This window comes from Furfurilactobacillus sp. W61-4 (assembly GCF_057545565.1).
In genome coordinates, this window is sequence record NZ_BAAJNZ010000002.1 from 115,343 (window position 1) to 173,013 (window position 57,671).

46 protein-coding genes (2 of these 46 running past the window's edge) are annotated in these 57,671 nt (G+C 45.3%); 12 read left to right on the plus strand and 34 right to left on the minus strand.

Annotated features, from left to right (window positions below):
- From AC27FN_RS03855 to AC27FN_RS03865, 3 genes are all read right to left on the minus strand, one after another.
- On the minus strand, nt 1–460 hold the start of the coding sequence (locus tag AC27FN_RS03855) for a beta-galactosidase small subunit (RefSeq protein ID WP_487166691.1). 497 nt of this gene lie to the left of the window's left edge; only the first 460 of its 957 coding nucleotides appear in the window; it begins with the start codon at nt 458–460; the stop codon falls past the left edge of the window.
- Entirely contained in the window at nt 441–2,339 is a 1,899-nt protein-coding gene (locus tag AC27FN_RS03860) for a glycoside hydrolase family 2 TIM barrel-domain containing protein (protein ID WP_487166692.1), read from the minus strand. The genes AC27FN_RS03855 and AC27FN_RS03860 overlap by 20 nt, the downstream gene beginning before the upstream one ends.
- Nucleotides 2,340–3,287: 948 nt before the next feature.
- Nucleotides 3,288–3,692: a MerR family transcriptional regulator gene (locus tag AC27FN_RS03865; protein ID WP_487166693.1), complete on the minus strand. Its 405-nt coding sequence runs from the start codon at nt 3,690–3,692 to the stop codon at nt 3,288–3,290.
- A 259-nt stretch (nt 3,693–3,951) separates the two neighbouring features.
- Here AC27FN_RS03865 and AC27FN_RS03870 point away from each other — a divergent pair, with 259 nt between their 5' ends.
- Together AC27FN_RS03870 and AC27FN_RS03875 are read left to right on the plus strand one after the other, a co-directional pair.
- A complete protein-coding gene (locus AC27FN_RS03870) occupies nt 3,952–5,466 on the plus strand; it encodes an MDR family MFS transporter (protein WP_487166694.1) in 1,515 nt (504 codons plus the stop codon).
- Entirely contained in the window at nt 5,466–6,203 is a 738-nt protein-coding gene (locus AC27FN_RS03875) for a DUF4811 domain-containing protein (protein WP_487166695.1), read from the plus strand. The genes AC27FN_RS03870 and AC27FN_RS03875 overlap by 1 nt, the downstream gene beginning before the upstream one ends.
- 425 nt (nt 6,204–6,628) lie before the next feature.
- Here the strand turns inward: AC27FN_RS03875 and AC27FN_RS03880 are convergent, their stop codons facing one another.
- The 7 genes from AC27FN_RS03880 to helD all read right to left on the minus strand — a co-directional run bounded on the left by AC27FN_RS03880 (nt 6,629) and on the right by helD (nt 19,811).
- On the minus strand, nt 6,629–9,469 hold the full coding sequence (locus AC27FN_RS03880; RefSeq protein WP_487166696.1) for a hypothetical protein: 2,841 nt from the start codon (nt 9,467–9,469) through the stop codon (nt 6,629–6,631).
- 478 nt (nt 9,470–9,947) lie between these two features.
- Nucleotides 9,948–11,981 (minus strand): transketolase, encoded by a 2,034-nt coding sequence (tkt, locus tag AC27FN_RS03885; protein ID WP_487166697.1) that lies wholly within the window; start codon nt 11,979–11,981, stop codon nt 9,948–9,950.
- Between the two features lie 469 nt (nt 11,982–12,450).
- Nucleotides 12,451–13,752 carry an APC family permease gene (locus AC27FN_RS03890; protein ID WP_487166698.1) on the minus strand — a complete coding sequence of 434 codons (1,302 nt, stop codon included), beginning with the start codon at nt 13,750–13,752 and terminating at the stop codon, nt 12,451–12,453.
- A 150-nt stretch (nt 13,753–13,902) separates the two neighbouring features.
- On the minus strand, nt 13,903–14,487 hold the full coding sequence (gene apf, locus AC27FN_RS03895; protein WP_487166699.1) for an aggregation-promoting factor: 585 nt from the start codon (nt 14,485–14,487) through the stop codon (nt 13,903–13,905).
- Nucleotides 14,488–14,887: 400 nt separating this feature from the next.
- On the minus strand, nt 14,888–16,099 hold the full coding sequence (locus AC27FN_RS03900) for an MFS transporter (RefSeq protein WP_487166700.1): 1,212 nt from the start codon (nt 16,097–16,099) through the stop codon (nt 14,888–14,890).
- A 371-nt stretch (nt 16,100–16,470) separates the two neighbouring features.
- A complete protein-coding gene (gene coaA, locus AC27FN_RS03905) occupies nt 16,471–17,397 on the minus strand; it encodes a type I pantothenate kinase (protein WP_487166701.1) in 927 nt (308 codons plus the stop codon).
- A 110-nt stretch (nt 17,398–17,507) separates the two neighbouring features.
- Nucleotides 17,508–19,811: an RNA polymerase recycling motor HelD gene (gene helD, locus AC27FN_RS03910; RefSeq protein WP_487166702.1), complete on the minus strand. Its 2,304-nt coding sequence runs from the start codon at nt 19,809–19,811 to the stop codon at nt 17,508–17,510.
- A gap of 563 nt (nt 19,812–20,374) precedes the next feature.
- Here helD and AC27FN_RS03915 point away from each other — a divergent pair.
- The 3 genes from AC27FN_RS03915 to AC27FN_RS03925 all read left to right on the plus strand — a co-directional run bounded on the left by AC27FN_RS03915 (nt 20,375) and on the right by AC27FN_RS03925 (nt 23,920).
- Nucleotides 20,375–21,022: a VTT domain-containing protein gene (locus AC27FN_RS03915; RefSeq protein ID WP_487166703.1), complete on the plus strand. Its 648-nt coding sequence runs from the start codon at nt 20,375–20,377 to the stop codon at nt 21,020–21,022.
- 25 nt (nt 21,023–21,047) lie between these two features.
- A complete protein-coding gene (locus tag AC27FN_RS03920; RefSeq protein WP_487166704.1) occupies nt 21,048–22,910 on the plus strand; it encodes a monovalent cation:proton antiporter family protein in 1,863 nt (620 codons plus the stop codon).
- A gap of 353 nt (nt 22,911–23,263) precedes the next feature.
- Entirely contained in the window at nt 23,264–23,920 is a 657-nt protein-coding gene (locus AC27FN_RS03925; RefSeq protein ID WP_487166705.1) for a histidine phosphatase family protein, read from the plus strand.
- 83 nt (nt 23,921–24,003) lie between these two features.
- Here AC27FN_RS03925 and AC27FN_RS03930 read toward each other — a convergent pair whose 3' ends face one another.
- From AC27FN_RS03930 to AC27FN_RS03970, 9 genes are all read right to left on the minus strand, one after another.
- The gene (locus AC27FN_RS03930) at nt 24,004–24,312 is read right to left on the minus strand and encodes a hypothetical protein (protein WP_487166706.1); all 309 of its coding nucleotides are present in this window, start codon (nt 24,310–24,312) and stop codon (nt 24,004–24,006) included.
- A 100-nt stretch (nt 24,313–24,412) separates the two neighbouring features.
- Nucleotides 24,413–25,408 (minus strand): alpha/beta hydrolase fold domain-containing protein, encoded by a 996-nt coding sequence (locus AC27FN_RS03935; protein ID WP_487166707.1) that lies wholly within the window; start codon nt 25,406–25,408, stop codon nt 24,413–24,415.
- An 822-nt stretch (nt 25,409–26,230) separates the two neighbouring features.
- On the minus strand, nt 26,231–27,199 hold the full coding sequence (locus tag AC27FN_RS03940) for an ABC transporter ATP-binding protein (protein ID WP_487166708.1): 969 nt from the start codon (nt 27,197–27,199) through the stop codon (nt 26,231–26,233).
- Between the two features lie 16 nt (nt 27,200–27,215).
- Nucleotides 27,216–28,337, minus strand: coding sequence for an ABC transporter ATP-binding protein (locus AC27FN_RS03945; RefSeq protein WP_487166709.1), 1,122 nt, complete (start codon nt 28,335–28,337; stop codon nt 27,216–27,218).
- 12 nt (nt 28,338–28,349) lie between these two features.
- The gene (locus AC27FN_RS03950) at nt 28,350–29,372 is read right to left on the minus strand and encodes an ABC transporter permease (RefSeq protein ID WP_487166710.1); all 1,023 of its coding nucleotides are present in this window, start codon (nt 29,370–29,372) and stop codon (nt 28,350–28,352) included.
- A complete protein-coding gene (gene opp3b / locus AC27FN_RS03955; protein ID WP_487166711.1) occupies nt 29,372–30,301 on the minus strand; it encodes an oligopeptide ABC transporter permease in 930 nt (309 codons plus the stop codon). Before opp3b ends, AC27FN_RS03950 begins: the two co-directional genes overlap by 1 nt.
- A gap of 183 nt (nt 30,302–30,484) precedes the next feature.
- Nucleotides 30,485–32,122 (minus strand): peptide ABC transporter substrate-binding protein, encoded by a 1,638-nt coding sequence (locus tag AC27FN_RS03960; protein ID WP_487166712.1) that lies wholly within the window; start codon nt 32,120–32,122, stop codon nt 30,485–30,487.
- A gap of 372 nt (nt 32,123–32,494) precedes the next feature.
- A complete protein-coding gene (locus AC27FN_RS03965) occupies nt 32,495–32,884 on the minus strand; it encodes a hypothetical protein (protein ID WP_487166713.1) in 390 nt (129 codons plus the stop codon).
- Nucleotides 32,885–33,300: 416 nt separating this feature from the next.
- A complete protein-coding gene (locus tag AC27FN_RS03970; RefSeq protein ID WP_487166714.1) occupies nt 33,301–34,938 on the minus strand; it encodes a peptide ABC transporter substrate-binding protein in 1,638 nt (545 codons plus the stop codon).
- A 235-nt stretch (nt 34,939–35,173) separates the two neighbouring features.
- On the opposite strand from AC27FN_RS03970, the gene hflX reads away from it, so the two are divergent.
- Nucleotides 35,174–36,454, plus strand: a complete 1,281-nt coding sequence (gene hflX / locus AC27FN_RS03975; protein WP_487166715.1) for a GTPase HflX — start codon at nt 35,174–35,176, stop codon at nt 36,452–36,454.
- 94 nt (nt 36,455–36,548) lie between these two features.
- Here hflX and AC27FN_RS03980 read toward each other — a convergent pair whose 3' ends face one another.
- The 10 genes from AC27FN_RS03980 to AC27FN_RS04025 form a co-directional block, all read right to left on the minus strand.
- Complete coding sequence (locus AC27FN_RS03980; RefSeq protein ID WP_487166716.1) at nt 36,549–36,704, minus strand: hypothetical protein; 156 nt, start codon at nt 36,702–36,704, stop codon at nt 36,549–36,551.
- 589 nt (nt 36,705–37,293) lie between these two features.
- Nucleotides 37,294–38,628, minus strand: coding sequence for an APC family permease (locus AC27FN_RS03985; RefSeq protein WP_487166717.1), 1,335 nt, complete (start codon nt 38,626–38,628; stop codon nt 37,294–37,296).
- Nucleotides 38,629–39,107: 479 nt separating this feature from the next.
- A complete protein-coding gene (locus AC27FN_RS03990) occupies nt 39,108–39,761 on the minus strand; it encodes an amino acid ABC transporter permease (protein ID WP_487166718.1) in 654 nt (217 codons plus the stop codon).
- Nucleotides 39,762–39,773: 12 nt separating this feature from the next.
- Nucleotides 39,774–40,412 (minus strand): amino acid ABC transporter permease, encoded by a 639-nt coding sequence (locus AC27FN_RS03995; protein ID WP_487166719.1) that lies wholly within the window; start codon nt 40,410–40,412, stop codon nt 39,774–39,776.
- Nucleotides 40,412–41,242 (minus strand): glutamate ABC transporter substrate-binding protein, encoded by an 831-nt coding sequence (locus AC27FN_RS04000; RefSeq protein ID WP_487166720.1) that lies wholly within the window; start codon nt 41,240–41,242, stop codon nt 40,412–40,414. Before AC27FN_RS04000 ends, AC27FN_RS03995 begins: the two co-directional genes overlap by 1 nt.
- Nucleotides 41,243–41,259: 17 nt before the next feature.
- Nucleotides 41,260–41,997, minus strand: a complete 738-nt coding sequence (locus AC27FN_RS04005; protein WP_487166721.1) for an amino acid ABC transporter ATP-binding protein — start codon at nt 41,995–41,997, stop codon at nt 41,260–41,262.
- A 158-nt stretch (nt 41,998–42,155) separates the two neighbouring features.
- On the minus strand, nt 42,156–43,040 hold the full coding sequence (locus AC27FN_RS04010) for a DUF6681 family protein (RefSeq protein ID WP_487166722.1): 885 nt from the start codon (nt 43,038–43,040) through the stop codon (nt 42,156–42,158).
- 49 nt (nt 43,041–43,089) lie between these two features.
- Nucleotides 43,090–43,503: a hypothetical protein gene (locus AC27FN_RS04015; RefSeq protein ID WP_487166723.1), complete on the minus strand. Its 414-nt coding sequence runs from the start codon at nt 43,501–43,503 to the stop codon at nt 43,090–43,092.
- A gap of 104 nt (nt 43,504–43,607) precedes the next feature.
- Nucleotides 43,608–44,051, minus strand: a complete 444-nt coding sequence (locus AC27FN_RS04020) for a Fur family transcriptional regulator (protein WP_487166724.1) — start codon at nt 44,049–44,051, stop codon at nt 43,608–43,610.
- Nucleotides 44,052–44,125: 74 nt separating this feature from the next.
- Nucleotides 44,126–44,686 carry a guanylate kinase gene (locus tag AC27FN_RS04025; protein ID WP_487166725.1) on the minus strand — a complete coding sequence of 187 codons (561 nt, stop codon included), beginning with the start codon at nt 44,684–44,686 and terminating at the stop codon, nt 44,126–44,128.
- A gap of 1,034 nt (nt 44,687–45,720) precedes the next feature.
- Here AC27FN_RS04025 and AC27FN_RS04030 point away from each other — a divergent pair.
- From AC27FN_RS04030 to AC27FN_RS04050, 5 genes are all read left to right on the plus strand, one after another.
- Nucleotides 45,721–47,103 carry an APC family permease gene (locus tag AC27FN_RS04030; protein ID WP_487166726.1) on the plus strand — a complete coding sequence of 461 codons (1,383 nt, stop codon included), beginning with the start codon at nt 45,721–45,723 and terminating at the stop codon, nt 47,101–47,103.
- 226 nt (nt 47,104–47,329) lie between these two features.
- On the plus strand, nt 47,330–48,079 hold the full coding sequence (locus tag AC27FN_RS04035; protein ID WP_487166727.1) for a WxL domain-containing protein: 750 nt from the start codon (nt 47,330–47,332) through the stop codon (nt 48,077–48,079).
- Between the two features lie 114 nt (nt 48,080–48,193).
- A complete protein-coding gene (locus AC27FN_RS04040) occupies nt 48,194–49,210 on the plus strand; it encodes a WxLIP family cell surface protein (RefSeq protein ID WP_487166728.1) in 1,017 nt (338 codons plus the stop codon).
- An 11-nt stretch (nt 49,211–49,221) separates the two neighbouring features.
- Entirely contained in the window at nt 49,222–50,532 is a 1,311-nt protein-coding gene (locus AC27FN_RS04045; RefSeq protein WP_487166729.1) for an Ig-like domain-containing protein, read from the plus strand.
- Between the two features lie 2 nt (nt 50,533–50,534).
- Nucleotides 50,535–50,738: a hypothetical protein gene (locus tag AC27FN_RS04050; protein WP_487166730.1), complete on the plus strand. Its 204-nt coding sequence runs from the start codon at nt 50,535–50,537 to the stop codon at nt 50,736–50,738.
- Between the two features lie 219 nt (nt 50,739–50,957).
- Here the strand turns inward: AC27FN_RS04050 and AC27FN_RS04055 are convergent, their stop codons facing one another.
- The 5 genes from AC27FN_RS04055 to AC27FN_RS04075 all read right to left on the minus strand — a co-directional run bounded on the left by AC27FN_RS04055 (nt 50,958) and on the right by AC27FN_RS04075 (nt 56,664).
- Complete coding sequence (locus tag AC27FN_RS04055) at nt 50,958–52,037, minus strand: ABC transporter substrate-binding protein (RefSeq protein ID WP_487166731.1); 1,080 nt, start codon at nt 52,035–52,037, stop codon at nt 50,958–50,960.
- Complete coding sequence (locus AC27FN_RS04060) at nt 52,034–52,858, minus strand: ABC transporter permease (protein ID WP_487166732.1); 825 nt, start codon at nt 52,856–52,858, stop codon at nt 52,034–52,036. The genes AC27FN_RS04055 and AC27FN_RS04060 overlap by 4 nt, the downstream gene beginning before the upstream one ends.
- Complete coding sequence (locus tag AC27FN_RS04065) at nt 52,848–53,666, minus strand: ABC transporter permease (protein ID WP_487166733.1); 819 nt, start codon at nt 53,664–53,666, stop codon at nt 52,848–52,850. The genes AC27FN_RS04060 and AC27FN_RS04065 overlap by 11 nt, the downstream gene beginning before the upstream one ends.
- Nucleotides 53,663–54,763, minus strand: a complete 1,101-nt coding sequence (locus AC27FN_RS04070; RefSeq protein ID WP_487166734.1) for an ABC transporter ATP-binding protein — start codon at nt 54,761–54,763, stop codon at nt 53,663–53,665. The genes AC27FN_RS04065 and AC27FN_RS04070 overlap by 4 nt, the downstream gene beginning before the upstream one ends.
- Before the next feature lie 281 nt (nt 54,764–55,044).
- On the minus strand, nt 55,045–56,664 hold the full coding sequence (locus AC27FN_RS04075) for a peptide ABC transporter substrate-binding protein (protein WP_487166735.1): 1,620 nt from the start codon (nt 56,662–56,664) through the stop codon (nt 55,045–55,047).
- Nucleotides 56,665–57,159: 495 nt separating this feature from the next.
- On the opposite strand from AC27FN_RS04075, the gene AC27FN_RS04080 reads away from it, so the two are divergent.
- Nucleotides 57,160–57,671, plus strand: the start of a protein-coding gene (locus tag AC27FN_RS04080; RefSeq protein WP_487166736.1) for a Xaa-Pro dipeptidyl-peptidase. 1,921 nt of this gene lie beyond the right edge of the window; the window shows 512 of its 2,433 coding nt (coding positions 1–512); its start codon is at nt 57,160–57,162; the stop codon falls past the right edge of the window.

Below are 57,671 nucleotides of genomic sequence, written 5' to 3' on the forward strand. Positions count from 1 at the left end.
TCGCCTGACCAACGAAGTGTTCATGAATCGCTAACGTGCCGTCTGCGCGAACCGTGTACGCAATCGACACCGTCGTGCTAGGTACAGTTGTCGTTTGATAGGTAAAGGTGACGATCACTGATGACGCCAGCTCGTGATTTGAAAACCGATTATTTTCTGGCGCCAGCGGTAATCCCAGATCAACACCGTCCACTTGGACGTTAATCGCCACACAAGGTGAAAACAAATCGGCACCTAGCCACATGGCCGACCGTTCAGAAAAATGGTTGCCGCGATCATTGTCCGTGGTTGCCCGCCAAAAAGCTGGCCGAACCACTCGATACAGCCATTCTTTACCGTCGATGGCGAGTGATTCTAAACCACCTCGATCGTAACTAAAACCATAATAAACATGGGGGCCATGGATGCCTAACACGCCATCACCATATATCACGCGTAGATTATTTGTCGTATTTGCCATAGTAGTAGGCCACCTCCTGCAAAGCTGGTTTTGGTGTGCGATCGGCGAACATCACGCCATCACCGGAAAACTCATAATCTGAGTGGCGATCGTCAAAATCCCCGCCGTAGCGGAGCGCCGGTTGACCGGTCACTTCATCGTTCACCCACAAGGCTTGATCGATAAAGTCCCAGATAAACCCGCCGGCATAACTAGGGAACTCATCTAATAAGGCCATGTAATCACCAAGACCGCCGAGCGAGTTACCCATATCATGCATGTACTCGCAATCTAAGAACGGCTTAGTGGGCGCTTCCGTCAAGTATTGACGAATCTCACCAGGAGCAGCATACATGCGACTTTCCACGTCAGAAATTTGTTGTTCATACGCGCGATTACGGATGACCCCTTCATAATGAGTCAGCCGACTGGGATCAACCGTCTTATAGTAGGCATTCATCGCGGCAATATCATCACCGGCGTATGACTCATTACCTAATGACCAGAATAAAATCGCCGGGTGATTTTTAAACGTTTCATAGTTGTTAACAGCGCGGTCTAACACCGCGGCCCGCCATTGTGGCAATGATCCAGGCACATTGACAGAGGGTTCAACAGCACCGAGTTTTTGCCAAGTCCCGTGCGTTTCTAAATTATTTTCCGCCATCATGTAAATCCCGGCTTGGTCACACAAATAATACCAGGGAATCTGATCGGGATAATGACATGTTCGCACCGCATTGATGTGTGCCTGCGCGAAGGTTTGCAAGTCGGCTTTCATGTCGGCTATTGAGATCACCCGTCCGTGATCGGCATTCCACTCGTGGCGGTTGACGCCGTTTAAAATCAACCGCTGACCATTGAGTAAAATTACATTGTCTTTAATTTCAATGCGACGAAAACCAACGCTTGCTGGCACTATTTCGACTACGTGCCCAGCGACATCCGTGATAGTTAAGACAAGCTGATACAGATATGGATCATGGTGATCCCAACGATGGACTTGTGGTAAGGTCACTTGATCAAAGGTCACCGTCGCATCGGTTGACTTAACTGCCTGTTGTTGAGTGGCGATCGTTGCCCCGGTGGCATCGAGCAACCGTAATTCAATTTGTTGACCAGCTTGGCGTTCACCGCTTAAGGCCGCTTTAACCGTTAACTGGCCCGTTTCAAAATCATCGCTGAGGGTCGGTTTAATCGTTAAATCCTCTAAATGAACTTTAGGGCGGCTGACTAACCGAACACTTCGAAAGATCCCCGAAAATCGAAACATATCCTGATCTTCTAAAAACGAAGCCGTACTCAGCTTAAACACGGCCACGGCTAACAGATTATCGCGTGATTTAACATACGGCGTTAAATCAAATTCCGACCGGGAAAAACTATCTTCCGCATAACCGATAAAATGCCCATTAAGCCACACGTACATCGCCGTTTGCACACCATCAAACTGGATAGCAACGCGCTGATGAGCCCACTGCTCCGGTAAATCAAAGTGCGTCACGTAAGCGCCCATAGAATTGTCCGGCGCTTGGCTGAACATGCCAGCTTCTGCATTTTGACCCAGGGTATAGGCCGCCCGGCGATATGCTTTGCCTTCCCACGGATATAACGTGTTGATGTACTGAATCTGCGCATCATTGTGCAATTCGATATGTCCGGGAACCTCAATCGTGGTGAAATCGTGCCGATCGGCCTCTGGTTGGTAAAAATGTTGGGGTCGCGCTTGCGGATTGGGCGCAAACTTAAAATCCCATTTTCCATCCAGTGACTGTGTTAACGAACTAGTTTTGTCGTTCATTTCTTGTTCATTAATATAGAAGAAATGATCACTATGTGCTGGCAATGTACCGACCCGAAAGACCTGCGGATCATCCAACCAGCTGAGTTGTGGTTCCATCGGTTAACCTCCATGATTCTTGTATTGGTGAATTTAGAAAGCGGTTACATTTATATGGTACCGCAAGTCACCACAAACTGCAGGGGTAATACACAAGATGAGTCAAGTGGATAATCATCAATTGGCACGCGGCTCCGAGTCATTGAGCCAAACCGCTATGGTTACCAAACAGGAACACTGTCGAACTCCAAAGACCTGAGGCTTGTGCTCTGAATATAAAAAAACACCTCACCAGATTCCCTTAACTGGTGAGGTGCAGTAACAGGTAGTTGATGACACCATGAAAACGGTAATTTTCATGAAACATATTGTTTTAAATACGATCACTAATCACCCCGGAAGGATGATCCTCGAGCGCATTCCGCGCGATTTATCGAACCTTTTCTACAAAAAGTTGTCCAAAAAACACTCACAACATGAAGCAATGGCCCAGCCGTAAAGATCGGCCATCTCCTGGGAATTTTTGGGTCATCAACTGTGATCCCTGTTACACCCTCAGCTTAGCATGTACAGCCGCGTGCGACAAGTGAATAAAATCAGAGCGCTCGCAAGACCGGGTGAGTCCGAGCACCAACGGACAATCGCAATTGGGCGTCTTTGGCCCAGTTGCGGTTGTTGGTTGGGCACAGGACTCAGGTCTTGCGAGCGCGTTTACGATAGCGTATGAACCATCATGGGGGAGTTCGAGCAACAACTGGAAATCATGAGCGGGCGTCCCTAGCCCGAACAGGTTTTTTGGTTGGGCACAGGCTTCAGTGATGGCGAACGCGTTCTCGATAGCGTCCAAGTCCTCACTAGTGAATCCAATCACCTACAGGAAATCATTCCGATAGCCTAACCAGTTCCTACTTGTTCATCACACACCATCTGGAATTTCGCAGCCGCATAAACCTCACCAACGTCCTCACTCTAGCCGAAAATGGGTTCCCGATGAATCAACTTGCGCAATCAGGTGTTTGGTTGGTTCCGCATCAATGGCCCAAAATCAATCAGGTGCGTTCCCTCGTCGACCAATTCAACCCGTTCAATTCGGTCTGAAACTAGATGTTTCAACGTCTTAATAACATCGCGATGTTGTGCCATTTTTTTGGCAGCGGTTGCCAATGTGTATCCCTCATCCAGGTAGGCCTTCATTGCGCGCACCTTAAATACAGTTTCATATTTATATTTACGATTGCCTTCATTTTCGCTGAGACATTTAATGTAACCTTTATCCGTCCAATAGCGAAGTTTTGTTGCACTGATGCCAGTCGCCCGGGCCAAATCGCCGATACCCATTGTAATGACATCATCATTGCGAAAAATTTTCATCAACCAGGCTTTCGAACCAACATCGCCTGCAAATTGTTCCATAGCGTTCCCTCAATATCCGTTGACACTTAGTGGCGCTCATCCCCGTTAATCTGGTATGACTAACTTGTCTAAAAGCCAGTGACAACGTTATTTTTTTGATTTGTGACATATAGTTTGACAGAAATTTTTGTGATGTTTCCTTGAACTATTATATATTTTGAAATATAGTTGTCAACTTACTTGACACTAACCACGTGAAGTCTTATATTAATCCTCGTGCTTTTTAAACATGAATTTTGTAATGAAAGAAGGAACTCCTATGGCAAAAGCCGTCGATACCAACGGCAAACCGTATAACCGTACCTTAATGGTTGTCGTCTTGCTAATTGGGACATTTTGTACCGTCCTGAACCAGACTATTTTAACGACCGCTTTCCCAACTTTGATGAAAGCCTTCGATATTTCTACTTCGACCGTTCAGTGGCTCACCACTGGTTTCTTAATGGTCAATGGGATCATGATTCCGATCTCTGCTTACTTATCAAGTCGATTTAATTCAAAATGGTTGTATATCTCCGCGATGACAATCTTTGAAATTGGAACGATCATTGCATTTATCGCACCTAACTACGGCACGCTACTCACTGGCCGACTCGTTCAGGCCGTCGGTGTTGGGATTGCGATGCCATTGTTGCAGACCCTGATGCTAACGATTTTCCCTGCTAGTTCTCGTGGTGCTGCCATGGGATTAGCTGGGATTGTTATTGGTGTTGCGCCGGCTATTGGACCAACGCTATCTGGGTGGATCATTGATCAATATCAATGGCGTGATTTATTCGGCATGATTATTCCGATCGTCGCTGTTGTCATTATCGGTGCATTCTTCTTTATGAAGTCGGTTATCGAAACAACCAAGCCACGACTAGACTGGTTATCTGTTGCGATGTCGACATTTGGATTTGGTTCATTATTATATGGCTTCTCATCCGTTGGTGACGATGGGTGGACTTCTGTGAAGGTCATTTCAACACTCGTGCTTGGCGTTATCATCATTGCTTTATTCGTTTGGCGCCAATTAACCATGGAACACCCATTTCTGCAACTACGTGTCTTCAAGTCCAGTGAATTTACCATTGCGGCAATTCTCAGTTCTGTCGTGATGATTGCCATGACGGGGGTTGAAATGGTTCTGCCGCTGTACTTGCAAATTGTTCACGGCATGAGCGCCTTTCATTCTGGACTTACCCTTTTACCAGGTGCCTTAATGATGGCAGTAATGAGTCCCATTACCGGGCAAACCTTCGACCGCATTGGTGCTAAACGTCTCGGTATCGCTGGATTGTTCCTGCTAACCGCCGGCACATTGCCTTTTGTCATGATCACCAAAACAACCCCGACAATCTACGTGACCTTCTTGTATGCGGTCCGCATGTTTGGGATTTCCATGGTCATGATGCCAGTGACAACGGCTGGGATGAACGCGTTGTCCTTTGATTTAATTTCTCATGGGACCGCAGTTAACAACACAACCCGGCAGGTGGCGACCTCCATCGGGACTGCCGTCATGGTTTCAGTCCTTTCAAACGTTACTAAGAACGCCATGCCCGCCCACCACGTGCTTACCCAGACGCCACTGGTCTACAAGGTTCGTGCGATTAACGCGACCTTAAGCGGTTACCACGCAACTTTCTGGGTAGCGATCGGCTTTTGTATTCTCGGCTTTGTCTTGGCTTTCTTCCTTAAGGGATCCAAACGAGCTTCAACTCACGTCACGCAAGCAAACACAGACGGCTTAAAGACTCCTGCAGCCGCTGATAATGGAGGTGAAGCCTAATGATTTTAGTCACCTTAGTTCTCGGTGCCATCGCCTTTTTCGTTTGTTTTGTCTACATTAAACCGGTTATCTGGCGAACGGTTGGGACATTGTTGGCGCTAGTCTTCCTCATTCCGTCGTTACTCATGATCAACTTAAACGATCACGATCACTTTGGCATGAAGAAAGTGACCACTACCACAACTAAAGTCATCTATTCCGCCGATCCAACTGGCAAAATGAACATGATGCTTTATCAAAACATCGGTACTAAAGGCACCGAAAATACGCAAATTTACGCAACTAAAAAGGGGCAAAAGAAGCCCGGTCACACGCAGGTTAACGAAAATACGTTTAACCACGTCAAGTCAACGACTGCTTCAACGGCTACTTTAACCACCAAAGAAACGCGGTGGGTCTACAAGAACAACACAACCAAATTGTGGTTTAACGTCGCTAATAATAACCACGAATTGATTAAACGAACGAACACGTTCCATCTACCTAATGACTGGGTACACTTATCGACGACGCAGGCTAAACAATTGAAAGCACAAATGGCTAAACAGCAGACCCCTGCTGCCCAAGCGCAAGTCAAACAACAGGCCGCTGCATTCGTTAAGCAACAGATGCAATCCGCCATCGCAAAAGATCCTAGTTTGGCCAATAACCAAGCTAAGCAACAACAATTGAGCAAACAATATGCCGCTCAATTCCAAAGCCAACTGATTAAAAAGGCTGTGGCAAATTTGAAGTAAAATGTCATCTTAACACTGGTGATCATCAAGAAATCACCTTTCTTCAATCCAGAAAGTGACGTTTACTCCAAAAGTCGGCATTAAACAGGTTTATTAATTTAGGTAGTTAATTCTCGTTCAAAATTGAACGGTGATTAGCTACCTAATTTTATTTAGATTCCTCCTCGATTATAATAATCAATCCCATGCATTGACTGCTTGAGATAGTTCGTAGTCTGAGCGGCTGGCGGTCTTAACCAATTAATCCCGCTTGTGGAACCCGACAAACAATCTGAGGGCAAGCCGGTGGTGTCGAACGACCACGAACATGTTAATTTGAGTCTGACTATAAAAAATCTCCTCACCTTCTCAGCCGTCCGTTTCTAAAACCGGTTAGCTGAAAGACAAGGAGATTTTTTATTCATAATGCAGCAGTTGATAAAAAGCTATTTGCGTTTTCTAACTGGGAAAACAGTCAATGTCGCAGCGGCCAAGATCGCAAATAACTCTACTTGCTGGTCAATTGAATCGCGGTGAGTGGTGCTTGTCTTCGGTAACGCAGATTTTGGATTCAATGATGAATGTAAATGTGATGCAGCTAGCCGATTAACCCCAGCCGAACCTTTGATTACGTCTTGTGGTGTCGTTGTGGCCGGCTTGGCTGACCGATTATTAGCCACAGAGGTGTCAGAACTGGTGGTTAAATTGTTGCTAGTAGCCGAAGAATCAGCGAAACTAGAGTTAACGGAACTAGCCGCTAACGAATCGACCGCATTAGAGTTGGCCGAACTAGTAGCTGAAGAATCGGCTGAACTGGAGTTAGCAGAACTAGTAGCGGATGAATCGGCTGAACTGGAGCTAGCCGAACTAGTCGTTGAAGAATCAGCTGAACTGGAGTTAGCAGAACTAGTAGCTGAAGAATCGGCTGAACTGGAGTTAGCAGAACTAGTAGCGGACGAATCGGCTGAACTGGAGCTAGCCGAACTAGTCGTTGAAGAATCAGCTGAACTGGAGTTGGCCGAGCTAGTAGCGGACGAGTCAGCTGAACTGGAGTTAGCAGAACTAGTCGTTGAAGAATCAGCTGAACTAGAGTTAACGGAACTAGTGGTTGACGAATCGACCGAACTAGAGTTAACGGAACTAGTAGCGGACGAATCAGCTGAACTGGAGCTAGCCGAACTAGTAGCGGACGAATCAGCTGAACTGGAGTTGGCCGAACTAGAACTAGCTGAACTATCTCCATCAATTTTGGTAACATAAACATTATTTACCCTACCGGTTGTTGCTTCGGCGATTGTTTCCTGTGGATTGGCAAGTTGATAGCCAGTCGGAATATTTTGAAAACTATTGTAAACGACTTGAATATAAACGTAATCCCAGGAGCCAACTTGTTGACCAGTTGCTTGATCAATGTAGTTATAAGTAGTCGTGATACTATCGTATTCCTTGTTGTATTCAGCTAATGAAATTACGGGAATATGGTAATCGTAGGTAATGTTATCGTCGGTGGAAATTCCGTAGTCTTGCGTATCTGAGTGCCAATAACTGGCATGATATTGACCGGCATAAATTGGGAATCCATGAACATCTAATGCTGGATGATTGAATTCTTGTTTAGAAATTGTCGCGACTACAGTTCCATCTTCTTCTAGGTAAACGACACCATGATCAACCTTTGCATCGCTTGTTGCTGAAGAAGAAGCTGACGAATCGACCGAACTAGAGTTAACGGAACTAGTCGCTGACGAATCAGCTAAACTGGAGTTATCGGAACTAGCCGCTGACGAGTCAGCTGAACTGGAGTTGGCGGAACTAGTCGCTGACGAATCGGCCGAACTGGAGCTAGCAGAACTAGTCGTTGAAGAATCAGCCGAACTGGAGTTATCGGAACTAGCCACTGACGAGTCGGCTGAACTGTCTCCGCCAATTTTGGTAACATAAACATTGTTTACCTTACCAGTTGTTGCTTCTTCAATTGTTTCACTTGGATTCACAAGTTCATAACCTACTGGAATATCTTGGAAAGTGGCAACGCCTCCGCCCGCAACATGAGCATATTTCCAAATACCCACCTGAGATCCTGTAGCTTGATCAACATAGTTGTAGGCAGTTGTCATGCTATCATACTGTTTGTTGAATTCTGCTTGTGAAATAACATCGACATTGTAATTAATAGTAACTCCGTCAACGGTGGTCATTTCAAGTTGTCTCATATCTGAATTCCAGTCGCTACGGTAGTATTGACCGTCATAAATTGGAATACCATGAACGTCTAAAACAGGATGATCGAACTCATGCTTAGAAATTGTCGCGACTACAACGCCATTTTCTTCTAGATAAGCGACACCATGATCAATTTTCGCATCGCTTGTGGATGACGAATCAGCTGAACTGGAGTCAGCCGAACTAGTCGCTGACGAATCAGCCGAACTAGAACTAGCCGAACTATCTCTATCAATTTTAGTAACATAAACATTGTTTACCCTACCGGTAGTTGCTTCAGCGATTGTTTCCTGTGGATTGGCAAGTTGATAACCAGTCGGAATATTTTGAAAATCATTGTAAACAATTTGAATATAAACATAGTCCCAAGAGCCAACTTGTTGACCAGTTGCTTGATCAATGTAGTTATAAGTAGTCGTGATACTATCATATTCCTTGTTGTATTCAGCTAATGAAATTACCGGAATATGGTAATCGAAGGTAATGTTATCATCGGTGGAAATTCCGTAGTCTTGCGTATCTGAGTGCCAATAACTGGCATGATATTGACCGGCATAAATTGGGAATCCATGAACATCTAATGCTGGATGATTGAATTCTTGTTTAGAAATTGTCGCGACTACAGTTCCATCTTCTTCTAGGTAAACGACACCATGATCAACCTTTGCATCGCTTGTTGCTGAAGAAGAAGTAGCTGAGCTAGTAACTGAAGAGTCAGCCGAACTAGAGTTAGCAGAACTAGTGGTTGACGAATCAGCTGAACTGGAGTTAACGGAACTAGTCGCTGACGAATCAGCTAAACTGGAGTTGGCCGAACTAGTAGCCGAAGAATCAGCAGCACTGGACTTGTCTGAATTTGTACTCGATATCCCAGATGATAATGCTGTAGTAAAATTCAATATATGGTTATTCGTCTCGAGGGGTTGTTGTGTCAGTTGATTACTCGCCTGTACCTTCATAGAGGTTGCTAGAAAACCTGTAAAAGCCAAACTTAGCGTAGCCGAAAACAGCCAAAATTTATTTGCCCTTTTTGTTATTAGAAACTGGTTTGATCGTCTACTCATTTTGTATTCCTCCATTTACTCAACAGTGACAGACTCTGGCTCAATAGCCGTATCGGTCGATAGGCTGTTTTTTGGCATTAGGGTCGTTATAGATCTCCACAACTAACCAAGATTTAACTAGGTGACTCGATATTGTTTTTATCATGATTCTTCCCCCAGAAGAAAAAATAAGTGATTTCATTCACGAATTATAAAAATATTAGCTTTCCTTATGAGATAGTATAATGCACAAAATGTTATATTTCAATTTTGAATATTTTCTTTAATGTACGATAAAACTTAAACCGCCGCAGTATCAGTCAAGACATGTTGCAAGAAGCTCCAAGAAGCGTGGTTAATCCACAGTAACAAAATACTAATACCCATATGAATTGATTCAATCTAGATACTGAGGAAGATGCTGATAGCAGTGAATAATTAAAGCGACCAAAAAGCGTGTTTGGGACAACACCCAAACACGCTTTCCGATCTATACTATTTATCTCGTTGAGGCAAAGTCTGACAAGGCATGTAACCGGGTGTTCACCAATGAAGCATAAGTGTCGACAATGGTATCAGCGGTAAAGTGGAAACGTTTGACTACTTCGCTACCCTTACCACTCAGACCAAAGCTGTCGATGCCGATCGCTTTGCCGTCTAGCCCGACATACTTGCCCCAATCTGTGGTCCGACCCATTTCAATCGCCACCCGATTTCGCACATCATGAGGCAAAACTGTTTCACGGTAAGACTCAGGTTGGGCGTCGAACAGATCCATACTTGGCATTGAAACAACGCTGACATCCTCACCACGATCTGCTAAGCGCTGTTGCGCAATGATCGCTAGCTGAACCTCTGACCCTGTCGCGATTAAGATCCCATCTGGCGTCCGCCCTTTTTGTGGTGAAATCACGTAGGCCCCACGGCTCACCCCTTCTGGATGTTGTTTGGCCCCAGCTAAAACGGGTAATGTTTGACGAGAAAGAATTAGCGCTGTTGGACGATCATGGGTTCCCATCGCCTGCTGCCACGCCGCAATCGTTTCATTGGCATCGGCCGGTCGAATCACCGAAAGCCCAGGCATTGCCCGCAATGCGGCCAGTTGCTCAATCGGTTCATGCGTTGGCCCGTCTTCCCCAACCGCGATTGAATCGTGCGTGAAGACATAAGTGACTGGTAACTTCTGCAGAGCCGCCAAACGAATCGCCCCGCGCATGTAATCTGAAAAGACCATAAAGGTACTGCCATATACCCGCGTACCACCATGTAGCGCAATCCCGTTCATGGCACAACCTTCTGCAAATTCCCGCACACCAAACCACAAATTACGATTAACCGCGTTATCCACATCAAACCGACCGTTATCCTTCAAATCAGTCTTATTGGAAGCAAATAAATCAGCCGAGCCACCCCACAGTGAGTGTTCACGCTTACCTAATGTCTGCAACACCTTGGCGGAGGTTAACCGCGTGGCTTCGGCATCGCCCAGTTCATAATCATCGGTTAAATCACTGAGATCAACACTCTTAATTTGACGCACATCATCCGCAAAATAGGCAGCTAATTCAGGATATTGCATCGCATAACTTTCCATCATGTGGTTCCATTGCGCCTCAGCCTTATGCCCGCGACGTCGAATTGAACGATAGAAGCGTTCATACACTTCGCCCGGAACGTAAAACGGCGCGTATGGCCAATCGTAGGCCTCTTTAGTGGCAGCTAGATCAGCTTCACTCAACGGTGCACCATGGACTTTATTGGTGCCTGCTTGTGGTGAACCGTAACCGATAGTCGTTTTGACTTCAATAATGGATGGACGATCGTTAGCGGCTTGCGCCTGCTTAATCGCATGATCAATCGCATTTAGGTCGTTACCATCCCCCACGCGATGGTAGTCCCATCCATAACTTTCAAATCGTTGATGAATATTTTCATTAAACGCATTCGACAAGGGGCCATCGAGTGAAACGTCATTGGAATCATATAGCACAATTAATTTGCCGAGTTTTAAGCGGCCAGCCAGACTCGCCGCTTCATGGGAGATTCCTTCCATCAAGTCACCGTCACCGACCAGTGTGTACGTATAATGATCGACAACGTTAAAGCCCGGCCGGTTATAGGTTGCCGCCAAGTGTTCTTCAGCCATCGCCATGCCAACAGCCATCCCTAGCCCCTGTCCTAGTGGACCAGTGGTCGCTTCAACGCCATCGGTCCACCCATATTCGGGATGCCCCGGTGTCTTACTGCCTAATTGGCGAAAATGTTTCAAATCAGTCATCGAAACCTTGTAGCCACTTAAGTGCAATAGGCTATATAACATTGCTGACCCGTGACCAGCCGACAAGACAAAGCGATCACGATTAAACCAATGTGAATCTTTTGGATTAACGGTCAGATGCCGACTCCACAAAGTGTAAGCCATTGGTGCAGCTCCCATCGGTAATCCAGGGTGGCCTGACTGCGCCCGATCAATGGCGTCGAGACTTAACGTCCGCACACTATTTACCGCTAATTGGTCAATTGAATCAAACATAAATTTATCATCCTTTTCTTTTAACAATCCGGCGAGTAAATCACGACCGGTACTTTTGGTCTATGTTTGATACGATAGCGGTCTCATCATAAATCGACAAGAATAAAATGGTGATAATGGTAATAGTTTGGTTAAAAATACATGAGTAGTTAAAATTGGAATACCGTTTTTCATCCATAATTACCAAGGATTTCTCCACATTGGTCTATATTTTAGCATACGGTTGTATTTTGCCATTATTTTGTTGGTGAAAAGCCACGTAGTTAACCAAAAATCCGTCTATTTTTATAATTGGTATAGTTAAAAACCGCTCAGTCATTTGCTACCTTGACTGAGCGGTTTGTTGTATTTGTCGAGCTACCCAAGCCTGATGTCTGTGCCTAGCCCAGCCTGCCTAATTGGCAAAGAGCGCCAACCAGTCAGTCTCAGCTAGTGCTCGACATCACCCGGCTTGTTTCGCTCTGATTATTTATCGATGCTGATTTTGTTGCTGTTCAAGTTCGCGGCGCCGGTTACGCGTTAAGAAATAAAAGGGGATGGCAACCACCAAAGCTCCCAGCCCCCAAATTAGGTTCACCAATTGTGCCTGCGCAAGTAACCAAAATGAAACCAAGACTGCGATGATGGGAATCACCGGTCCAAACGGCACTCGGAAGGCTCGCGGCTGATTTGGCCGCGTTCGGCGAAAGACCAATACCGCTAAAATCGTAGGCAAGTATTGGGCAAATCGTGAGACAACTGAAATAGCAGCTAGCGTACTAAAGGTCCCTGTCAACGCCAGTGGTAATGCCAATATCACCGAAATGATGACCGCCACATCAGGGACACCACGCCGATTCAGATGACCAACGACCCTTGGCATCACACCATTATCCGCCATTGCTTGACCACTACGCGGTACGGTAAATGACTGCGCAATGGCAATGCCGGTGATCGAGATCACAGTCCCCGCACCAATAATCGCTTTAGCAACCGGTCCTAAAATTGCAGACAAAGCGGTTTGCATCGGTGCCGCCGTGGTCGCCAATCGTGGCCCCAAGATACCAATCGAGACGGTTTGAATCAAAAAGTACAACAACGCCACTAACCCCATGACTGTGATGATGGCACGCGGTACATCATGTTGGGGATCCTTCATGGCTTCGGCGGCAATAACAATGGCCTCAAAACCGGTAAACGCATAAAACATCACAATTGCCGCTTGACCAAATGATCCGGTTACATAATGCCCATGCGGAAAAAACGGCGTAAAATTGCCGGCGTGCATGAAGAAAAGACCGATTGCCACAAAAAGTACTAACGGCACCATTTTGGCGACAGTAATAACATCATTCAACCATTTAGTGACGTTAACACCGAGAATGTTAATTAGGCCCAGTCCGACTAAGAGAACCGTAATAATCGTTGCGCGCCACACCGGTTGAGCTAACACTGGCCATAATGCACCTAAAGCGGTCGCTAAGCCTGCCGCCATCGTCGCCCAAGCAATAATGCTAATCACCCAGATAATAAAACCAACTTCATAACCAATAAAATCGCCAAAGGCGGCTTTTGCGTAGACGTACGGACCACCATTTTCTTTAAACAAGCTCGCGTCCTCGGCGAAACAAAAAGCAATACTAACCACCAACAGCATGTCGAATACAAAAACTAATAAACTAGCTGGCCCAATTAATTTCATTGCGGTATTTGGCAATAAAAAAATTCCTGAGCCAATGATCGCATTCAAGCCGAACAAGACGATGCTGATAAAGCCAAAGCGTCCCTTCATTGCAGTTCCTTCTTCCTATAAATAACTACAAACGCTATTATGCACCCTAGAGCGTACTCTAACGCAAATAAAAATACCAAAAAAGGCCGTCCATCACTGGACGACCATTGGATCAAGAATAGACTTAATTATTGGCTTACGCCAGGTTGATTACCACCAACCGTTTGATTGCCAGAAAGCTTGAGCGCCGGCCCATGAACCATAGCGAGAAACGGCGTATTGCGTTGCAACAGCTTCTTGGTGAGCTGGCGATAAGTCGCCACCCAACTTGTCTAAGCTAAGTTGGTACTTGCCGTAATATTGACCATTAACGGCTGTGTAAGAACCACCAGATTCGCGAGCTGCGATATAAGCTTGGGCTGCTGAATCAGAACCAGAAGCAACTGGAGCTGCAGGTGCAGCAGCTGGTGCTTGCGTAGTTGTTGCTTGTTGCGTTGCAGCAGCAGGTTGTTGCGTAGCAGTCGTTTGCGTCTGTTGTTGCGTTGAAGCAGCGGTGTTAGCACCGTCAGCATCAGGAATTGTCAATGACTGATCAACAAAGATTAAGTTCCCACCGTTTTGCAAGTGGTTGGCGTTTACAATGGCTTCAACAGTACTGTTGTTTTCAGCAGCTAACTTAGAAACTGTGTCACCACTTTTAACAGTGATGTTGGTGTCAGCGTTTGCTACGACACTCCCTAAACCAAGTAATGCAGTTGCGCTAGCAGTAGATAAAACTAATTGTTTGATCTTCATATACTAATTTTCACTCCTAAGGTTGTTTGGTGTAACCACGATGGGCTACACGCTGGCTAATTAACTCGTGATGGTGAGTTAAGATTTCTTTAATAACAATAACTTAACGATGACCACTATACAGATTGTAAATAACAGAAGAATACCGTAAACATTACAAATTTAGCCGCAAATGTCATATATTCCGATATCTGAAACATTTCGTAATATAACCCAATTCGTGAAACGTCTTGTGTCTCTAACAATTTATCGACTTATCAGTTACTTGTGGACAATCGTTTTTCGACTTGTTTTCAATACTGATCACGATGATACAGCGGTTTATCTGCCCACCTAAAAAGACGCATTTTGCGGGTAAATTGCAAAATGCGTCCTCTTTTAGACCATTTAGGTTAATCATTTACGTTTCTGACTGATGTTGTGAAAAAAGCCAACTAATCACAAAAATTGCTACAGCTAATGTCACTCCCATTAAAATAAAGGTCCCCTCGCCCAACCAATCGATAATAAAGCCGAAGATAAAGTTGCCCACCGGGTGCATAAAATCAACGGAAATAAACCAAATTCCGAAGACCCGTCCTAAATAGGCCACATCCGTTTGGTCTTGGACCAAAGTGTACAAACTAACACCAATTCGTGAAATTAAAAAGCCATAGATGCCGGTGACCACCAGTAAGACCGCGTATGGACGCCAGAGACCGGCAATTAACATCACCGCTGCGAGTAAATAAATCTCGTGTTCAATTTGATTCATCTGGCGGACTTTTTGCGAGCGAATCAGACTCAAGCCCCCGAGCATGCCACCAATCGCCATCACTGCCATTAAGTAACTATATAAGTGCTCATCACCATTAAAATAATGTTTAACATCATACGGTAATAACAAATTAAAAGCGGCATAGAAAATATTCACGACACTATCAACAACGACCATCTGGACCAACAACGACTTGCCTAAAACATACTTAAATCCGCTGGTGAGACTCGACCATATTGACAATCGCTGCCGCCGCTCCGGCTGATAATGATACGAAATGCCCAGCAACAATCCGATAGATAGTAGGAACGAAGCCGCGTTAATAAACAAAAACTCACGGAAATTGACCCACCTAATGGCCAGTAACGCGCCTCCCAGCAGAGGGGCAAAAATATCCGCCAGATTAATTGAAGTGTTAGACAACGCGTTAAACCGTTGCAACGCTGACGTTTCAATCAATTCTGGTACCAACGCTTTGGCGGCTGGAAAGTTGAAGCCTAGACCGATATCTAAGATTACCGTCAACAATACCAGCTGATAAAATACCGGATGATTGACATCAACAATTAACGCCATTAGTAAACAAGCAATAAAGCTCAAAACATCGGACCAAAACATGATCATTTTACGATTCATGCCGTCAACCAACGGACCCGCTAATAAATCAGCCACCACCAACACAATCCCACCGATTCCTTGAACAATTCCCAACAAGGAGGCGGTCCCCGTGGCTTTCACAATGAACCAATTTAATCCAAAGATGTACAATGCATCGCCAAGTCGTGAAATGAATGGACTTAAAAATAACGGCCAATTGAACGTCCGTTTACGATTAACCACCGGCAATTCTGACATTCAACCACCCCCTTCGTATTTGTTAAATTCGTTCTATCATACCAAAATAACTCAGAGCGAAACAAACCGAATGGTGACGAGCATTAGCTGAGCATGAGCAGTTGGCGGGCTTGGCCAATTGATCGGGCTGGGCTAGGCACAGGCATCAGGTTTGCATAGCTCGACAATCGGCGCGTCACAAGCCCGCTGACGGCTGCATTGGCGCCACTTAAGCCTTAGACTGGACGTTCATTTACTGAGCCAATCTTGTTTTGAAAAAACAGGTTGACCGTTAGCTATTGCCATGGGTTTTGTCATTTTTTGAAACAAAAAGCCCTGTCAAGATGATCGCACTCACCCCAACAAGGCACCACTGGTCTGGACAACCAGCATCAATACTTCCGCAGATAGACAGCATCAATAGTATGATGCCTGACTTTATGCAAAATGACGTTCGCCCGATTCCGCGTTGGCAAAATGTACTCGTTCAAATTGCGCAAATCGACATCATCCCAGACTTGTCGGGCATATAAAAACGCATCTTCTCGTGATCCAGTCGCCAATTCGTGATAAAAATTAGTGGGATCGTTGAACGCAGAGTTCAGTAAAATATTGAACCGCTCTAGGAACCAGTGTTCAACTAATTGTGGATCCGCGTCCACATAGAGAGAAAAGTCAAAAAAGTCACTGACAAAAATTTCAGCTTGCGAAGGTAATTGAAGGACATTGATTCCTTCGACAATTAAAATGTCCGGTTGATCGATTTCATCGTACTCATTGGGAATCACATCATACACTTGATGTGAATATTTAGGCGCTTGGACATGCGGTTTAGATTGTTTGACATCATTTAAAAATTGAATCAATCGAGGCATGTCATAACTATCAGGAAACCCTTTGTCGTCAGCAATCCCCTTTTCCTCCAGCACGGCATTAGGGTATAAAAACCCATCGGTCGTAATTTGTTGCACCTTTAGTTGTGGATATAAATGTCGCAATAGCAAAGCTAATAGCCGAGCAGTTGTCGACTTCCCAACGGCAACTGACCCAGCAATACCGATTAAAAAGGGGACATGCCGGTGAGCAACACGTAAAAAATCACTACGTTCATCGTTAGCTCGTTGGAAATCACGATACTTTAATAGGATGTAATGCACCAATGGCATATAAATCTCACGCACATCGTCCAATGAAATACGGTCATTTAATGAACGAATCTGTTCCAAATCAATCTCATCTAAAGGTACCGACTCGGCATCGAATAGCGTTTGCCACTGATCACGTTTAAATTGGTCATAATTATCAAGTTGTTCAGCCATTTGCTTGCCCCACGTTTTTAAAAATTCCTGTTCAGTATACCATAGCAAAACGGGTGTGAGACCACTTTTTGAAAGCGGCTTCACACCCGTTATTATTTTATTTTCATGTGTTAGACCGTGACTGTTTCACGCGTATACAACGCTGCTGGAACGCGCGCCATTAACGGCGTCAATTCACCAGTTGCCAATAACGTTAACTGATGCATCGCTCGTGAGCAGATCGTGTAGAGCAATTGCCGCTCACTTTCGTCGTCGTAAACTTGCTTTGAGGCATCCCACACAATCACTGCATCGAACTCCAAGCCTTTTGCTAGATACGCTGGAACAATTAACGTCCCGGGAACTAAGCGCTGATTTTCCGTCCGAATCAGCGTCGCCTTCACGCCAGCAGCCTTCAATTGATCAGCGATTGCTTCACAGGCTGCTAAGGTCTTCCCAATAATGGCTGTCGTCTCGTGGGCTTGGTTATTCGCATCCAGTTGTGCCATTAGCCGCTGTTCTTGCGCAGATTGGTTTGGCAATACCGCGACAATCGGTTTATCACCCGCCCGATTAAAGGCCGTAATTTGTTCGCCATCAACTAACAAAGCTTTGGTGAAATCCGTGATCTGCTGAGTCGAACGATACGACTTCGTTAACTGGACGACCCGCGTTTTTTCCGGGTCAAACATCGTCGACAGTTCACTGAGCAATGTCCGGCTATTTTCTTGGGTGAAGATGGCCTGGTTTAAATCACCGAGTAATGTAAATTTAGCTCGTGGAAAGCTAAACTTCAGAAAAGCTAATTGAAAGGCCGAATAGTCCTGAACTTCATCAATGAAGACGAAGCGAATGGCTTTCTCACCTTTTTTACCGGTCATCATATCATATAGGTAGAGATAAGCGGACGTGTCAGCTAGTGACAGCTGATGATTACGGTAGCCTGATAACGTCACTTCAACACTTGCTTGCCACTGTGCTTCACTGATTCCCTGCGCGGATAAATCAAGCATGGCCGGCACATGCCGCAAAAAGTGCGCGTATTGCGCGTTGATGTTCAAATACCGACTCCGTGAAATAGCCAACTGCACGGGTTTAAACGCCTTCATCACGATTTGTCGGGCTAAGAAGCGATATTCCTTTTCCTGACTATCAAATTCGCGCGGTTGATCTCCAAACATAGTGTCAACTTCTTCACGGGTCAAATTCTGCACCGCTTCTTCAACCCATTTATCGCGAATTTCCGTTGAAATACGACGATTCAAGATTTTAATAAGCTCCTCACGCGTCGCGGATAAACGATTGGCCAGATGATAATTCTCATTGAATGAGTAATAAATTTCTGCAATTTTTTCCTTGCTGATGAAGACTTGATCGCGAAATTTAATATCCCGAAAGCGCATGTCCGCTTGTTCCAAATGATTGGCATAGTCCGTGACCACGTTAAAGTAATTGAGACTTCCCTTCAACGTATTTACTGCACGAAACTGATCATCAGTCGTTGCTTCAAATCGCTGTTGTAACGTTTCAACTTGAATTTTGGGCAGACGTCGATTGGTGTACTGCAAGTATGTCATCTGCACCATGTTTTGTTCACCTAGTTCAGGCAACACTTGATTGATGTAATCGTTAAACAACTGGTTCGGTGAAAACAAAACCACTTGCCCGGCCGTCAAATTTCCGCGATACCGATACAGCAACCAAGCCACGCGCTGAAGCACGGCCGCCGTTTTCCCAGACCCAGCCGCCCCCTGAACGAATAGGAGATCAGAATTGGTGTCTCGAATAATCTGGTTTTGTTCCTTTTGAATGGTCGTCACAATACTCTTCATCTTAGTATCAGAGGCGTTGCCTAACGCTTCCATCAACATCGAGTCACCGACGACTTCATCGGTATCGAACATGGTGACAATCACGCCATCTTTAATCTGAAATTGTCGTTTCAACTTCACATCCACTGTCTGTGGACCATCGGGGGTCTGATACGTGATGTCACCTAGACCACCATCATAATAGATTGAAGAAATTGGGGCCCGCCAATCGTAAATCAAAAAATGATCTGGTGAATCGGCAAACGAACCTAAGCCAATGTAAATCGTCTCTGGCTTACCAGTCGGTCCCTCTTGAAAATCGATTCGGGCAAAATACGGCGTCCGTTCTAACTTCTGCAATACGTCCAACCGTTGTGTGGCATGTTGCCAACTATTCTGGCGTTCATCAAGCATCTGTTGCTGTGCCCGTAATGACATGGCCGTATCCGTCATGCCTTCATAGCTACCTGTATTTAGATGAACTTCACCAAAGGCCCGTTCAATATCTTTTCGGTCTCGGGCCGCCGTGGCAATATCTTCACTGGCGACCTGTTGCGCAACCTTAATTTTTCCAATGACATCATCTAGATGTATTTGTTCTTGTTGCTCGGCTGAGTCAGTCACGTGATCGCCCTCCATCTTGTTTATGGTCCCCATTGATTCACTTAAAACCAACGTTAATTAGCGAAAAATCGTACTAAATATTATAGCTCAATTAGGGTAGTTTAGTAAACTGATTGGCATGAATCAGATGGTGTTACCTTTGTGTGGGTTATTCACGGCCGACCAACCTGAACGCCACGAGCATTCGTCTGGAACGCCGTGAGTCCGCTCTGAAGCTGGAGGTGCACTGGTTTCACGGTCAGACCTTATCGTCAGCTAAGTCCGCTAACGATAACGACACAGGCTGAGCCGATTCCCGCTACGTCCTGGTTGGTCTACTTGCCGGTTAACGCGCATAAATTTTAGGCTAGCGTCAGCATCAAAGTACAATTAACCTAAACACCACCACGCCGAAGGATTAGGTCTGGCAAGCGCGTTTCCGCCAGAATACGGCAAACAACTAAATTGGGGTAAGCATGTTCCGCATACCTAAAAATTTATCAAAGTCAGTCCTGATACCTCGCTATTCAGACCTATTTTATCTACACTTAGAGGTAATCGGAGGACGACGAGGAGGACGGTGCATGTCACAACTCTTTCACATTTTGAGTCACTTACAAGAATACATTTTGCCACTCTTCTCCTGGATGGGAGATTGGAGTTACGTCACCTTATTTCTCCTGATCTTCGCCGAAACTGGCTTGGTCATTTTTCCATGGTTACCCGGAGAATCCTTGATCTTCGTGACTAGCGCCATTGCGGCCGCAACGCAATCAAATTTGGATATTAAAGTTTTGGTTCCAATTTTCTTTTTTGCAGCCGTGTTAGGCGATACGATAAACTTTCGCATTGGCGCTTGGCTGTTACGCTTCAAGTTTATTAATCGTCATCTACGCGGTGGCTTGGAACGTGGCCGCGACTTTTTTAATCGATATGGGGGCCGCGCTGTCATTTTCGGTCGATTCGTCCCCCTCATCCGTACGTTTGTCCCACTTTTAGCCGGTTCAACAAAGATGAGTGAACGCCGGTTTGCGGTGCTAAACGTTATCGGCGTCGCTTTGTGGGTCACTGTTGGGAGTGTGCTCGGTTATTACTTCGGCCGTCTCCCATTTGTTCAACACCACTTTGCTTGGATATTTGTTGGCGTCGCCGCAATCGGAATTTTGCCTGGCCTTATCGTCGCGCTAACACGACATTTGCGGCGTCACTCTAATCACTTTTATCGACCATAATGCTTAACCTTGGGAGGCACGTTCCATGGGGCAACTTTCACTATTAATCTTATTATTAGCGGCCTTAATGACACCTTTGTTAATGGCTCGTTTTAAAATTACATTCTTGCCGACCGCCGTCGTCGAAATCATTGTCGGTATTCTGCTCGGCACGAGCGGTTTCAACTTGATTCATTCTTCAAGCACGCTCAACCAATTATCCACATTAGGTGTGATTATCCTATTATTTTTAAGTGGGATGGAAATCGACTTCAGCCTTTTTCGCCGCCAACCGTTACCTCAAACGGCGCGTGCAAAAAAAGCAGCCGCTAATTCACCACGACAACTAGGCCCGCTCATGCTTGCTATTCTCGCCTATGGCACGGTTGTCCTATTAGCGATCGCGATGGGGTGGGCCCTCAAAACCACCGGCCTATTCACGGACCCATGGTTAGCAGCGATTTTGTTTGCCACCATCGCATTAGGGGTAGTGATCGCCACACTTAAAGAAAACGAATTGCTCAGTCGCCCTTATGGACAAACTTTGCTCTTAATCGCAGTTCTCGGTGAGGTGGTCCCGATGCTAAGTCTCACGGTCTATGCGAGTCTGGTTGGCCATGCGAGCAAATCAATCTATTGGGTGCTGATCTTGTTTATTGTCGCGGCCATCTTGCAACTACGCTTCCGGACATTCTTCACGTGGTTTGAACGGATTAATAAATCAACCACCCAGTTAGACATCCGCTTAGCTTTCTTCCTTATTGTCGCCCTCGTTACCGTGGCTGAAACGGTGGGGGCCGAGAACATCCTCGGGGCATTCGTCGCTGGTATTGTCATGAAATTACTCGAACCACGACCGGCCACGCAAGAAAAACTCGATTCAATCGGTTATGGCTTCTTTATCCCGATTTTCTTCATCATGACCGGTGTTAAATTAGACATTCCCGCCCTCATGGCCAGCCCACAGACGCTTTTATTGATTCCGTTACTATTTGTCGGTTACGTGGTGGCAAAACTCGCGATCTGGCCCATTTTGAAGTTACGCTTTAAAGCCGTCAATGCGACAGCTGGCACTGCCCTATCAGTGACTACCATCACGTTGGTTTTGGCCATTGACTCGGTGGCCGTCTCGCTCCACCAAATGACCAATCAACAAGCCGGCGCCTTTTTGTTAGCAGCGATTATTACCTGTATTTTTGCGCCATTACTCTTTAACCGGTGCTTTGCGGCTGACGCTGAACCATTGCCTAAACAAACGGTCCACTTCATCGGCACCAATATCACCACCGTCCCAGTTGCCCAGCAGCTGGCTAAAGGGTGGTATGACATTGCCATGTTTACGGATAAGCCAGAGAACTATCGTGCCTATAATAGTGAAGTTAACGTCACCTTAGTTGACCCGTTCACGCCTGAACAGCTAGCTGAGGTCGGTGCTTTTGATGCCGATATTTTATTTATTGGTCACTACAACGCGGCGCAAAATGCCGGCGTTGCTTTAGCCGCTAAAGAATATGGCGTACCCCGCGTATTGGTTCGCTATGAAGATCGCAATATTTTAGACCAAACTGAAGACCAACTCACTGCGGCGGGTATTGAAGTCTTCAATACGGGGGAAATCACGTTGGCCTTGTCGCGCAGTCTCATTGAAGCGCCGGATACCCTGCGCATTTTGACCGACACCGATGCGGGAATTTTCGAAGTCACCATCCTGAATCAGCGTTTTACTGGGATTAATCTCAGTGATCTGCCGTTCATCAATCAAATCACCATTTCACAGGTGATTCGTAATCGTCAATTTATCAAGCCAACCGGAAATCTAGTCTTACAACTTAACGATCGATTGATCTTTACCGGCTCTAAAGCCGCCATTACCGATATTCGCGCAGCCTTAGGGACCGTCAATCATTAGTAAAATCGGCTGGCTTAACTTTGTCACCGGTCCGATCACCCGGCAATTGATTGTTGGCGTAAAGTTTAAACCGGTAGAATTCTAAGCATAAAAAGAGAAGGGACCGAAAAGTAGACCGACCTGGACGCAGCGGACATCGGCTCAGCCTGTGTCGTTATCGTCAGCGGACTTCGCTTACGATAAGGCCTGACTGTGAAATCGGTGTACTTTCGCGTTCAGAGCAGGCCCGTGAAGTTCAGGTTGGTCGACGGTGATCAACACTGCTAAAGTTGCCGCCATCAATTGACTAGATTGATTGGAGCCGAACACCGGAATTTGCTATGATAGGATTATTAATATTTACGGAGGCTCTCATGTCATTTAATGTTTACATGGTTCGTCACGGGCAAACTTATTTGAATTTATATCATCGGATGCAAGGTTGGGTGGACGCACCGTTGACCGAAAAAGGGATCAACGATGGCGAACACGCCGGTTTATTGCTGAGCCATCTGCCATTTGACGCCGCTTACTCGAGCGATTTACCGCGGACGTTTGCCACAGGAAAGCTGATTTTGGCCGCCAATCCAAGTGCGCTTTCGCAACCGATTCAGCGCCCTGAATTTCGCGAACAATTCTTCGGCTTTTGGGAAGGCTATGATGACATGCTGATGTGGCACCAGATCGGTTCCCCTAAAGGCGGCGACACCTACAATGCGTTGATCGAAAAATTGGGACTCGAAGGCGCGACTAACTTAGTCGCTGATGCAGACCCCTATCATCATGCAGAACACTATGATGACCTGTGGCGTCGAATTCAGGCTGGCATCAGCTTCTTACGGCAACAACATCATGATGGTGATAACGTCCTAGTGGTGACGCATGGCACGTATTTGCGGCATGTGATCGATCACTATTCCGACCAATTTGCGTCCCAACCTGGACCACGCAACGGGAGCGTCACTAAATTAACCATCGACGCTGACCAGGTGACGGTAGACTACACGGATCGCCTCGACGGCCAACTTTAAAAACCAAAATAAATAAGCATGTGCACTTTCACTTTTTGAACGCGCGCATACTTATTTTTTAGTTGTTCTTAAAAAACGGCTAATTAAGCTTGCTCAGTTGTATACCGCGGCGCAGCCAACAGTGGCTGTCCTTCCAATCTGTCATGCTGTGACGACTGTTTTAAGGCTGTCGTCAATGCTGCTAATTTAGGATCACGATGCACGTGAGTTAAATCAACACGCTCCTCTTCACCTTCGACAAAACGACGGGCGACCTGATTAATTTGATGTGCCAATTGCTTGGTCGGCCGTGATTGCTCCGAGCTTTCATAAGTGGCAATATCATGAACCAAGCGTCCGAGTAATTCATCATTTTCAATATGGTTAGCTAAATACAAGATCACTTCATTCATCCTGAGCACCTCGCCTTTCGCCTGAATGTGACCAACAGGATAAAACTATTTTTATCTGAAGTCAACCAGATTAAATAACTTAATGAAAAACAAACCGCAACTAGCCAATTGCTACTGGTTGTTCCAACACAAAAACCAGTTGATCAAAGGCCTGATCAGTCTCAGGTAATGGCAAACTGAAGAAATTATGCATCATGTAAGGATAGTCGAAAAAGTCAATGGCCACGCCGGCTTGTTTTGCCTTTTCCCGAAATTTAACTGCATCCGGGTAAAGTAGTTCTCGCGTACCGACAAAAATGGTTAACCGCCCCAGCCCAGTGATGTCTCCATAAAGCGGGCTAACATGCCAGTCGGTCGTAACCGTATTGTGCGCATAATAGTGCCCCATCATCACTTGCAATGAGTAACGATCCAACACCGGGTCAGCTGCCTCATAATACCGAATTTCATCGTTAGTTAAGCCAACATCTAGCACTGGAGAAAGCGCCACAATATTTTTCGGTTGTGGTAGATCCCACTCTTTTAACGCTTCCGCTAATGTCAACGCCAAGCCACCCCCGGCAGAGTCGCCAATGATGATGAGCTTTGCCGGATCGACTGTCTTGATTACCTCACGATATAACGCTTCTAATGAAGCTAAAACATCCTGATAGTCGTAATTTGGCGCGAGTGGATAAATCGGCATTAACACCGTGCCTGACAAGGTATCAGCCAATTTACGGGCAAACCGAATTTGCATCGCCTGTGGTTGATTCCAAAAGCGACCGCCATGCAAGTAAATAACGGTATATCGATTATCATGATATCGTCCGTGAAATTCGTAGGTTGAAGGATACGTTGATGACACAATCGCGTGATACTTAGCTTTAAACTGCTCATTCATTTGCCAAGGTTTCGCATTTTTTTCAGCAAAATATTCGTAGGTAACTAAATTTTCTGCATGCTTATAGGGACTAAACATTTTCTTAGGCTGTAGGCGCATTAGCCCAGCCAAGACTTTACTACTAACACTACGCCGCTCAATCAAACGTGCCTGAGCTGTGACCGCCGCGGCCCCTAAAAGCGCAGTTGCTGTCAGGATCTGTTTAACCTTCATGGAAATCCTCCAAAATTGCTGGCTCACATCAAAGCCAAATTGTGGTTTTCGTATCCACCACAGTTTACAACTTATCTACATCAGTTGCCTAGCTTTTATCAGAGAGTGTGAGCCAGACCGAGTGAGACCGAGCAACAACTGGAAATCACGGACGGGTGACTTCACCCGGTAGTGATTGCTGGTTGTGCACAGGGCTCAGGTCTGGCGAACACGTTTATGCCAGAGTGTGAGCCATCACGGGTGAGGCCGAGCAGCAACAGAAAATCGTGAGTGAGCGGGCGGTCTTGGCCCAAACAGGATTTTTGGTTGTGCACAGTCTTCAGTGATGGCGAACACGTTTATGCCAGCGCACGTTCCATCACGGGTGAAGATGAGCAACAACGGACTGCCATGATCGAACAAAGCGACAGCGAAAATCAATCGTCACAAAGAATCCGAGTTTTTGTTATATTTTCAGTTCTATTTAAGCTTGATTCGGTATCTTAACTATTGTTGATAGCGATATTGCTACCACACTCCTACACTCCGAAAGAATTCATCCCCCCAAAAACCTTCCTGTTATGGCTAGCAGGAAGGTTTTTACCTGATTAAACAACTTTTTTTAAAAGTAGTCAGGGATTTTTAAGTTACTTTAAGCTCCAGCAGTTATCTTAGATATTGTTGATAGCAGACGACTCTATCAACAATATCTCCTGACATACCCCCAAAAAAGAAAATACACTAGCAGCGATTTCCTCAACGAAATCGCTGTTTTTGTTTGCACAAAAAAGTCGTTCGTTGCCCTTTCTTGAACGCAACAAACGACTTTAAATAAATAAATCACTAAGCTTGCTGTAAGACTTCTAAGCCAGCCTTACGAGCTCGTTCTTGGTACATTTCAATCTCGTCTTCAGCAGCCCGAACAAAGTGATGCGGAGCAATTTCCACCATCTTACGAGGCTTGTCATCACTTTCACGGCTAGGATCATAATCCAACTGTTGCCGAGTCCGTTCAACCTCTGGATCCGGAATTGGCACGGCCGACAATAGACTTGTCGTGTAGTCGTGTAGTGGCTTGGTATAAACCTCATCGGCTGGCCCGATTTCTAGAATCCGACCATAGTGCATCACGCCGATTCGGTCAGAGATATACTTCACCATCGACAGGTCATGGGCGATGAAGAGGTAAGTCAAACTCTGCTTGATTTGCAATTCCTTCATCAAATTAACAACCTGCGCCTGAATCGAAACATCCAATGCTGAAATCGGTTCATCAGCAATGATAAATTTTGGATTAACGGCTAATGCGCGGGCGATCCCGATCCGTTGCCGCTGTCCACCAGAGAATTCATGGGGATAACGACTGGAATGGTCCTTATTTAAACCAACCGTTTCCAGCAGGTCTTCAACCATTTTAGAACGCTCTTCATCATTTTTAGCTAAATGATGAATATCGATTCCTTCAGCGACAATGTCTTTGACTTTCATCCGGGGGTTTAATGACGCATACGGATCTTGGAAAATCATCTGCATTTCTTTGCGAAATTCCAGTTGTTCCTTACGATCCTTGATTTTAGCAACGTCACGGCCGTCAAAGCGCACTTCACCAGCCGTTGGTTCATATAAATGAATGATTGCCCGACCAGTCGTCGTTTTACCAGAACCTGATTCACCAACCAATCCAAACGTTTCCCCTTCGTAAATGTCGAAGGAAACGTCGTCAACGGCACGAACTTCATCACGTTTGCCCACGTTGAAGTACTGCTTCAGATCTTTAACTTCTAAAATCTTTTTCCGATCTGTGTAATCCATTTTGACGCTCCTTTCTTTATTCACGATCATCGTCGCTCGGAGCGGCCGGTGTCGGTAGTGGTGCTTCTGGTCGAATCAATTCGCCATCAGCATTGTGCATCTTAGCCCATTGATCCTGTCGTTTAGCAATCGCCACAGGTGGTACCACCTGTGGTGAACGTGGATCTAATAACCAAGTTGCCGCGTAATGTGTCTCAGAAACCTTAAAGAACGGCGGTTCCTGTTCCGCATCAATCTTTAACGCATACGGATTACGAGCCGCAAAGGCATCTCCCTTAGGTGGGTCGAGCAAATCGGGCGGTGTCCCCGGAATAGCGGACAAGTCGCCACTACGCGTATCTAACGTCGGCATTGAGTTCAATAAGCCCCAAGTATAAGGATGTTGTGGATTATAGAAGATTTCATCAACCGTACCGTATTCCACGATTTTACCACCATACATCACCGCAATCCGGTCAGCCATGCCCGCAACAACCCCGAGATCATGGGTGATGAAGATGATGGAAGTCTCAATCTTTTCTTGCAGTTCTTTCATCAACTTCAAGATCTGTGCTTGAATGGTGACATCCAAAGCAGTCGTAGGTTCATCGGCAATCAGCACTTCTGGATAACAGATTAAGGCGATCGCGATCACGATTCGTTGCCGCATCCCACCAGAAAATTGGTGCGGGTAATCATTGATCCGGTGTTCTGCATCAGTGATCCCAACAAGCTTTAACATTTCTAAAGCTTGTTCCATCGCCTTTTCGCGTGAAACATGATTGTGAACCCGCAATGGCTCAGCGATCTGACGACCAATTTTCATCGTGGGGTCCAATGACGTCATCGGGTCCTGAAAGATCATCGCGATATCTTTACCACGAATTTGTTGCATTTCTTGTTCTGACTTCTTGAGGACATCCTGGCCGTGAAACAAAATTTCACCACCAGCAATTTCAGCATTGTCCGCATTTAATCCCATTAAGGCCCGCGTCGTGACTGATTTACCCGAACCAGACTCACCAACGATGGCCAGTGTTTCGCCCTTTTTTAAATGGAACGAAACGTCGCGAATCGCCTTAACTTTACCTGCGTAGGTGTTGAAGTTAATGCGCAGGTGGTTAACTTCGATTAAATTTTCATTCTCAGTACTTTCCACGATTAACGTCACCTACTCTCTTGAACGTGGGTCAAAGGCATCCCGTAAGCCATCAGCAAACAGGTTGAAACAAATCATGATCACCATCAACACGATGGCTGGATACCACATCTGGAAAGGTAGGAACTGGAAGTTCTTTTGCCCATCAGAAATCAAGGTCCCCAGTGAAGCAGTCGGTGGCTGAATCCCAATCCCAATATAAGACAGGAAGGCCTCAAAGAAGATGGCGCTAGGAATCGTAAACATCGTCTGAATAATGATGACTGAACTCATGTTAGGAATTAAATGCCGCATGGCGATCTTCCATGAACTTTCCCCTAACGTACGGGCCGCCAAGATATATTCTTGACTCTTCAAGGTCAACGTTTCCGCCCGAATCAAGCGGGCCATCGTCGTCCAACCAGAGATCGCAATCGCCAAAGAAATTGACAACAGTGACCCTTTCATTACGACCAGTAATAAAATCATGTAAACCAGGTTCGGGACGGAAGACAGAATTTCGATAATCCGTTGCAGGATTAAGTCCGTTCGGCCGCCCCGCCAACCTGAAATCAGCCCGTACCCAACCCCGACAGTTAAGTCAAGCAGGGTGGCAATTAACGCGACCGCTAAGGAAACTCGGGTCCCGGCAATGATCCGTGATAACAGATCCCGGCCTAGGTAATCCGTACCCAGAATCCAATACTTGCCAGCAGGTACGTGTTGTGCCGTATAGGCGTCAACCCGCCCACCGTCGACGCTCTTGGTGCCATCTAGCCCAGGAATGTGAACCCCAGGAATTTTAGGAGGCAAGTTCGTGTACGCTGGTTGGGCGTTATTCGGTTGATGTGGTGAAATCACGGGGCCAACCAAGGCTAACGCGAAGATGACCAGTAGAATCCACATTGAGACAAACGCAATTTTATTTTTCTTTAATCGTCGCCATGCATCCTGCGTGAAGGTCAATGACGGTGCGGCAATCTTTTCATTATCTAGATGTTCTTCTTTACCAAGTGGTTCAAATGCATCATCTGGAACATTGACGTTTTCAGCCATTAGCCTTGACCTCCTTGCAGACGAATTCGTGGATCAACGATGCCGTAAACAATATCCGTTAATAACAAAACAACCACCAGTAGTACAGAATACATCATCGTAATCCCCATGATCGTTGGATAATCGTTAGTCGTAATCGACTTAACGAATTGTTCCCCAATCCCTGGTACGGCAAAGATGTTCTCCACCACCAGTGAGCCGGTCATCAGGTTAACGGTTAAGGGCCCAATTAACGTGATCAAGGGAATCAAGGAGTTACGCAACGCGTGATGATAAACCACCCCAGTCTGCGATAATCCTTTGGCTTTTGCTAATTCAATATAGTCAGAGCTCATAACATCGACCATTTCGGTACGAATAAATCGCGCCGTTGTGGCAAATGGTGAACCTGCCAACGCAATGGTTGGTAGAATCGTGTACGCGAAGTTCCCCCAGCCAGCGACCGGGAAAGCGCCAGCCTTAAGACCAAGATAGTATTGTAACAAAATGGCCAATACGAAGCTGGGAATGGAAATCATTAAGATCGAAATAATCGTCATTGTCCCATCAACCCAAGTGTTGCGGCGAATGGCGGCAATGCCCCCAACGATAATTCCCAACAACACGCCGATAATCATCGCCTGAATCCCTAATTGAAAGGAGGCTGGCATCCGCGTCGCTAAGAGGTATGACACGGGTTGATTATCGAATTGGAAAGAAAGACCAAAGTTGCCGTGAACCATCCCGGCCAGATAAATCACGTATTGTTGCCAAACCGGTTTATCTAAGCCATACGTGTGGTAAATCATTTGAATCTGAGCATGCGAGAGTTTTGACTCGTTACTTAACGGCGTCCCTGGCAACAACTTCATCATGAAGAACGTGATGGTCGCAATCAGAAATAGCGTTAGGAGGAGGTAAAACAAACGCTTTAGTAGGTATTTTGCCATAAACTACTTCCTCACAATCTAACCAAACCAGTAATAATTGCTAGATTTTCAACAAATGAGATTTTGCTGAAAATCATTAATATTTATCTTAAAACAAAACGTGGAGAGAAACCAGAACGAAATGGTCTTTCTCCACGCTGCCCGAAACTGTTAACTCTTTCGGTTCGTGCGAACGTTCCTTAATTACTTAACTTCAACGTTCTTGTAGTTCCAGTTGATTCCTGCTGAGTTGTAAATGAGCCCCTTAACATAACTCTTAGTCAAGAATGGACCAGAACCTGATGCAGTCCCCCAGTAGAGTGGCACAACGCCAACATCCTTGGTCAAAATCTTTTCAGCGTTGACCATGTCGTTGTAACGCGCTTGCTTGTTATTAGCATCTTTACCAGCTGAATCCTTAACTAAACTGTCATATTCTGAATTACTCCACTTACCGTTATTTTGCGAGTTGTCAGAAGTCAGAATTGATGAGTAAGTGTATGGGTCGTTGTAATCAGCACCCCAAAGTGTCACAACAGAATCGAAGTCACCAGCAGTCGACTTAGCTAGCCGGTTCTTAAATGGTACATTTTGTAGTGTGACCTTAACACCTGGCAGCTTTTCAAATTGTGACTGTAAAAATTCAGAATTTGACTTACCTGTTGAAGTATCGTCGGCCAGTAAACTAAAGTTCAAACTAGAAATGCCAGCTTCTTGTTCCCCTTCTTTAAGCAACTGCTTGGCCTTAGCTAAATCATGGTCGGTATAACCACTAACTTCAGCCTGTTTAGCAAAGTCTTCGCCTGTTGATGGGTTTTTGGCAATGTTGGTTGGAATAAAGCCAGTTGCTGGCGTTGAACCATCTTGCAAGACGTTATCAGTCAACTGCTTGCGGTCGATAGCTAAGGACAATGCTTGACGAATCTTTTCGTTCTTGAAGGCCGGTACCTTAGCTTGGTTAAGCTCTAGGTAAGCTGACGTGGAACCAGGATAAAATTTGTAATCTTTATTCTTTTTGTAGTTAGCAACCTGTGAGCCAGTCAATTGAGTCTGATCAATTTTGCCGGAGTTATATAAGTTAAGATCTGTGTTGGCTTCCTTAACCACTTGGAAGTTGATGGTCTTGGTCTTGACCGCACTCTTATCCCAGTAGGTGTCGTTCTTAACCCACTTCCACTTAGTGTTGGTTCCTGTCCAGCCTTCCATCTTGAATGGACCGTTGTAGACTTGGTACTGTGACTTCATCCCATACTTAGAACCATACTTGTCGACCACTTTTTGGTCTTGCGGGAAGAAGATTGGGAATCCAAGTAATAATTTGAAGTAAGGAATTGGCTTTTCAAGCGTTACTTCGAGTTTGTACTTGCCGTCTGCCTTAACCCCTAAACTGTTAACCGCCGCTTTCTTATTCTGAATGGCATCTGCGTTCTTCACGCCATCAAATAAGTAAGCATATTGAGACGCGGTCTTCGGATCATTAGTCCGACGCCATGAATAAACGAAATCTTGCGCCGTGACCGTATCCCCATTCGACCACTTGGTGTTCTTACGTAAGTTAAACGTCCAGTGCAGCCCGTCTTTAGAAACAGTCGTCTTGGTGGCTAACGCATTTTCAGGCTTCGCATCTTTACCGATACGATAAATCCCTTCTTGCGTGTTGGCTAATGCGGTCAATGATGAGTTATCCGTCACCTTCGACGTATCCATACCTGGTAACTCAGCTGATGTTGCTAAGTTCAATGTTCCCTTATGTGAAGACGCACCCTTGCTGCCACACGCTGCTAACGTAATAGCAGAGATGGTGGCAACTGCGCCGAGTGCTAATACTCTTCGCAACTTCATATCCCCAACTCCTTTTCAACTGTCCATCCACCACAATGGTCGATGAACACTCCTAGTTAGATCCATTACTCCGGTAATCGATCGTGGCCCTCAAGACAAATATTTTTATTTGAAAACCTTAGATTGAATAGTAAATGAGAATTTGGTTAATGTCAATCAAGATTCTGCCATTTTTAATATTAACACTCATTGCCATCGATAAAAAATCGACCAAGTCCCTATTAAAACGCGGATTTTTAAACAACATTACAATCCTATTTCTGATCATAAAATTAATCGTTCTGGTCAAAAAAAGAAAACCATTTTCGCGAATCGCCAAAAAATAAAAGCATTTTTCTCATTTAACCCATGCATTTTTCATTTCTGACCAATTCATTTGTTCGCTACCCGTGTCAAGCTAACCGTCAAAATGTTATCAGGCGTTGTGTTGTAATCAGCCAGAATTCCTTTGACGATCCCTTGTGAAGGCCCGTGGGTAGCGACGGATTGTTCATAATTTTGAATCCACGTCGACACCGCGTCAAAGCCAAATTCGAATCCTTCGAAGACCTGCATATATTCGGTTGCCCGTGGGTTCGTCGTCACAATCGTAATTTTGGTCACCTGCTGATCGACTACTACCAAAGTCAGCTTAATGAGTCCGTCATCATGAACGGTCTGGGTGCCATCTGTCAGCTGATCGGGTAATTTATAAGGAGCTAACCGCATATTTTGGTTATAAACATCGCGTACATACTGATATGAACCTAATGTTAATGCCATGATAAGAACCTGCCTTTCTTAATTACCGATATCGTAGCAATTAAGGCCCAGTAGTGCGATTAATTACCCTTATTAAATTAAGCCAAATGAAACAAACCGAACCAAACGATGATCGCTCATGCATTAGGTCAATTGACCAATAGAAACTCAGAGCAAAACAGGCCGGTTGATGTCGAGCACTAGCTGAGACATCAGGCTGGTGGAGCTCGACAAGATAAATCAGAGTGGAACCAGCTGGGTGATCCTGAGCATTAACTAGTCAGCAATGATTGGCGCTTTCTGCCGATTGTTGCTGGCAGGTTAAGCGCAAGGATCAGGCTGGTGGAGCTCGACAAATCAAAAAAATCGTCACTCTTCAATGCTTGAAAAGTGACGATTTAAAATAATCATCTAGCTCATTCTTGATTTAACGGTGATTATTTAACATAAGCTTCCTTGTAATTCCAGTTAATCCCAGCTGAGTTGTAAATAATTCCCTTGACATATGGCCGTTGTAGGAATGGTCCTGAGCCAGAAAATGAACCTGTGTAAAGTGGCAGAACCCCGTAATCCTTAACTAACGTTTGGTCGGCGGTAATTAGGTTCTTAAACCGAGCCTCTTTGTTCAATGCGTTCTTACCAGCGGAGTCTGCCACGTTTTGATCGTAAGTGGCGTTCTTCCAAAGGCCATCATTGTAAGTCCCATCGGAAGTAAACAAGGCGAACGTGTATGGATCGTTGTAGTCGGCACCCCACAGGGTAATGACTGATTCAAAATTATGGGCGGCCGAGCGGGTCAAGCGGGTTTTGTATGGCACGTTGTTCACTTCAACTTTGACACCCGGTAACTTCTGGAATTCAGTTTGTAAGAATTCAGCGTTCTTTTTGCCCGTATCGGTATCGTCAGCCATCAACGTGAAGTGCAGATCACTGATACCAGCCTCTTGTTCCCCTTCTTTCAATAACTGCTTAGCCTTGGTCAGATTTTGCGTCACGGCACCTTTGACCTCCGCTTCACTGGCGAAGTCTTCACCGGTGACTGGATCTTTTGCCAACTTAGGCGGAGTGAATGTCTTAGCTGGCTTAGAACCATCTTGCAACACGTTATTGGTTAACTGCGTCCGGCTGATTGCATAAGATAAGGCGGCCCGAATCTTTTGGTTCTTGAAGGCTGGCACCTTGTCTTCATTCAGTTCAACATAGGCCGCCGAGGAACCTGGTCGATAGATATAATTTTTGTTGTTCTTGTATTGAGCAACCTGATCCCCAGTCAACTGGGTCATATCAACCTTCTTGGAGTTGTACAGATTAAGCGCGGTGTTGGATTCCTTAACCACTTGGAAATTAATCTTGTCTAGCTTCACATGCTGCTTGTCCCAGTAAGTGTTGTTCTTGACCCAACTCCATTTGGAATTCGTTCCCTTGTATCCAGAAACTTTAAAAGGCCCGTTATAAACTTGCGTTGCTGAAGTTTGACCATATTTCTTACCATATTTGTCAATGGCCTTTTGGTCCTGCGGGAAAAAGACCGGGAATCCAAGTAATAATTTAAAGTATGGAATTGGCTTAGATAAAGTAACAGACAATTTATACTTGCCATCAGCTTTAACACCTAAAGAGCTCAACTTCGCCTTGCCTTTTTGTACGGCATCGGCATTTTTCACGCCCTCAAACAGGTAAGCATATTGAGAACCTGTCTTGGGATTGTTCGTCCGTCGCCAAGAGTCCACGAAGTTCTGAGCCGTCACCGTGTCACCATTGGACCACTTAACGCCGTGACGCAGGTTAAATGTCCAATGAAGTCCATCTTTAGATACGGTCGTCTTAGTGGCTAATGCATTCTCAGGTTTCGAGTTCTTGCCCAGCCGATAAATTCCTTCCTGGGTATTGGACAAAGCTGTCAACGACTCATTATCTGTGGCAATTGACGGATCTAGGGTCGGCATTTCTGCGGATAACATCAGGTTTAACTGGCCCTTATGTCCTGATGCACCCTGACTACTGCCACAGGCTGCTAACGTTAATACCGATAGTGTTGCTGCGGCGCCTAGTGCTAAAATTTTTCCAACTTTCATTTAACCACACTCCTCAACCCGCAATTTGGGTAATCCACCCCTCGTGCCAAACTTATGTAACGAAAAGTTGAATTGATATTAGATTAAAATGAAATTAAAGTCAACAAATTTCACTAATTTATTTTTAATTAATCGATTTAATAAGCCTCGTCATAACGTCGTCATTCCGGCCATTATTGGATTCATGCTATACTAGGTACATTAAAATCATTTATCAAGAAACGAGGCAACGTCTATGGCTGAAACAGCTGTTGCACCTAAGGCAGTCATTATCGCTGGTCTAAACACTGGAGATCGCAACTTCGACTATTCGATGGAAGAACTTGCTAATTTAGTGGCTGCCAACCAGATGATCGTCAAAGAAGAGGTCCGTCAAAAATTGGATCGGCCACATCCTGGGACTTACTTCGGCAAGGGGAAAGTCGCCGAATTAGCCACAATCGTTGCCAGTGAAGGCTTGACGACCATTGTGACTAACGATGAGTTAACCGCTTCGCAAATTCGTAACCTCGAGCGGGAAACAAAAGCGTCAGTCTTAGACCGGACTGCCCTCATCTTGGATATTTTTGCCAATCGCGCACAGACGCGAGAAGCTAAATTGCAAGTGCAGATCGCACAACTACAGTATCAACTCCCCCGTCTGCACACGAGTGTCAATCAGCGGCTCGACCAACAAACGGGGGCCGGTGGTGGCGGTGGCTTCACCAACCGTGGGGCTGGTGAAACACAGTTAGAAATGGACCGGCGGACGATCAATAACCAAATTAAACACTTAAAAGCCGAGTTAGCCGAAATCACTAAGGCCGCCACTACTCAGCGGACGCAACGCGAAAAGAACGGCTTGCCGACAGTCGCTTTAGTTGGGTACACCAATGCCGGCAAATCGACAACCATGAATGGCCTTGTTCGTAAATTTGGCACCAACGAGGATAAGCAAGTTTTCGAAAAAAATATGCTATTTGCAACCCTAGATACCAGTGTTCGGCAAATCACGCTCCCCGATCAAAAACAATTTTTACTATCGGACACAGTGGGTTTTGTCAGTAAACTACCGCATAACCTGATTGAAGCCTTTCGATCAACCCTGGCCGAGGCGGCCAATGCGGATCTCTTAATTCAAGTCGTTGATTTTGCCGATCCCAACAGCGAAGCAATGATGACAACCACCAATGAAACCTTGGCAGCCATCGGGGTCACCGATATTCCGATGATCGTGGCGTTTAACAAAGCCGATTTAACGGATGCCAATTATCCGGTTCGCGAAGGTATGCAACTCATTTACTCGGCCAAGGATGACGCTTCATTAAACGAACTGATCGCCATGATTCGTGATCAAATCTTCCAAAACTATCAAACGGTGACCTTATTGATTCCCTTCGATCAGGGAAACATTCTAAATTTCCTCAATGAAAAAGCGCATATTTTGACCACCGATTACGTCGCTGAAGGTACAAAAATTACCGTTGAATTAACGGATGAATCTGCCAAACGATTTGAACAATATCGAATTAACTAATCACAACGCAAAAGCACGTCGTCAAACCCGCAGTTTGCGAGTTACTGACAACGTGCTCTTTTTAGGTTGTCATGATAACCGTAACGTTTGCCAGTTAAGCGCGTCCATGCCACCGTTTACGCAACTCATTTAACTGCAACAACAGCTGTGCCACACTGACTAGCAACATTAATTTACCTAAAACTCCCGGCCGCTTAGGTGTTGCCGCTGAAGTGACATCTGGTTTTGTCTTGAATTTATCTTTTTTCATTTGAGATACCTCCCGATCAATTTGTCTGGCCAGCTAACCAAATTCTGCTCACCATCATCATACCGATTTTAGTTAGGTGTCGTCCAATTTAAAAGACTGAAAGCATGAACTTTTAGGGTAGTAGTGAATTACCGATATTCACTTCTAATTTAACTTGCTGGCCCCGATCGCTCTCTCACCAAAAATTGACACTGGTGTTCGGGACAAACCCAACAACAGTCCATATGCGTGATCAGCAATGATATCCAACAATCATGTTTCGGATATCAATTTCCCTCACAAAAAATGGCCCCTACTGTCAAAAGCTAGGCAGGAGGGACCCAAGAAAGCTTGGTCTTGGCTCATAACTCATTTGATTGGTGAATCACTAATTTCAACTACGCAACACTAATCAGTAACAGGCTTTTGCCAATAAGGTCTCGACGTTCCGGTGTCTCCGCTGCGGTAACATTGAGCTTCGTATTTTTCATTTACAATCGTCTCCTCAAGCTGGTTTGATTCGTACAGCGAGGTTGGTTTACTTTTATGATTATCATATTGGTTACCAGAGATCTGTGCATCTTGTTCAAATCATTTTAAACGCTTCACTTCATCGCAACCCTTTATTTCGCCGCGCATACCATAAAAAGATTGGCACACCCAACGCTGTGAGCCCCATGCCCGTCAGCGCGAGCCCCGGCTGGGTCATGATCGTATCAACTAAAATGAAGACACCACCGAGAATTGCTAATGCGGGTACGACCGGATAACCCGGCACACGATAAGGCCTAACCAACTGCGGTTCACGACGCCGCAAAATGAATACCGCCACAAACAATAGCACGGAAAAGCCCCACATGACAAACACTAGCATGTCAGTCAAAATGTCAAAACTACCCAATAAAATCATGATTAAGGCAACAATAAACTGCACCCCGCCAGCAAAATAGGGCACCATGGTGTGTGGTGAAAGACGTTTGAACAAATGACTAAATGGTAACGAATCGGCTTCAGCCATCGCAAATGGCACCCGCATTCCCGTTAAGGTGTAGCCATTAATGGCCCCGTAAACTGAAATGAGAATCCCAATGGTAACTAAATGCCCACCAACGTCGCCAAAAAGATGCAACGCTGTGTCAGAGGCTGCATTAAGGTTACCAGCAAGTGCGCCGATTGGCAGCGTTCGCACAAAGACCAAGTTCACCAACAAATAAATGAGCATAATGAGCGCTAGACCACCCCCAATGGCAAGTGGTAAATCTCGTTTCGGATTTTTCATCTCACCAGCGATGGCCCCCACACCTAACCACCCATCATAAGCAAACATGGTTGCCACCAGACCAGCAGATAAGGCACCGCCAAAACTCGTTTGAGCTGGCGCGGTCAGCGATAACCAGGCAACAGGTGTATGTGCTGGGGTAAATAAGCCGACGAATACAATCAAAGCAATCGGAATTAACTTAAAAATTAAGGCCAATGACTGAACTCGAGCACCGACCTGTGCGCCAAGAAAATTGAGCCCTGTAATGCTCATCGCCGTGACAATCGCCACTGGTACGATTAAGGACGTTGACCAGTTAAATAAAGCAACCCACTGAGTACCGAAGATAATCGACAGGGCGGCAATATTGGCTGGGAAATACACAATCATTTGTGCCCAACCAAGCAAAAAAGCTGGTAGCTCTCCGTAAGTGTAATCAATATATTTAACAGCACCACCTGTGACCGGCAGTGCTGCTGCCAGTTCAGTTACCGTCAGCCCGGCCGTTAAAGTCAACAGGCCGCCGAGAACCCACACCAACAGAGTCAGCCCGGCCGAGTGTGTAGCTAAAACAACTGTGGCTGTTTTAAAAAAGACTCCACCACCGATAACGGTCCCCATGACCGTTGCTAACGCGGCAAAGAGCCCAATTTCTCGTTTTAAACCTGATTGCTTGTTTGTCATCTTGATTCCTCAGACTTGATCTAGCACGATCATTTTTTACACGCCTGACCATTCTATCAGATTAGACCGTTTTGGCGTACACGTCCGTCATCTTTGATTAATTTTTAATTGATGGACATCAGCGCCCCAAGTGCCTATCAACTCGGTTTATTTTTTGTCATTAAGCCCATTACGACTAAAGTAAAGATTTTAGTTTTAAAAAACATTCTCAATTTAGACGAACTAACCGTTGTGCCAGCTTCCGTTGAATTGAAAACGATTTGACGCACTAAAATAATCCTGTTTATAAAAAAAGAGCGTGTAAGCCCACTTTAGGTTGGCGCTCAATGCTCGAAACTTCACATCTTGACCATCCTAAAAAGGCTCACGCTCTTGCGTAAACGCGCTCACCAAGCCTGAGTCTTGTGCACGCTCTATTAATTTTCGCTCTGAAAACAGCTGTCAACAACCGGCTGTCTTATTGGATTCCTTCGCTAAAACTATGCCATTCGGCGATCGATATAGTTAGCAACGACGGAAAGTCCATAACAAACCACAAAGTACATTACCGCTAATGCCACGAACATCGGAATGATGTAATTGGCATTTTGTCCATAGATGATCTGCGCGTGGAACGTCAAATCAGGCAATACAATGATTGTGGCCAACGACGTATCTTTAATTAACGAGATGAATTGACTGACCAAAGCGGGAATCATTTTCTTATAGGCCTGCGGCAAAATGATGTGGCGCAGTGCTTGCCAATAGGTCAACCCATTGGCGCGCGCCCCCTCCATTTGACCAACTGGTACGGCTTGAATACCTGAACGAATAATTTCAGCTAGCATGGATGATTCAAAGATCGTCATCGCTAAAATGGTGGCGGGAATAATTTCAGGTTTAAAACCAAAATTAGGCAAACCAAAGTAAGTGAAGAAGATGATCAACAACAATGGCAGGTTACGGATCACATCGATCACTAATCCCACAATTGCAGATAAGTACTTGATTTTCGTGTAACGAATAATCCCCAATAATGAACCGACAAGAAAACTCAAAATGACGGAAATGACTGACACTTCGACCGTTACCCAAAGCCCTTCAAGCAGGTAACGTAAGTTGATCCATGAATATGCATCGATAAATGATTTCATCAACTTGCCCCCCTACGCTAAGCGTTTTTCTAGATAACGCATGTAATAACTGATCGGCATCGTAATAATCAGATATAACACACCGACAACCATGTAACTGTTAATCGTGTCAAAGGTCGTCGAAGCAATGTTGTTGGCCTGATACATCAAGTCAAAACCAGCCACAAAGGCTAGCACGGATGAGTTTTTCACCAAGTTAACGAATTGATTTCCCAACGGCGGAATAACTAAGCGAAAGGCTTGCGGTAAGACCACGTAACGCATGGCTTGCCAAAAGGTAAGTCCGTTAGCCCGCGCACCTTCCATTTGCCCCGAATCAACCGATTGAATCCCTGAACGGACCGTCTCGGCGATAAACGCTGACGTATAAATCGTTAACCCAATGGTCCCAGCGGTAAAGCCATTGACTTTCACGATGTACATTGGAATAACCAAGTAAAAGAAACTCGTGATGACCAGCAACGGAATATTACGGAAGACTTCAACATAAATCCGGGCGATTACCCGCGCCGATTTGCTTTCAGTGACCTGCATAATCGCAAACAAGGAGCCAATGATTAAGCTAAAGAACAGCGCCAAAATGCTTGACAACAACGTCCAGCCCAGACCAGTAAGAAGTTCATTCCAGTGCGAAGTTAAAATATTAGCCATTATCGCTCCAGCTCCTTGTAGTTAAATCCGGGCACATTCCCGAACCACTTTTTGATCAACGCATTGTATTCGCCATCGGCCTGCATTTCTTTAATAGCCTTATTGATCTGGCGAACAAATGGACGTTGCCCTTTGTTGACGGCGACCCCGTATGGTTCTTTAGTGAAGGTTCCGCCAACAACTTTAAATCCAGGATTTTGGACTGCCATCCCATAAAGGATCCCATTATCAGTGGTCAAAGCCTGTCCTTGACCGGCTTTAAGTGACGTCAATGCTTGCGCGTAGTCTTGTAATTCCAAGACGCGAGCTTTGGGCGCATACTTTTTAACGTTTTGAACTGAATTAGCACCAACCACGCCGAGCACGGTCATGCCAGGTTTGTTTAGATCGCGAACATTTTTGATATCACTGCCATTAGGCACCAAAAGTGACTGACCAGCATCAAAATAAGAATTCGAAAAATCAACAATCTTAGCTCGTTCAGGCGTAATCGTCATCGTCGCAATGATGGCATCAATGTTACCGTTTTTTAATAGTGGAATCCGAGACTGGGAAGTGACTTGAATAAACTTCGCCTGTCCCTTATTTCCTAAAATGTGCTTGGTGATGTGCTTGGCCATATCGACATCAAAGCCTTTAATCTGATTATCACGCACATCCATTAAACCAAATAATTTTGTATCAGCCTTCACGCCCCACGTAATCTCGTTAGATTGACGATCCAGTTGCAGAATGTCTTTTTGGGCCAATGATTGGCCACACCCGCTCAGACTAACCAGCAACAAACAGAGTGCTGCGGTAAGGGTCGCAAGTTTAAATCGTCTCCTCATGCGCGTCCCCTCCTCAACTAGTGGTTAATAATCTTGCTCAAGAATTGCCGAGCGCGTTCTTCTCTTGGATGATCAAAGAAGGCTTGCGTTTCATCATCTTCTAAGATTTGACCATCAGCCATGAAAATAACCCGGTTAGCCACCTCACGAGCAAAACCCATTTCGTGGGTCACCACTAGCATCGTCATACTTGAGTCATTGGCAATCGTCTTCATAACGCCCAACACATCATCGATCATTTCGGGATCCAACGCGGAGGTTGGTTCATCAAAGATCAACGCTTTCGGCTGCATCGCTAATGATCGAGCAATTGCGACCCGTTGTGCTTGACCACCAGAAATTTCAGCGGGCATATTGTCGGCCTTGCTGACCAGCCCAACTTGATCCAATAACTCCATTGCTAATTTTTTATTCTCGGCTTCATTCTTATGTAACACAATTCGCGGCGCTAGCATAATATTTTCCAACACGGTTTTATTTTCATATAGATTAAAATGCTGAAACACCATGCCCACATTCTTACGGATCCGGTTTAAATCCGTCTTCGGATTTGCTAAATCTTGGCCATTAACGATTAATTGACCACTTTGAATTCGTTCCAATCCATTAATCGTTCGTGACAAGGTACTCTTCCCGGAACCAGATGGTCCAATCAGCACCACCGTTTCACCAGCTTCAATTGTTAAATTAATATCCTTTAACGCATGAAAGTCACCGTAGTACTTCTGTACGTCGTGAAATTCAATCATTGACATAATCGGTCCCTCACCCTCAAATATTCTCAATCCTTGGTACTTTCAATGCTTTCACAAGCCGTGTTATTAGTTTAGTCCAAAAGAAGAGGACGTGTCAAAAGGCGACTCGCCTAATTCACGTCCTCGACTGTTTTAATCTTAAGCCTATTTAAGCAGCATTAGTGAAAATCTTGCTTGTTACTTGATGAACCTGCCGTTGATTCATGCAAATTGGTCGTGTCTGTCACCCCAGTTTGCTTTTCTGAAAACGCAACTTCCACTTTAACCGTGTATGGAAGTTCCCGTTCAATTGCGCCTGAACGACCAGCCGTTTTCGCTAAACCACCCTGTAAAACTGCGCTGGCGATGAACAGGTCAAATTGTTGTTGGGCCTGATTAATATCTGACAACCCAACTCGCGTAATCCGACCGACTGGCAGCGCCGTCATTTGGTTTAGTCCGGCATAAACTAACAAGTGACCAGCCTCAGATTTGAGGATTGCAAAGGGCAACGGAACGCCTTTGCCAATCGCAAATACTGGCTGGTTACGATCTTTGGCGGCGGCTAATACTTCTTGATCTGATTGTCCCTCGTAATCTTGTGGTAATAGGTTAGCTTCGCTAAATTGGGCTGCAATCGTTGCTAAATTTTTATGTTGGGCACCATTCACCGTCACTTTGGCGGGAATAACTTGCTTGTTATCGTATAAACCTGTGGCAGGTGCGAATCGATCTAACTGATCGCGTTGCGTTAATTTATCTTCTTGTTGCTTCAGTCGCTCGTCACCAAGTACCTTGGCGATGCGTTCTGACGGATCCAACGGGAAACGTCGTTTGAGAAAATAAAAGAAAAAATTGACCGCCGTACAATACATTAAGAATAAAAAGACAAGAATTAACAGCACACCGCGAATATGGCCACCGTTTTGGATGAAACGGACGCCGATATACAACAGGTACCAATCGCCTAAGAATCCCAGAATCGTGTAAATTCGTCCTTTTAACTTGGTATTGACATTAAAATAACCTAAAAAATGATTGGCCATGTCCAGCAATGATAGCATCTATTCACCTTCTTTAATTATTCTAGCTGACGATATTAACGAACGGCCGTCACTGTCCAGTCGTCGTCTGATTATCCGTTGAAGATTGCTGATTTGACGCTTGTGTGGCCGGTTTACTTTGACTCGTTGAATTGGCGACACTGCTGTTGTCTGTCGAGCTAGATGTATTCGTCTGTTCATCATCCGTCGGCTTCGCACTAGAATTCTCCGTTGAGGTGTCATTACTGGTCCGGTCACTGGTCGAATTAGTCGAAGACTTTTGTTCCGAATCACTTGAGGCGCTCGTTGAATGTTCACTAGTCGACGTGCTGCTTGAACTAGTGGAATTGTCACTCGTGCGCACGGTTGGGGCGCCTTCTGAAGTATTTGTCACCCGATTGACCACAATGTTGGTCGCTGAAAGCGCCAAGATAATCGAGACCACGGCAACCGGCGTAATAAACGGTGGAATTCGATGATCCATAAAAAACACCTTCCTTTTCAATCACGTCTTCTCTGGGTTTTAGTATAAACAAAGACCGCCAATAGTCGTGATTGGCGGTCTGGATTTAGATGTAAATTAAGATTTTAGCTGACTTGCTGAGCTGAACAAGCAGCACAAAGGCCGTAGATTTCGAAGCGGTGACCTTCAATTTGGGCACCAGGAAGTTGTTTTTCAAAAAAGCTCATATCTAACGGACACATTTCTAATTCCGTAACTCGTCCACAACGTCGACAAACAAAGTGGTGATGGTGCATATGTGCAAAATCACACTGAAATTTCACCCGCGCTTGATCGCCATCAACTTGCTGTTCGACCAGGCCTAAATCCACGAACTCCTTGATGTTTCGATAAATTGTTGCGTGGCTCATCCCCGGATATAGTTGTCGCATATAAGCATCTAACGCGGTCACATTTGTATAATAGTCCGGTTGTTCTGACAAAAAAGTCAACATTGTGCGACGTTGCTTAGTGATTTTGAAATGATTTTTTTGTAAAACGGTCACGGCTTCTGTCACATGATCAGTCATGGGCGTCCCTCCCCATTAAATGGTAACTGTTACTATTAACAGTGTAACAGATTTTAACTCAAAAAGCAGCTACCTTAGTTGGCGATAGCCGCTGTCACAATATCATCAATCTTCACTTTCGTCGTCGCCAAATTATCATTCACAATCACGTGCGCGACGTGTTCTAACGCTGACGGTAAGGTGAGATCCCGCCGGTATTCAGGACTGTCCAAACGCTCCTTAAGCATCGTACTATCGTCACCACGCTTCGTCATCCGATCAATGAGGTCGGCATCTTGACTGACCGTTAAAAAAATAATCACGGCTTCATCGCCGAGCTGTTCGGCGTAGGTTGCTGCCCCCTTCGTATCTAACACAATCGTAATGTACGGATTGCTTTCAAAGGCTGCATCAAGTCCTTCATGAGACGAACCATAACGGTAACCCGCATAAGCTACCTGTTCTAAGTAATGATTCTGATCAAACGACTCATCATTTTCAAAATAATAGTCGACGCCGTTCATTTCACCCTTACGTGGGGGTCGCGTCGTATGTGTGATGACCTTAGGCATATGATAATAATCCCGCAAGTAATCACTAACTGTGGTTTTGCCAGTACCCGTTGCACCCGTAATGACAAAGACACGCTTTTTCATGTTGTTCCTCCGTTTTTCTCATTAACAGCTTTTAATCATACACCATCCTGAGATTCTTTTGAACTGATCCGAAAACGGAATCTTTTAGCTGACTGCATCCGCCAATCATCCTGATCAAAAGCTCCGGTATTGGTGACAAAAAAGATATTGTCAATTCTCAAAAAGGGACTGGTTGAGATCACCAGTACATCGGTTGGCATAAAGTTTAAGTGGAGAGCATTCTAGGAATAAAAGGAGTGCTCCCACTGCAAGTCAAAAGGTAAGCGAATGAACCGAAAAGTAACCCAACCTGGACGCAGCGGGAATCGGCACAACAGGCCCACTGCAAACCAGCCGAATGCCCGTGGAATTCAGACTGGGCGGCAGTGAACAATACTGTAGCAAGTCCAATCTAAGTAATCCAGTGCTATCATAAACCATAATCCTTAGAGTAATGGCTCATATTCTGGTGTAAAACGCGCTCGCCAGACCTGAGTCCTGTGCACAACCAACAACCGTAACCGGGCCAAGATCGCCCAATTGCGATTGTCCGTTGTTGCTCGGCCTCGCCCGCAATGACTCACGCTTTTCCTAAACGCGCTCGCCAGACCTGAGCCCTGTGCACAACCAACAACCGTAACCGGGCCAAGATCGCCCAATTACGATTGTCCGTTGTTGCTCGGCCTCACCCGGTCTGGCTCACGCTCTCTGAAATCGTCTTCCTGTTGACTTTGAATCCAAAACACCGTATATTGATTAACATTAAATGAGATTCATTCTCATATTTCGAGGTCAGTCGCATGAAACAAGCACATCAAACTCACAATATGAACATGGCGTTTAGTCTGTTTGGATAGTGCTTACGTCGGTCAATGGACGTAAGCACGGTAAACTTCCGGTTTGCGTCCAGACGACTTATTTTTCACTGCTGAAACTGCCGTTTGGATGAAAAGGACACTCCTTTCAGCCAAACGGTATTTTTGTGTCTCCTAAGATTTAAGAGAGCAAACCTACTCGCAGCTGTGAGGACGCATAGACTACACTGAGGTGATCATATGACAATTATAGAAAAAATGCGTCAAAAAGAACCATTAACAAACTACTTAGATGCTGATCAGCGCTTAATTAAATCCATGTCGGCCCGTGATCTAATTGCATTAGGCATCGGAGCGGTGATCGGCACGGGGATCTTTATTTTGCCTGGCACTGTTGCTGCAACCAAGGCTGGTCCAGCCATCACCTTGTCCTTTGTTGTGGCGGCGATTGTCTGTGGACTGGCTGCGATGTGCTACGCGGAATTTTCGTCAGTACTCCCCATTGCTGGCTCGGCTTATTCCTATGGCAACGTTATTTATGGTCAATTTATCGGCTGGCTATTGGGTTGGGCACTGATCCTTGAATATATGCTATCAGTCGCCGCTGTATCGACCGGGTGGGCAGCCTACTTCAATGCGCTACTTAATGGCTTTGGCCTTCATCTGCCTCGTGCGATCACTGGTTCCTTTGACCCGCAACATGGCACGTATGTTAACCTGGTCGCTATTCTAATTATATTAGTTGTGGCTTGGCTACTTCATCGCGGAATGAGCACATCAACACGGGTCCAAAACGTGATGGTCGTCATCAAAATTGTCATTATTTTAGTCTTTGTCCTCGTCGGCTTATTTTATGTTAAGCCTGCCCATTGGCGACCTTTCTTTCCCTACCACAGCGGTGTTCTAACCGGCGCTTCGGCTGTATTTTTTGCCTTTCTAGGATTTGATGTCGTCGCCGCATCGGCAGCCGAAGTTAAAAATCCCAAGCGCAATATGCCCATTGGTATTATCGGTACCTTGGTAGTGGCTTCTCTTTTGTACATCGCGGTGTCGATTGTTTTAACTGGCATCGTCTCATACCGTGACTTAAATGTCGCCGATCCTGTCGCGTTTGCTTTACAAAAAGTTGGTCAAAACTGGGGGGCGGGGCTCGTGTCATTGGGAGCACTAGCTGGCATGTTTACAATGATGCTGGCAATGATTTATTCTTCGTCACGATTAGTGTACGCCATTGGTCGTGATGGCCTACTGCCAAGACAGTTAGGACGTGTCAATGCGCAAACGGGTACGCCGACGATCAGCCTGGTTACGGTCACCACGATCATTGCCCTCATGGGCGGCTTAATCCCGCTCGATCAACTAACTAATTTGGTTAACATTGGTACACTCATCGCCTTTACCTTCGTTTCCTTTGGGGTCATCCCCTTGCGACGCCGACAAGACATCAATCACGACCGTGGGTTTAAAGTGCCGTTGTACCCCGTCTTGCCGATCATTTCTGGACTCACCTGTCTGTTACTCTTAGGACAGTTACCGCGAGAAACTTGGGTTGCCTCGGCTATTTGGTTCACTTTAGGCATCGTTTTGTATTTCACTTATGGGATGCGCCACAGCCGTAACTAAAAAATTAGTGTGGATCAGTCCATGAACTGATAAATGACAAAGTCCTTTATTTATCCGGTTCTGACAAGTTTGTTTAAATGATTTACTTATAATATGGTATTTTCATTAAAACAAACACCTTGTGTAATGATTAACTAGTTATATATATAACCCCTTTTACAATTTTTGTGGTATTATACATCTAGTAAATTTCACACAAGTTATCTAGGTTAGAGGGAGAGACAACATGTCTAAGACAAAAATGTGGTTTGGTTCCGCAATGATGGTCCTTACTTTAGGACTATTGCCAGTCACCGCCGTTAACGCCCAGACCCATGGTCCAGGGACCAGCGACAATAACATTAGTTCGACAACGGTCGGCGAAGGATTCATCTCAACTGGGTCTGATGCCAGTTCAGAAGCTCAAGCGCGGTCGACGGCGGAGTTTAATGTCCAAGGTGGCGATTTAACGTTGGACGGCGTGCCTGACTTTCAATTTGGCAGCGTCAAGACCAGCGCCATTATTACTGGCGATCAAACACTTCAGTTGACTAATAACAACGTTTCAAAGAATGCGACTGATTTGGATGGTAATAAAACCGGTGCCCTATCCATCACCGATTACACCGGGTCTAACAATGGTTGGCGCGTTGTTGGTGCACTTGGTCAGTTCAAAAACACCACGACTAGCGGAGCTGTTATTGACCAAGCGACCCTCGCCTTATCGCCATCGACGGCGAACAGTGATAATAGCCAGACTGCTCAGGCTAACAAAACAACATTGACAGCTAGCGCTACCGACACAAATTGGGGAACTGACGCGCAAGCAATCTGGACTGCGGCCCCTAACCAAGGTCAAGGAAAGAACACAACCACTTATGCAGATTCAAATAATACGTTAACAATTGGTAAACAAACCAATATCGCGGCTGGAACCTACCAAGCCACGCTTTATTGGGCATTACAAAACGTTCCAACTCCTCCGGCTGCGAACTAGTTTATCTTTTAAACGACGACATCATTCGATTAGTCGCCCTACGAAGTCCGTTTTGTCGGTAGCGACAGAGCGGACTTTTTATCACGACCCTCGCTTATTTAAGAAAGAGATATTATGACAAACAAGCGTCACTTCTATTTAACCACAATCTTACTGATGTTAAGCTATCTCCTATTTAGTTATGTGTCTGTGACTGAAGCAGCTGCGGCCACACCGGATTCAGGAGCTGGTTTCACGGTTAGTCCTCAATTTCCGGCCAACCAAAATTCGTCAACGACCGGCTACTTTGACTTAGCCGTCGCACCAAATGATACGCAAAAGATTACCGTCAACGTGATTAATACGACTGATCACGCACGCAAACTACGCGTTCAACCAACGGATGCATGGACTGGTGACAATGGTCTGGTCAATTACACGCCGAATTCGAAAAAGCGGCCAGAAACGAATACGTCCTTTACTAAACTGACGAGTCGTGGCGTCACCGTTGCTTTAAATGCGCACGAAGGTAAGCCGGTCACTTTCACCACTAACATTCCGGCCCACGGCTTTGCTGGTCAGATTCTCGGCGGAATTTTCGTAACTGATCCAGCGGTCACTAAAACGAGTGGGAAACAAAATTTTAAAATCAATAATCGTTACGCTATGATTATTGGCGTTCTGCTGCATCAAGTTGACCGGTCTAAAGTCACTCCCAATTTGAAATTGGGGTCAGTCACAGGCAGTCAAAAGAACCAGCGCGCCACAATCTTGGCAACCCTTAAAAATCCGCGGCCAGTTTTGTTTGGTAAAATGACGATTCATGCCAAGGTAACCGGCCAAATGCAAACGACGACAACTTTAAAAAATTACGAAATGGCGCCTAATAGTCGTTTTAATGCAGCCATCGACCTCGGCGAACGTAAACTCCAGCCTGGTCACTATCATCTTGACCTAACTGCGAAATCTGGGCGACACACGTGGCACTTCAGTCGTAATTTCACGGTCACAAAACAGGCGGCTAACCAGGCCAATGAACACATCAAGGTTAAGCAAAACTGGTTATGGCTGTGGATCACACTTGGTATCATCGTGGCCGGATTATTCTTATTTGGCGGTTATTGGATCGGGCGACGTCGACAAAGAAAGTGAAGGTGATCAACTTGAAACGTTTACGCTTTCTGATCACGATTTTTTCACTCCTCATTGGTTTTACCTGCGTATTGATGACCAAATCAATGACGCCGATTCAAGCTGATAGCACCTACCCGACTAATGGCACCCCAAGTGGACCGCCATTTCAGTTCTTTAGTGTTTATTTAGTTGGCGGCTTCTCCCAACAACCTGCTGACTTAAATACCATTTCTGACCAATCCTACAGCCTAACTGTTAATGGCGACCGTGGCTTCTTTGATCCGCCCTTTTTCAGCAAGCTCACGTGGTATGAATATGGTGACAATCACAAATGGACCCAAGTCGATCAGGGTAGCTCGCTACCGGACACCTTCACTACCTCGGCACATGTAACGCAAGTGACCACCCGCTATTACCAAGCATCCGTCACTTACACTGGCATTTTCTCAAGCAAAACTTTCTGGTCGCAAACGGCTAAGGTTACGATTTCTCCACAAGCCGTTAGTGCCACTAATATCAGTGTCGACGCGGCTTCTGATACCTTACCAAATGGAAACTCAATCAATATGCAAGCGATCTTAACCCCCAGCAATGCCACTGATAAAGTGACCTGGTCCATTGATAACTCCAGTATCGCGTCAATTGATGCCAATATGGGGACACTGACTGCCAATAGTGATACCAAAAAGTATGGGCCAGTCAAGGTTACTGCCACAACGGCCAACGGACTTTCTGCTAGTAAGCAAATGTACGTGGGCGCCTTACAAGACACGGTGGTGCCTGAAAGCCAGACCGCAACCTTTTCTGTTAAGGGATTTCCAACTGGTAGTTCCATCATCGATTGGCATCAAGTAACTCCTGATGGCAAAGATACAATTGCCACCAGCCAGCCAAATATATCCGCAGGAACCGGTACGAATCAATTAAAGAACGGCCTCTTAACGATTAAAAACACCGCCTATGCGCAAAACAACTATCGTTACTACGCTGACATTCAGCTGCCCGATGGTAGTCAAAAAGCAACGACGAATTCCGCGACTTTGGAAATCATCAAAGGTCAAGATCTTTCGCTAGATGCCGTCCCCAATTTTGTCTTTCGTAAATCTGATCAAACACCACTGTCAATTAGTGACATCGCCAAAGGGACGACACTGACCGCCTCAAAGACGGTCGATGTCAAGAATCAGTCCGGCAATTACGATGTAATGATCGTAACGCACTGTTTGTCTATGACCCCCGGCCAGCTAGTTCCGGTTGGCGTTTATCGGCTTCCATGTCACCGTTTACCAATACTCAGACTGGTCAAATTTTCGGTGGTCATGGCGGACTTGCCACGCTAACAATGATTGACACTACCGGACAAACGGTTGGTCAATTAGTTGATAATCAAACGACAACACTCATTAAATCAAATACTAAGCCGAATCTAACCGCCGATGCCGACCTCAGTCCCAGTAAATTAACCCTTCAACCCACGAGTTTGGTTACACCGGGCCCCTATGACGCAACCATCTATTGGACCTTAGCCAACGTACCAAATCCTTGATCAAGACCTCAAGGTGAAACAAGCCGGGTGATTTCGAGCACTAGCTGAGCCTGAGCAGTTGGCGATCTTTGCCAATTGATCAGGCTGGGCTAGGCGCAGGAATCAGGCTTGTGTAGCTCGACAAAAACGATGAACCCCTGTCCAAAACGGATCAAGGGTTCATCGTTTTTTAACTGCCAGCGTTTTCTCAAGTGGCTGATACAATTACGATTATGATGCTTATTTTCTAAACATCTTGAATTGAAGGAACAAATCATTGTACACACCAGTCTCTCGAACACCCAAGTCTTGATAAACCTGGGTCTTTTTTAGGACCTGTGCGCTCGGATAAAATTGTTGATCATTTCTAATTGAGGCTGGCAGTAATCGTTCGGCAGCTTGATTAGCTGTCGAATAACCAACGTATAAAGCATTCTGCTTGGCGTTCTCCGGACGGTTCATGAAATTGATAAAAGCATACGCGGCCTGCAAATGTTTGGCCGTTTTTGGAATCACTAAATTATCAATCCACAAATTGGTCCCTTCAGTCGGAATCACATAATGAAGATGTTTATTATTACTAATCATTTCCGCGGCATTGCCTGAGTATGTCACCGCTAACGGCGCTTCATTTTGTTCCATATACATCATAATCTCATCATCCAACACTGCTTTAACATTGGGCGTTAATAAATTCAGCTTAGCTTCGGCAGCGTTTAACTCGGCTTGGTTATGCGTATTGACGGAATGTCCCTGGGCAATCAATGCCATCCCCAAAATATCCCGTGAAGAATCGACAAGCATGACACTATCTTTATATTGCGGTCGCCACAAATCATTCCAGGTCGTAATTTCACCGGGTTTAACGTATTTATCATTATAGACAATCCCTAATGTACCCCAGAAATAAGGAACCGAGTACTGATTATGCGGATCAAAGGCTAAGTTCTTAAATTGTGGTGCAATGTTGTTCATCCCCTTGATGCGTTTGGGGTCCAGGCGTTTAAGCAGATGATCAGCCTTCATCCGTTGCACCATATATTCGCTAGGCACTGTCAGATCATAGCTAGTGCCCCCCTGCTTAATTTTCGTAAACATGGATTCATTGCTGTCAAACGTTTGATAAGAGACGTGATAGCCTGTTTCTCGTTCAAATTTAGTAATCAAAGCCGGATCAATGTAATCGCCCCAATTGTATAAATTGAGCACATTATTCCCCGCGCCAGTGACACCTTCGACCTTCTGTAAATGGCGGGCAGTTAACCCTAGGCCCAGACTAATTGCCAAAATTAGAATCACTAAGCTAACTAATCGTTTCATTTGATCACCGCCTCCACTTCTTGGCGGTTCTTAGCTTTGCGACCTTGATTATAACGATCCAAGAAATAGTAGCCAGCGATGAGCACTAATGAAACTAAGAACCATAAAGCTGACAACGCATTAATTTCCAAATCAACGCCTTGCCGGGCCCGCGAATAGATTTCCACGGATAACGTGGAAAAGCCATTCCCGGTGACGAAAAATGTGACCGCAAAATCATCCAGTGAATACGTGATTGCCATGAAGAATCCTGAGAATATCCCTGGCATAATTGCCGGTAGGATGACGCGCGTTAGCGTTTGCCAGCTATTGGCACCCAAATCAGCCGCCGCATCAATCATTGATGCATTCATTTCATTTAGTTTCGGCAAAACCAATAAGACAACGATGGGAATAGAAAAGGCGATGTGACTAAGTAAAACGGAAAAGAAGCCTAATTGGAGACCTAGCATCGTGAAAAAGATTAAGAAGCTAGCCCCAATAATCACGTCTGGTGAGACCATCAAAATATTATTGAGGGATAAAACCGTTTGGCGAACTGAACGGTGTCGAGTCTCATAAATACCCAGTGCTCCCGCAGTTCCAACGATCGTCGCACATAATGATGACAGCAAGGCCACAATCAACGTATCCAAAACAATCTGTAGTAAACGTGGATCATGAAACAAGGTCTGGTAATGTGCAAACGTAAAGCCATGATAATTACTCATCGTATTGCCTTGGCTAAAGGAGTAGACCACCAGAAATAGAATCGGCGCATACAAAATGACAAAGACGACGACCAGATAAAGTTTGGACCAACCACCCAATTTATTTTGCATGACGGGACCTCCCCCTTGGTTTTCGTTCACCCGTCACCAACATCGTGATGACCATCGCGACAATCAGAATCACCCCGATGGTTGAACCCATCCCCCAATTTTGGGTGACGAGAAAATGTTGTTCAATCGCCGTTCCAAGCGTAATCACGCGGTTTCCACCGATCAGCCGAGTAATCATGAAGAGGGAAAGTGACGGAATAAAGACCGATTGAACGCCCGCTTTAACCCCATCTAAGGTGAGTGGAAAGATCACGCGACTAAAGGTTTGCCAACCACTAGCACCCAGATCACGACTTGCATTGACATAAGAAGGACTAAGCTGGGCGATGGCATTGTAAATCGGTAAAATCATGAATGGAATTTCAATATACGTCGCAACAAATAAGAAGCTTGCATCTGTGAATAGGAGTTGCTTAGGTCCAATCCCCACGAGGGTCAAAAAATCATCGACTGAGCCACTGCGCGACAACAACCCGATGAAGGCATACGTCTTGAGCAACAAGTTAATCCACGTCGGCAAAATAATGAGTAATAACCATAGCTGTTTATGCTTCAATTGATTCAATAAATAGGCGGTCGGATAACTAATTGCCAGTGTGATCACAGTGATCAAAAAAGCATACCACACCGAGTTAAAGGTCATCCTTAGATAGACCCCTGAATGGAAATAATCTGCATAATTGCTTAACGTCGCGTGCCCACTGATGTTAAAAAAAGATTGGTAAACAATCAATACGACCGGCGCAATGACAAACAGACCAATCCACAAGCCATAAGGAATGTAATAAAAGGCTTTGTTCTGTCTCACCGATCAGATTCCTCCCCTTCATAAGTTTCCAGCCGCGCATCGAAGTCTGCTTCAGACTCATTAAAGCGCATGACATGAATATCCTCTGGATCAAAATACAGGCCAACTTGCGCGCCAATCTCTGTTTGATGAATGGACTGCACCCGCCAAGTATTGCCGGTGGCATCTTGACCCGTAATTTCGAAAAAGACACCACGGAATAATTGTGTAGCCACAGTAATTGTCAATTTTCCTTGATCAACGGTCGTAATATCCAAATCTTCTGGCCGGATCACGACCTCGACGGGTTCATCGGGACGCATCCCCGCATCAACACAGTCAAATTCGGCATCGGCAAAGCTAACCCGATAGTCGCGAACCATGTGCCCACGAACAATGTTACTTTCACCAATAAAGTCGGCCACAAAGTGATTGATCGGTTCGTCATAAATATCCACCGGTGTCCCTGTTTGCAAAATTTGGCCGGCGTTCATGACAAATATTTCATCACTCATGGCCAGGGCTTCTTCTTGATCATGCGTCACAAAAATAAACGTGATCCCCAACCGTTGCTGAAGGGCGCGCAATTCATATTGCATTTCTTTACGCAATTTCATGTCCAAAGCTGACAGTGGTTCATCAAGCAACAACACATCTGGTTCATTTACAATAGCCCGCGCAATCGCCACCCGCTGTTGTTGCCCACCAGAAATTTCGTTAATTTCTCGATCCTCATAACCGGAGAGCTGAACCATTTTCAATGCATCCAACACCCGCGTCCTGATTTGAGCTTTGGGTACTTTACGTAAGCTAAGTGGAAAGGCGACATTATCAAAGACGTTGAGATGCGGAAATAAAGCATAATCTTGAAAGACGGTATTAACTTTCCGTTTATTGGCAGGCACCTCATTAATCCGTGTACCGTCAAAGTCCACTTCACCGCTGGTTGCGTCGGTAAAACCGGCGATGATTCGTAAAATGGTCGTTTTGCCGCATCCAGAGGGGCCTAAGAGGGTGTAAAACTTCCCTTGTTCAATTTCAAAATTAATTCCTTTAAGAACTTCTGTATCTCCGTAACGTTTCACAATGTCCTTAAATTCAATAATGGTTGCTGCCAATGCGCAAGTCCTCCATCATCCTTAAATCTGCGTACGTACGCGGTTTTCATCAAGTTCCATAGTAACCGAAACCAGCTTAAATGACTAGCATTCTCATCTAGCTTAAACAGGTTTGGGTCAAAACATTTACTAATTTTTACCTCATCTAATTGAGAAAACTGAACGTTGAATTCTCACAATCATCATCCTAAAAATGAAGATTGTGTGAACTCATGGACTGTAGTCATTCAAAAAGTGACCCACCGAGCTTGACTCAGCAGGTCACTCATCAAATTTAATCCTTACTTCATGTAAACATCCCGGAAATATAAGGCCGTGCCATTGGGATCAATGACTAATCCTTTAACATCGGGCCGTTGCATATAGGCATAGGCGCCTTGGAACACTGGCGCGGTGAAAGCGTCGTTTTTAACGATTTCATGTTCCGCATCCTTCAAGACCTCCCAACGCTTCGTTGGATTAGTCGCATAAGTTGAGTTCGCCTCCGCGACGTCCTTCAAGAACGTTGGATTTTTGTAATCTGTATTCAGGTGATAAGCGCCACCATCGGTAATGAATTGGTAAGGATCCTGATAGTCAGGGCTCCAAATCCCATAGATAATGTCAAATTGGTAATTATGCCCAAAGTTCAACCGTTGTTTTAACGGAACTTCACGCACGGAGATCTTCAAATCTGGCAATGTCTTTTGGTAGGAACTCTGCATAAATTCAGCGACCGCCTTTGCTTCTGGCGTGTCGGCTGACAAGAATTCCAACGTCAAATTCTTCTGTCCCAGCTCTTTCAAGCCTTCCTTGAATTCTTTACGCGCATAGGCTGGATCATAAGGGGTTAAACTCCCGCTGTAGGCCCGGAAATCCTTGCCTGCAGCATTAGTGACAAAATTGGCCGGTACAATACCATCCAACGGTGTCGAACCATCTTGAAGCACATTCTTCGTCAGTTGTGTTTTATTAAACCCGGTTGCGAGGGCGCGCCGGATATGCACATTGGCCGTGGCTGGCCGCTTCGTATTGAAATTCAAATAGCCAATCGCCGGAATCTTACGCACATGGTACCCACTGCGACCCTTATATTGCTTCACGTACTCATTATCAAGATCGATGAAGTCGAGCTTGCCCGATTGATACAAATTAGCGGCCGTATTCTCAGACTTGATGGTCATCATCGAAATCTTGTCAATTTTGATGGCCTTGGCATCCCAGTACTGATTATTTTTAACAAATGTCCATTTATCGTTAGTTCCCGTCCAACCGGTCACTTTGAACGGGCCATTATAGATGGCATGACGAGAAGAGGTCCCATAATTCTTCCCTTGTTTTTTTACGTACGCCTCGTCTTGTGGTGCATAAGGCGCAGTCGTCAACAATTCTTTAAAGTAGGTCACTGGATTGGCTAACGTCACCTGCAAAGTATGTTTATCCAAGGCCTTCACGCCAAGTTCATTTAGGGGCTTTTTGCCTAAACGAACCGCTTGCCCATTTTGAATTGGATCAATATTTTGAGCATTAGGTGAACCTGTCGTCGGATCAGCCAATTTTCGCCAAGCGTAAACATAGTTGGCGGCAGTGACTGGGTCGCCGTTACTCCACTTGTTTTCACGAAGCTTGAACGTATACACCCGTTGATCACTGGAAACACTCAGCGACTTAGCGCCGGCTAAGGTTGGCTTGCCATGAGCATCAATGCGGTACAACCCTTCAATCGCGTTTTGAATGGCTTCTCCTGAACTAATATCTGAGTATCGACTACTATTCAATGTGGCCAATGCATCGACGGTTCCCACCCGAAAATCATTCTTTGATTTCGTGGTCTTTTGTTGACCACACGCCGCTAATGTCACCGTTGCGACTAGTGCGGTCGTGATTAAGCCAACAACTTGTATCAATTTTCTTCTTTGCACTTTTTACCCCTCCAAAAATAACGATCATCAATCGATTTAGCGCATGGCAAGAAAAAAAGTCCAACCAGTGAATCACTTGGTCGGACTTGCCACAATTCTGCGTTTACTACCGCCTACAAGTATCGACTGTCAAAAACGCCAAATCAAAACAAGCCCCTAATTGGGACGATTGACAGACTTTCAATTGAATCGACAGACTTGTTTTCATCGCAAACGCTCCTCGCTTTTAGCTCTAGAATAAACTTACTGAAAATAAGTGTTGCTGTCAATTAAAAAGTCGAACTTGATGGCAGCAACTTTTAGTGGGTTAGTAGCTTAGACTAGTGATAGATTAAACTTTGACAGTGTTATTCAGAGTCGGCCAAGCCAAACTTCATGGGCATTCGGCTAGAACACCATGGGCCTGAGTCGATGCCCGCTTGGGGTGCGCCCTATGCACGGCCAAAGAAAGCGGTATAATGAACGATAAAAATGATGCGGTGAAGGAGTCTTTCGATGAAAAATAACCAGTTTGCTCGTTTAGATGTTGACCTAGAAACGGCAATCGATGAATTACAACGAATTCGTTTTTACGATGAACCAGTCGCTAAAGCAGCAAACGGTGTGTTTACCTATCGTTTACTGTTGCGAAAGGCTTTTTTATCCGTCAAGACTGGTGCCAGCTTTGACGAAAAACTCGCTAACTACTTAGCAACACCGACGCTAGCTCTTAGCAGTTGGCTTGATCAAGAAAAACCGGTCACGGCGACGGTCTTTTACCGCGTGGCCTTGCAACTGTTAGGTTTTTTAGTTGACGTTGATTTTGATCTCACCGATCCCTTAGTGGCGATGCGATCGATTCAATTACCCGTTCATGAAAGCAAACAAGTCACTTGGACGAAAACAGACGTCCTAGCTGCTTGGTACCTCCTTTTAACCACGCATACTAAGACAGGACAAACCTTCTTAGATCACTTAGCGGTCAACGGCTACTTTACTAATTTTTATTCATTACCGGCTGCCCAAAA

Bases quoted from the DNA above. Each gene is read 5' to 3' on its own strand.
- AC27FN_RS03860 (WP_487166692.1), bottom strand. From the start codon at position 2,339: ATGGAACCACAACTCAGCTGGTTGGATGATCCGCAGGTCTTTCGGGTC.
- AC27FN_RS03865 (WP_487166693.1), bottom strand. From the start codon at position 3,692: ATGGAACAATTTGCAGGCGATGTTGGTTCGAAAGCCTGGTTGATGAAA.
- AC27FN_RS03870 (WP_487166694.1), top strand. From the start codon at position 3,952: ATGGCAAAAGCCGTCGATACCAACGGCAAACCGTATAACCGTACCTTA.
- AC27FN_RS03875 (WP_487166695.1), top strand. From the start codon at position 5,466: ATGATTTTAGTCACCTTAGTTCTCGGTGCCATCGCCTTTTTCGTTTGT.
- AC27FN_RS03880 (WP_487166696.1), bottom strand. From the start codon at position 9,469: ATGAGTAGACGATCAAACCAGTTTCTAATAACAAAAAGGGCAAATAAA.
- tkt (WP_487166697.1), bottom strand. From the start codon at position 11,981: ATGTTTGATTCAATTGACCAATTAGCGGTAAATAGTGTGCGGACGTTA.
- AC27FN_RS03890 (WP_487166698.1), bottom strand. From the start codon at position 13,752: ATGAAGGGACGCTTTGGCTTTATCAGCATCGTCTTGTTCGGCTTGAAT.
- apf (WP_487166699.1), bottom strand. From the start codon at position 14,487: ATGAAGATCAAACAATTAGTTTTATCTACTGCTAGCGCAACTGCATTA.
- AC27FN_RS03900 (WP_487166700.1), bottom strand. From the start codon at position 16,099: ATGTCAGAATTGCCGGTGGTTAATCGTAAACGGACGTTCAATTGGCCG.
- coaA (WP_487166701.1), bottom strand. From the start codon at position 17,397: ATGGCTGAACAACTTGATAATTATGACCAATTTAAACGTGATCAGTGG.
- AC27FN_RS03915 (WP_487166703.1), top strand. From the start codon at position 20,375: ATGTCACAACTCTTTCACATTTTGAGTCACTTACAAGAATACATTTTG.
- AC27FN_RS03920 (WP_487166704.1), top strand. From the start codon at position 21,048: ATGGGGCAACTTTCACTATTAATCTTATTATTAGCGGCCTTAATGACA.
- AC27FN_RS03925 (WP_487166705.1), top strand. From the start codon at position 23,264: ATGTCATTTAATGTTTACATGGTTCGTCACGGGCAAACTTATTTGAAT.
- AC27FN_RS03930 (WP_487166706.1), bottom strand. From the start codon at position 24,312: ATGAATGAAGTGATCTTGTATTTAGCTAACCATATTGAAAATGATGAA.
- AC27FN_RS03935 (WP_487166707.1), bottom strand. From the start codon at position 25,408: ATGAAGGTTAAACAGATCCTGACAGCAACTGCGCTTTTAGGGGCCGCG.
- AC27FN_RS03940 (WP_487166708.1), bottom strand. From the start codon at position 27,199: ATGGATTACACAGATCGGAAAAAGATTTTAGAAGTTAAAGATCTGAAG.
- AC27FN_RS03950 (WP_487166710.1), bottom strand. From the start codon at position 29,372: ATGGCTGAAAACGTCAATGTTCCAGATGATGCATTTGAACCACTTGGT.
- opp3b (WP_487166711.1), bottom strand. From the start codon at position 30,301: ATGGCAAAATACCTACTAAAGCGTTTGTTTTACCTCCTCCTAACGCTA.
- AC27FN_RS03960 (WP_487166712.1), bottom strand. From the start codon at position 32,122: ATGAAGTTGCGAAGAGTATTAGCACTCGGCGCAGTTGCCACCATCTCT.
- AC27FN_RS03965 (WP_487166713.1), bottom strand. From the start codon at position 32,884: ATGGCATTAACATTAGGTTCATATCAGTATGTACGCGATGTTTATAAC.
- AC27FN_RS03970 (WP_487166714.1), bottom strand. From the start codon at position 34,938: ATGAAAGTTGGAAAAATTTTAGCACTAGGCGCCGCAGCAACACTATCG.
- hflX (WP_487166715.1), top strand. From the start codon at position 35,174: ATGGCTGAAACAGCTGTTGCACCTAAGGCAGTCATTATCGCTGGTCTA.
- AC27FN_RS03980 (WP_487166716.1), bottom strand. From the start codon at position 36,704: ATGAAAAAAGATAAATTCAAGACAAAACCAGATGTCACTTCAGCGGCA.
- AC27FN_RS03985 (WP_487166717.1), bottom strand. From the start codon at position 38,628: ATGACAAACAAGCAATCAGGTTTAAAACGAGAAATTGGGCTCTTTGCC.
- AC27FN_RS03990 (WP_487166718.1), bottom strand. From the start codon at position 39,761: ATGAAATCATTTATCGATGCATATTCATGGATCAACTTACGTTACCTG.
- AC27FN_RS03995 (WP_487166719.1), bottom strand. From the start codon at position 40,412: ATGGCTAATATTTTAACTTCGCACTGGAATGAACTTCTTACTGGTCTG.
- AC27FN_RS04000 (WP_487166720.1), bottom strand. From the start codon at position 41,242: ATGAGGAGACGATTTAAACTTGCGACCCTTACCGCAGCACTCTGTTTG.
- AC27FN_RS04005 (WP_487166721.1), bottom strand. From the start codon at position 41,997: ATGTCAATGATTGAATTTCACGACGTACAGAAGTACTACGGTGACTTT.
- AC27FN_RS04010 (WP_487166722.1), bottom strand. From the start codon at position 43,040: ATGCTATCATTGCTGGACATGGCCAATCATTTTTTAGGTTATTTTAAT.
- AC27FN_RS04015 (WP_487166723.1), bottom strand. From the start codon at position 43,503: ATGGATCATCGAATTCCACCGTTTATTACGCCGGTTGCCGTGGTCTCG.
- AC27FN_RS04020 (WP_487166724.1), bottom strand. From the start codon at position 44,051: ATGACTGATCATGTGACAGAAGCCGTGACCGTTTTACAAAAAAATCAT.
- AC27FN_RS04025 (WP_487166725.1), bottom strand. From the start codon at position 44,686: ATGAAAAAGCGTGTCTTTGTCATTACGGGTGCAACGGGTACTGGCAAA.
- AC27FN_RS04030 (WP_487166726.1), top strand. From the start codon at position 45,721: ATGACAATTATAGAAAAAATGCGTCAAAAAGAACCATTAACAAACTAC.
- AC27FN_RS04035 (WP_487166727.1), top strand. From the start codon at position 47,330: ATGTCTAAGACAAAAATGTGGTTTGGTTCCGCAATGATGGTCCTTACT.
- AC27FN_RS04040 (WP_487166728.1), top strand. From the start codon at position 48,194: ATGACAAACAAGCGTCACTTCTATTTAACCACAATCTTACTGATGTTA.
- AC27FN_RS04050 (WP_487166730.1), top strand. From the start codon at position 50,535: ATGATTGACACTACCGGACAAACGGTTGGTCAATTAGTTGATAATCAA.
- AC27FN_RS04055 (WP_487166731.1), bottom strand. From the start codon at position 52,037: ATGAAACGATTAGTTAGCTTAGTGATTCTAATTTTGGCAATTAGTCTG.
- AC27FN_RS04060 (WP_487166732.1), bottom strand. From the start codon at position 52,858: ATGCAAAATAAATTGGGTGGTTGGTCCAAACTTTATCTGGTCGTCGTC.